We start from the raw sequence: 57020 nt of genomic DNA on the forward strand, positions 1-57020 counted from the left end.
GTTCGTTAGAACCGTTCTTAAAATTGAATGTAAAAGAATTTTCGATTCATGTGTTTCACTGTTCAGTTATCAAGGTTCCTGTCAGTTTTTGACAGCTTTGATATTTTATCATATCGTTTTGAGCTTGTCAAGAACTTTTTTATTTTTTTAGAAGTTTTTTTCTTCTGTCGGATGTTGTCGTTTTTGCGACATCCATATTAGATTATCACATCTTTTCTGACTTGTCAACAACTTTTTTAACTTTTTTCAAAATATTCGGAAGTTTCATTTCCAATATTTTAAAACTCAGTTACCAGTTGTTTCCATATCGCTCTTGCAGCAACTTGTTTATCTTATCACAGGTTCTGCTGTTTGTCAACAACTTTTTTCATAATTTTCAGAATTGTGTCAAATCCTTTGAAATATTATGATGTTTTCTGTCACTTATTGGCGACAGCTAGATTATAATAGCACAGGAAGATACTGGTGTCAACAATAAATTTCATTTTTTGATAATTTTATATATTATCCTCCTCAGCCTTAACCCAAATCCCCATTTTTTCATATGTTCTGAACCATGCCGAAGCATAAACTTCTCCCGCCAGTCACCATATAGCTCCACATATGTACAATTAACAACATTTTCTCTGCACCGAATCCATACTGCTGTCAGCATCGCCTTTTCAAAGCCGCGTTTTCTATATCTCTTTCTTGTACTGGCAGGCTCCACATTTTCACCCTTTCATTCTCCTATACAGAGACCGACGCTTGTACCCATCTCTTCCCAGAGATGGATACAAGGATGCACAGCTCATATCTTATATATATCCCATCACATCTTTCAGATTCCCCACTCCGATCAGACGAATCTGAAACTCTCCCTGCAGCCCTTCCAGATTTGCCTTTGGCATAATGCAGGTGGTAAATCCCATTTTTTCCGCTTCCTTCACCCTCTGTTGTGCCTGACTGACTCCCCGCACTTCACCGGACAGGCCCACCTCACCGAAGATCAGGGTATCCGGATCCACAGTCCTGTTCTTATAGCTGGATATGATGGCTACCACGATTCCCAGATCAATGGCCGGTTCCCCCAGTTTCATGCCGCCTGCCAGATTGACGTATGCATCGCAGTTTCCAAGCGCCAGACCTGCGCGCTTCTCCAGGACTGCCATCAGCAGGTTGACACGGTTATAGTCTATGCCTACGGAAGTCCTTCTGGGAAGGCCAAAGTTTGTCTTTGTCACCAGCGCCTGGATTTCTATCAGGATTGGACGTGTTCCCTCCAAAGAGCACACTACTACTGTCCCGGAGGCATCTGTGGGGCGCCCGTTCAGCATAACCTGGGAGGGGTTTTTCACCTCCACCAGGCCGCGCTCCTGCATCTCAAACACACCGATTTCATTGGTGGAGCCGAAACGGTTCTTTACACTTCTCAAAATCCGGTAAGAGGCATGCCTGTCCCCTTCAAAATAGAGCACGGTATCCACCATGTGTTCCAGAACTCGGGGACCGGCAACACTTCCGTCCTTCGTCACATGACCTACAATAAATACGGAGATACCGCTGCCCTTTGCGATCTTCATAAGTATGCCTGTGGATTCCCGGACCTGTGAGACACTGCCCGGCGCGGATGATACCTCCTCATTATACATGGTTTGGATAGAGTCAATGATTACTGCCTCAGGCTTCTCATTTTCTATGGTCGTACTGATGGTCTCCAGGTTCGTCTCACAGAGAAGGCGCAGGTTCTCATTAAATTCCCCGATACGCCGTGCCCGCATTTTAATCTGCTGCAGGGATTCCTCACCTGATATGTAGAGAATCTTATGCCCCAGATCTGAAAGAAGCTTGCACACCTGCAGAAGAAGGGTTGATTTTCCGATACCCGGATCTCCGCCCACCAGAACCATGGAGCCCTGGACCACGCCGCCGCCCAGAACCCGGTCTAATTCATCCATTCCGGTCTTTACCCGGTTGTCCTCACGGATGTCAATCTCGGAGAGCTTCACCGGCTTGCCTGCCCGTCCTCCCGGACTGCCTGCTGTTGCCTGCCCGGAGCTTTTTTTCGCCCCCTGTGAAACAGTCTCCTCCACAAAGGAATTCCACTCCCGGCATCCCGGGCACTGCCCCATCCATTTCGCAGATTCATATCCGCAGTTCTGGCAGAAAAAAACGGTTTTCTTAGCCTTTGCCATATCTTAATCCTTTCTGTTTTCCTTCCGTCAAATTTTCGCGTAAAATTGAAAAAGGGCCGGAGCACCACACTCCGACCCGCTGATTTTTAAACTGCTGCCCGTTCGGACAAAATCCTTTTTACAGTTTCCTGATACTTACAGATACCTGCTCGGACTGCTCAAGCTCAACGCTGAAGGACAGCTTGCCGCCCAGATTTGTCTTCATCTGACCTGCATTTACTCCATCTATGGTAATTGCATACTCTGTATCTTCTTCCAGTTCCACGGTGATCTGCGCATCTTTGGGGCCCTCTACCAGAAAGCTCATGCCATCCTCCACTACATCAAGATCCAGAACTGCAGTTCCCGGAACAGATTCATACACGAACATGCCGTTGCGCTCCAGCTTTGTAATTTCATTATATGTCTTTACTTTATACATATCTCCGTCATGCTCAAAGTCGGAAAGTTTGGATTTTGCTGCCAATTCATAATTTCCAAAGCTGATTTTACCGTTTTCCTCTGTTCGTATTAACTCTTTTACTACTGACATCTCAATGTCCTCCCACTTATGTCTTTCACCGGGGCCTTGATACCCTCGTGCCTTCCGGTGTCTTTGGTTATATTTCTCAATGGAAACCTTATATGCATGTTACCATAATTCGTAATCTTTTTCTAGTCATTCGACGGATTTACCACAAATTTTATTCCCTGTTTAGAAATGCCCAGAGTCACCTCATCGCCCTCTTTAATCTTCCCTTCCAGGATCTCCTCTGCCATGACATCCTCAATCTTGTTCTGGATAGCCCGTTTCAGCGGTCTTGCGCCGTACTTTGGATCAAAACCTTCTTTCGCGATGAGCTCTTTTACGCTGTCCCGCACCTTTAAGGTGATGTTCATCTGGTCCCTGCAGCGTTTGATCAGATCCTTCATGAGGATTCCCACGATCTTCTTGATCTCTTCTTTGTTGAGGGTGTGGAAGACGATGATCTCATCGATACGGTTCAGGAATTCAGGCTTGAACATGCGTTTTACCTCTTCCATTACCCCTTCCTTCATCCTTCTGTAATCCTGCTTTTCATCTTCCACGGCTCCGAATCCCAGCTTTTTCGGCGCTACGATGGCCTGGGCACCTGCGTTGGAGGTCATGATGATGATGGTCTCCTTGAAATCCACTTTCCTTCCCTGGGCATCTGTAATATGGCCGTCGTCCAGCACCTGGAGCAGAATATTGAACACATCCGGATGTGCCTTCTCGATTTCATCGAAAAGGATGACGCTGTAAGGATTCCTGCGGACCTTCTCACTGAACTGGCCGCCCTCCTCATAGCCCACATATCCCGGCGGTGAACCGATCAGCTTGGAGACGCTGTGCTTCTCCATATACTCGGACATATCCACACGGATCATGGACTGCTCGCTTCCGAATACCGCCTCTGCCAGCGCTTTTGAAAGCTCTGTCTTTCCTACGCCGGTGGGGCCCAGCAGCAGAAAAGAACCAATGGGGCGCTTGGGGTCTTTGAGTCCCACGCGTCCTCTCTTCACCGCTTTTGCCACTGCGGATACTGCTTCATCCTGGCCGATGACACGCCTGTGAAGGATATGCTCCAGACGGGCAAGACGTTTTGACTCACCTTCCGCCAGCTTTTTGACCGGTATCTTGGTCCAGTCCGACACCACCTCGGCGATGTCCTCTTCCTTTACCACCAGCTTCTTATTCCTGCACTGCTTTTCATACCGCTCACGGGCCTTATGCAGCTCTTCCTCGGCTTTTTCCTGCTCCGCCTGGAGTTCCTTCGCCAGATCAAAATCCTGGGCTTTCACGGCCTCCTCCTTGGCTGCGTAGATGTGGCGGAGATGGTTCTCTGTCTGCACAATGCCCTCCGGCGTCTTATAACCGGCAAGCTGGACCTTGGATGCCGCCTCGTCAAGCAGGTCTATGGCCTTATCCGGAAGGAACCTGTCATTGATATACCGAATGCTCATGGTCACGGCTGCCTCTATGGCTGACTCCTCAATAACTGCCCCATGATGCTTTTCATAATAAGGCGCAAGGCCTTTTAAGATTTCCACGGCCTCCTCCTTGGATGGCTCCTCCACCATGACCGGCTGGAATCTCCGCTCCAGTGCAGCGTCCTTTTCAATATATTTTCTGTATTCATCTATGGTCGTGGCGCCGATGAGCTGAATCTCTCCTCTGGAAAGGGATGGTTTCAAAATATTGGACGCATCCAGTGCCCCCTCCGCGCCGCCTGCGCCGATAATAGTGTGCAGCTCGTCGATGAACAAAAGGATTCCCTTATTGTTCATGACTTCCTGTACTACTTTTTTGATTCTCTCTTCAAATTCTCCTCTGTATTTGCTGCCTGCCACCATACCGGACAAATCCAGCACTACCACACGCTTATCCAGCATGTTCTCAGGCACAAGTCCCCACACAATCCGCTGTGCAAGTCCCTCTGTGATGGCAGTCTTGCCCACGCCGGGCTCGCCGATCAGGCAGGGGTTGTTCTTGCTTCTCCGGCTCAGGATCTGGATGATCCTTGAAATTTCCTTTTCCCTGCCGATGACAGGGTCCAGTTTCCCGTCTGCAGCCATTTTGGTAAGATCGCGGCTGTACTGGTCCAGGGTGGGTGTCTGGCTTCCGGTGGATGCCTTCATCAGATTGCCGCTCTGCAGGTCCTCCTTTGGAATCATTTTATCCTTGCCCATGGCCTTCAGCACATCCAGATAGAGCTGCTGTATATTGATTCCCAGTGTGTGGAGAAGTCTGGTCCCCACACAGTCATATTCCTTCAGCATGGCGATCAGAATATGCTCCGTGCCTATGACGCCGCCGCCGAAATTGCCGGCTTCCTCTCTGGCGTTATCAAGCACCTTCTGTGCCCTCGGTGTATATCCCTGTGGATTTTCAAGTGCCACATCCCCCTGGGGGGCAATCAGTTTATCGATCAGCGCCAGCAGCTTCATCTCCTCCACGCCGGCTTCCGCAAGGACAAGTCCGGCTGTTCCCGCCGCCTCCTTCAGCAGTCCTGCAAGCAGGTGCTCGGTGCCCACATAGTTGTGGCTGCGTCCCTCGGCAGTTTTCTCAGCGGCTTTCAGCGCATTTACTGCCTGCTTTGAATAACGTTCTTTCATGCAAGTCTCCTTATTTTACTCATATTCTTCATAGATTTCATCTATCAGCTCATGGACCTCTGCCCTGGAAATATTCCGGCAGCTTCCTTTTGCCAAAAGAACCCTCAGTTCTTCCTTCATCTCCTCCAGGGCACGTATCTTATCCGCATCTATGGAAATGACAGCGCCTCTTCTCCTGTCAATCGTGACAAACCCCTCCTGCTTTAAAACCGAGTAGGCTTTATTTACCGTATGCATGTTAATGCCTATGGTGTCAGCCAGTTGTCTGACAGAAGGAAGATTTTCACCCTCCTGAAGCTTGGAGGTGGCAATTCCCAAAATAATCTGATTACACAGCTGAACGTAGATTGCTTCCTCACTGTTGAAATCGATCTCTATCAACATCCTTCCACCTGCTTTCTCTTTTGGAATTTGTTATATATAGGATAGCACAAATAAGGGCGTTGTTCAAGTGGATGGGCAAAAAAAGGAAACGCCCGGCGTATGCGGCGTTTCCTTTTCCTTTGTATCAATTGCTTTCCTTTTATGCCTCGTCGATTGCTTTGCCGATGTCACTGCGCATGTATTTGTTGTCAAAATCGATCCACTGTACTGCCTTGTACGCATTGGCACGGGCTTCCTTCAGATTTGCTCCCTTTGCGGTCACTCCCAGCACACGGCCTCCGTTTGTAACGATCTCACCGTCTTTGAAGGCAGTTCCGGCGTGGAACACATAGTAACCGTCCTTGTCTTTGAAGGTATCCAGCCCCTTGATGGGATATCCCTTCTCATAAGATACCGGATATCCGTCAGAAGCCAGAACCACGCAGACTGCTGCATTATCCTCAAACTGCAGGTCGATCTCATCCAGCCTGCCGTCCACACATGCCTCGAACACTTCCACAATGTCATTTTTCAGTCTCGGAATGACAACCTGTGCTTCCGGATCTCCAAAACGCGCATTGTATTCCAGAACTTTTGGCCCCTTCTCTGTGAGCATGAGTCCGAAGAAAATAATTCCCTTGAACTCTCTTCCCTCAGAAGCCATTGCGTCCACAGTGGCCTGATAGATGTATTTTTCACAGAAATCATCCACTTCCTTTGTATAGAAAGGACTTGGGGAGAAGGTTCCCATGCCGCCTGTATTCAGGCCCTGGTCTCCGTCTTTTGCGCGCTTGTGGTCCTGAGCGGAAGTCATGGTCTTGATCGTCTTGCCATCCACAAAGGAGAGCACAGACACTTCACGGCCTGTCATGAACTCCTCCACAACCAGTGTGTTGCCTGCGGAGCCGAATTTTTTATCCAGCATAATGGTTTTGACGCCTTCCTCTGCCTCCTCCAGGGTGTTGCAGATCAGCACGCCTTTTCCAAGCGCAAGGCCGTCCGCCTTCAGAACAATGGGGAACTCAGCCTTTTCACGCAGATACTTTAAGGCCTCCTCTGCATCCTCAAAATTCTCATAGCCCGCTGTAGGGATATTGTATTTTTTCATCAGGTCTTTTGAAAATGCCTTGGAGCCTTCCAGAATGGCGGCATTTTTTCTCGGGCCGAATACACGCAGACCCTCTCTCTCAAATACATCTACAACACCGCCTACCAGCGGGTCATCCATTCCCACAACTGTAAGGTCAATAGCGTTTTCCTTAGCAAATGCAGCCAGCTTTTCAAATTCCATGGCTTTTATATCTACACACTGGGCATACTCCGCAATTCCCGCATTGCCCGGTGCACAGTAAATCTTGTCCACTTTGGGGCTCTGTGCCACTTTCCATGCAATGGCATGCTCTCTTCCGCCGCTTCCGATAATTAATACTTTCATATTGCGCCTCTTCCTTCCGTTCACTCTTTTGTTTTCACAATACCGTCTTCCACAATTATCCTGCCGTTTGCGATCAGATCAATGGCTTTTGGCATAATGACCCACTCTGCCTCCTCCATGACTCTTCTCTGCAGGATTTCCGGGGTATCCCCTTCTTTTACTTCCACTGCTTTCTGCAGAATGATCGGGCCTGTGTCTGTACCCTCGTCCACAAAATGTACCGTGGCACCCGTCACTTTCGCACCTCTTTTTAAGACAGCTTCATGGACTTTGAGCCCGTAATAGCCGGTTCCGCAAAAAGCAGGAATCAGTGCAGGATGGATGTTGATGATCTTATTCGGAAAAGCTTTTACCATGATCTCGGGGATCACCACAAGGCAGCCTGCAAGAACGACCAGATCCGGCTTGTAGGACTGCAGGGTCTCAAGAAGCGCCTGATTGAAGGCTGCTCTGTTCTCATAGTTTTTCGGGGATACGCACAGCGCGTCAATTCCATGTGTTTTGGCGCGCTCCAGCGCATAGGCGCCGGGATTGTTGCTGATAACCACGGAAATCTCCGCATTCGTAATTGTTTTCTTGTCAATGGCATCTATTATGGCCTGCAGGTTTGTACCGCCGCCGGATACCAGAACTGCCAGTCTCAGCATTGTCTTACCAGCCTTTCTCCATGAGTTGAAAGCCCGCAGACTGCCTGTCTATGCAGGAATCTGCGGGAACTTATCATACTACACTAATTTAACGTCTTTGTCTCCTGCCTCGATGCGTCCGATGACATAGGGCGTCTCGCCTGCTGCCTTTACAGCTTCCATGGTCTTCTCCACATCTGCCGCGTCCACAGCCATCACCATACCGATACCCATGTTGTAGGTGTTGTACATCATTTTCTCGTCAATCTCACCTTTTTTCGCCATCAAAATGAAGATCGGAGGGATTGGGTAGCTGTCCTTTTCGATCACTGCGCATACGCCGTCTTTCAGCATTCTGGGCACGTTCTCATAGAATCCGCCGCCTGTGATATGGCTGCAGCCCTTGATGCGGACGCCGGCTTCCTTTACGCTTCTCAATGCCTTAACATAGATCTTAGTCGGTGCGATCAGTGCCTCACCCAGGGTTTTGCCCAGCTCGTCATAGTAAGTGTCCAGAGACTCTTTTGTCATGTCGAACACTTTTCTCACAAGGGAAAATCCATTGCTGTGCACACCGGAGGACGCCATGCCCACAAGTACATCGCCGTCTTTTAACTCCTTGCCTGTGATCAGGTCTTTTTCATCTACAACGCCCACAGCAAATCCTGCCAGGTCATATTCATCTTCCGGATAGAATCCGGGCATCTCTGCTGTCTCACCGCCGATGAGGGCTGCATTTGACTGCTCACAGCCTGCCGCCACACCTTTGACGATCTCAGCGATCTTTTCCGGGTAGTTCTTGCCGCAGGCAATATAATCCAGGAAAAACAGCGGTTCTCCGCCTGCGCACGCGATATCATTTACGCACATAGCCACACAGTCAATTCCCACTGTGTCATGCTTATCCATTATGAAAGCCAGTTTCAGCTTGGTACCCACACCGTCTGTTCCTGATACCAGAGTCGGTTTCTCCATGTTCTTAAATGCATCCATGGAAAAGGCACCGGAAAATCCACCGATATTGGTGAGCACTTCCGGTCTCATGGTCTTTTTAATGTGTTCCTTCATCAACTCTACTGATTTGTAGCCTGCTTCAATATCTACACCGGCATTCTTGTAATCCATTTTCATCCTCCAAAGGTTCTGTATTAATATTCGTAACTATTCAGCCAGCTGAATCGTTACGGGTATTCGCCCATTAAAAATCGCTTCGCGATGGGGCGAATACCTGCCGCCACTACTCTTTTGCACGGTCAGCGCAGTAAATGCGCAGACCTGACTAAACAGTTACTAATATTCTTTATATCCAACTTCCTGCAGTCTTGCATCTTTTGCAACGACCTGGTCTTTCAGCTCTTCTTTATAGTCTTTTAACTTCTGCAGCAGTTCCGGGTCGGAAGTTGCTAAAATCTTGGCTGCCAGAATACCGGCATTGGCTCCTCCGTTGATTGCAACTGTTGCAACCGGAATTCCGGACGGCATCTGTACGATGGAATACAGGGAGTCTCTTCCTCCTAAAGATGTGGTGTGCATGGGGATACCGATAACCGGCATGGGGAAAATCGCTGCACACATGCCTGGAAGGTGAGCTGCCATTCCTGCACCTGCAATGATGACTTTGAAATCTTTCTCCTCCGCTGTCTTTGCGTACTCAAAGAACACATCCGGTTCTCTGTGAGCTGAAATGATCTTCATCTCATACTCGATTCCAAATTTTTCCAACATGTCTGCTGCTTTTTTCATAACAGGCATATCGGAGTCACTTCCCATAACAATTCCAACTTTTGCCATGACTTTATCTCCTTTATTTTTGAATTTTGTTGTTGCTGGATTACGGGAATGCCAGAAGCAGTCCCGTGATAACAAGCTGTGCCCCGAAGATTTGCGGACCACAACGCTTACTTTCATCTTTACAGAACAATTTTACATAGAGTTCTAAATATTGTCAACCTCATATCTCATTTTTGATGGCAGCTTATAGGGGAAAAAGGCGGATTTTCACATAAAAAGGAAGCCGTTTTTCTCCGGCTTCCCAAAAATGTACAGGCTGCAGCCAAAAGTACAAGTCTTTCTCTGTCCTGTCAGTGTGAAATCTCTGCGCTGTCGGGGTTCATGGTATCTCCCTCGTATGTAACGGTAACCGTATCCCCAATCTGGTAAGAATCATCAAAACCGGAGAGTATGCCTGTGTCAAATCCGTAGACACCGCCGTCCGCTTCCATAATTCCCAGGGTGGAACCACTGATATCCTGAATGATACCGGTCACAGTCTGCGGGCCTCCGGGTTCTTCTGTACTATCATCCGTATCATCAGTGCCGGCAGTGTTATCCTCACTGTCAACATTTTCTACCTGTCCAGACGCTTCCTCCCCGGTATTGTATTCCTGCTGCCCGGATATTCCCGCGCTGGATTGGGCATCTGTCCCCTCTTCCTTCTTCGGCGATGCATCTTCTTGCTCCCCGTCCCCGGAAGTATCCGGCTTTTTCACTGGCTTTACCACCGTCTGCTCTTTTCTGTCCTTCGTTTTCTCTGTCCCATCCACCCCAGCCTCTGTCTTTTTTTGTGTATCTTTATCCTCCGCTTCGTTTTTTCCACATCCTGCCCCAAGTACGGATACTGCGAGCAGCCCTGCAAGCACAATTGCCGCTATACGTTTCTTCATAAATATTACTCCCCTTTTTCCCATGTAAATATTTGTCTCACAACATCTTCTTCCTCATTATACTGCACAAACAAAAGCAGAAAGCAAAATGTACATAATCGTCGTGATTTTTGACATAATCGTACAGAAATACATGTTTTTTTACAAAAGGAGGGCCGGGTCCGACATCTGCGGCCCGGCGTATGAAAAAGAAACATCACTCATCCAGCACCCGGTTCAGTTCCTCAGTCCCCGGCAGTACAAAACGGCTGTCTTTTATGATCGGTATCCGGCTGCCGTCCCTTCTCACCGCCGTGATCTCTCCCAGCTCCTCATAAGGAATGGTAATATCCGTATGGCATCCGAAGTAGGCCTTGCCCGCATCGATCCTTCTTAAAACAGACACTTCATTGTCCCTTGCAATGATCTCTTTCCCGTCGGGATTATACACTGCGGTATCCTCAGACCAGCTGTAGCAGGTATCACCCACTGCAAAGTGCGGTCCCATCTTCTCTGCAATGAGAATAGGCAGAATGTCCTCAATCCGGTATTTCTTTGCCATCACATAGGCCGTGGTGTTAGTGCCGATGGCAAATTCCCCCAAGGGCAGCATATCGTGGTGGAACAGGATATTTTCCTTAATATAATCCCTGTTCTCCTCCTCTGTCTCAAAATTGGCGCAGATATAATCTGAAACTTTCCCATCCCGGAAAGTTATCTCCAGATCCCTGTAATACAAGCCGTCCAGATACACGCCTGACACGTGCAGCACACCGTTCGTTCCATGAAGAACCGGGCTTGTGAAGACTTCCCCCACAGGGATGTTCACATCTGCCAAACAGTTTTCAAAATTCGTCTGTTTTTCCGGATCTGTAAGGTCATGGAGGCGCACCGTCATATCCGTCCGGTTGCCGCCCCTGCCCTTGATTCTGACCTCGCACCCTTCATCCAGGGCATCAATAAGCTTCTGCTGGATTCCCTGATACAGACGATAGTCAAGGGTGTTCAGGCGCACGGTTTCCCGGAAAATATCCCCGAATTTCTCACCTATCTCACAGACCGGATAGGCAATGATGGTAAAGCTGCGCTCTTCCCCCTTGATATAGCGGTTCACGATCTGTCCCGCCTCATTGTCATAGGCCACCTGCAGTTTCTGCTGGTGGGATGACAGGGAAAAGGCCTCCTTTTTACTCACGGGAGTAAAAGGTGTTTCCCCGAAGGTCTCTATAACTGCCGGGCCTCCGTGGGTATTGGCAAGGTCTTTTACCTGCTCATAAGCCACCTGCATAACACGGAGCTTACGCTGTACAAACTCCTGGTTCAAAAACAGCGCCGCGTCATCCTTGTGGTCATAATCATACTGTTTATTTGGAATTGCCCCGTAATAGCCAATCCTGTGGTGCTGCTTTTTATTCACCGCATGGACGGCGCTCCGGTAGATCACAGGCTTTAATCCCATGTCCTCAAACTGGCGGACAGCCGCTCTTACCATGCGCTCAAAGCCAAGCTGATAACGGATATTCACACTGTTCTTTTTGGAAATGTCTTTTCTCCCGTTGACAAACCCGATCCTGTAGCCTTCTGTAAAGGTACGGGCCATGGCCTCTGTCTCCTCCTCAGAAAAACGGTTCAGATATTCTGCCATGGCGATTTCATTCTCTGTCACATATTCCCCGTACTTATACAAATATCTGGAATCTGTAAGGTCACTGTCACAGACAATGCGCACAGCAAAATCAAGAGAAGGGTCCACCGCTTCCCGGATTCTTCTCCCAACCATCTCCTCACTGTAATCACTCACATACCAGTACAGGGTATCTCTTATCTCCTGCGCAGGCACTGTCGGCTCCTCCAGCAAATTGTAGATCTGCACATAAAGTTCCATGAGCACCGTCATATCAAAGAGGCGGTCCTCATAGGCATAGACAACGATCCCCCGCACCTCTGCTGCCAGAAAGGAAAGAAGCCTTCCGTACTCCTCCTGGAGCATGCGCACCGCATAAGCCGGATTTGCGTAAGATGTCTCATAAGCTCCGGGCAGTATCCTGCCGTAAAGCTCCTCATTGTTCTTCTGAAGTTCTGAAAGGGCAGCATGTTCCAGCCATCCTTCCCTGATCTTCTCATGAAGGGTGAGCACATAATTCAGGTAGGATGTCATCTCATGAAAAAAGCCGCAAAATCTCTCCGGCACATCCATCTCCTGCTGCATTTCCCGGATTCTTCCCTTCACCAGTTCAAAACGTTCCTCCAAAAATGTATCCCTACTCATCTCTCAGATTTCCTTTTTCCACATTTTTGTCAAGAATGCCGTTCACATACTCCATCAGCAGCGCAGAGCCCTGTGCGGTTCCCGCATTCCTTTTCATGACCTGTGATCTCTTGATCTCATGCTCTCTCCAGGACTTGCCGTCTGTGGCGTCATTGAGCATCAGAGGCTGCACACAGTCAAGGGAGTGGGCGAATTTTGCCTCCGGTGTCTCGGAAGCCTCGAACTCCTCCCACAGATCCATCATCTTCTCCGCCTGGTCTTCCGGCAGCAGCCCGAAAATGCGTTTTGCCGCCTTCACCTCACGCTCCCGCTTATCCAGATGGCCGGCATCGTCATAGGCATAGGTATCCCCTGCGTCAATCTCTACAATATCGTGTATGAGAACCATGAGCATGGTCCTGGCAATATCAATCTTCTCATTGGCGTGCTCTGACAGAAGTGCTGCCATCAGCGCCAGATGCCAGGAGTGCTCTGCGTCATTCTCCCTGCGGATTCCGTCTGACAGGTAAGTCTGGCGGCGGACAAATTTACTCTTGTCAACCTCCAGCATAAATTCCATTTGTTTTTTTAATCTATCGTCCATATTTCCTCCTTATGAGATTCCTACCAAAAAAAGCGCAATCCAGATGACCATCAGCACGCCGTTGGCCACGGAACCGATCTTGCTGTAAAGAAATGCACGGTTCTGTTCCGAAAAGCTTTTCAGCCCCAGAATAAACCCGTATACGGACAAGCCAAGAGCCAGGATTCCCATAGCTCCCAGATACATGCCGCCCTGTCCACTCATGACCAGGGAACAGATTGCTGCTCCAAAAAACAGCAGGCCGGACATCAGCGCCAGAATAGAGGATTCCACTCCGCCTCTGGTATGTCTTTTTTTTGTAAATGAATATTTATAGCGTTTCTTTGCCATGCTGTTTCCTCCTGTTTTTTCTATATATATAATGGCTCACGGCAAAAAGAATATATCCAAGTGCCGCGCCAGTTGTATTCAAAATCATATCGTCCACATCAAAACATCCCAGCTTCGTGATAAGCTGTATGGTTTCCACGCAAAGGCTCAATGCAAAACCGGAAAAAGTGATAAAAAAGAATCCCCTTGCATTTCTGCAAATGATGGGAAGAATCAGGCCAAAAGGAACAAAACCTATTACATTTCCAAACAGATTGGATACCACTGCTAAGACTCCAAGCTGCTCTTTGTAAATCCAGAATCTTCTGATTTCCTGTAAAGGCGTCAGGTTGTAGTGGTATTCCCTCTGGGCAAACTCCACCCCGCTGAACCGCTCCGCGAAAAACAGGAAATAAATAAGCGCAAGTATATAAATCAGGAACAACACGGTTCCTGCCGCTTTGATTTTCCTTTTTGTTTTATTTTTCAATGTTCTAAACTCCTATTGCATAGTCTCTCCTATGTATGAAGAAGAGGGCCGCCTAAAACGCCCTCTTCCCTATTCTTGTGTTGTTCTGTCCGGCTAGAATGTGATCTCACTTCTTTTTCTTAAAAGTTTTGTTCCGTTGATAATAAGCATAACACCGCTGACAATTCCTGTAACTGCAGCGACAATTCCCAGTACCAGAGAGGTAACTCCGGCACGTGACATAGTCTTATAGATCTTTTCGTTCATCCAGCACACTTCCTTCCGTCCCGACAAAGTCAGATGATTATTGTTTACTCGTTTGCGCCATATTTCTCATAATATGCATCAATGGCTGCTTTCATCTTATCATCAATGATAACTTTTCCTTTGTACTCTTTGTTGTACAGATGCTCCACAACCTCCTCCATGGTTACAATGGCTGTTGTGGCAAGTCCGTACTTCTCTTCAATCTCTTTAAGTGCGCTCTTCTCGCCCTGTCCCCGCTCCATGCGGTCCACAGATACCACAAGGCCGATGGGGCTTACATTGCCCTGCGCCCTGATAATGGGTAGTGTCTCTGCGATAGAGGTGCCTGCTGTTGTCACGTCCTCGATGATGACCACCTTATCGCCGTCCTCAATAGGGCTTCCCAGAAGGATTCCCTTATCCCCATGGTCCTTTACTTCTTTCCTGTTGGAGCAGTAGCGGATATCTTTTCCGTAAAACTCACTGATCGCCATGGTTGCTGCTACTGTCAGCGGTATTCCCTTGTAGGCAGGTCCGAACAATACGTCAAAGTCAAATCCGAACTTGTCCGCAATGGCTCTGGCATAATATTCTCCCAGCTTGCGAAGCTGTGCTCCTGTTCTATAAAATCCGGTGTTTACGAAAAACGGGGTGTTCCGTCCGCTCTTTGTGACGAAGTCTCCGAATTTCAGCACCTGGCAGTCCACCATAAATTCAATAAATTCCTGTTTGTACGCTTCCATCGAATTTCCTCCTAGTTTTCTCTTCCCGTTTATTCTACCACACCAATCAGGGATTGAATATCCTGAATTTTATTTTTCTTCATATAATCTTCAATCCCCCGGACTGTCTCCACTGTTGCATAGGGGTTGGTGAAATTAGCTGTTCCTATGGACACGGCTGTGGCGCCGGCCAGGATAAATTCCAGAGCATCCTCAGCACTGCAGATGCCGCCCATGCCTATGATGGGCAGTTTTACCGCACGTGCTGTCTGGTAGACCATGCGGACAGCCACAGGTTTTAAACAGGGACCTGACATACCGCCTGTCTTGTTTGCCAGTGCAAACGTTCTCTTATTGATATCTATCTTCATGCCGGTCAGTGTGTTGATCAGGGAAAGCACATCCGCGCCGCCTGCCTCTGCGGCCTTTGCCATCTCTGTAATATCTGTCACATTTGGGCTGAGTTTCATGATAACCGGCTGTTTTGCATGCTTCTTTACTTCCCTGGTGATGGCTTCCACTGCTTTGGGATCCTGTCCGAATGCAATGCCGCCTTCCTTCACGTTAGGGCAGGAGATATTGATCTCCAGCATATCCACATCTTCCCCGGCCAGACGCTCCACTACTTCACAGTATTCCTCTGTACTCTTTCCGCATACATTGACAATGATCTTTGTATCATATTTTTTCAGGAAAGGGATGTCTCTCTCGCAGAACACGTCAATACCGGGATTCTGCAGGCCGATGGCGTTCAACATGCCGCAGGAAGTCTCCGCGATACGCGGTGTGGGATTGCCCGGCCAGGGTACACTTGCCACACCCTTTGTGACAACAGCACCAAGGCAGCTCAAATCCACAAATTCGCTGTATTCTGCCCCGGAGCCAAAGGTTCCTGAGGCTGTCATAACAGGATTCTTCAGTTCCACACCTGCCAGATTCACTTTTGTATTCATCAAAGCTCTACCTCCGTGCTCAAAAATACCGGGCCGTCCTTGCAGATTCTCTTGTTATGCACATGGGAGTGTCCGTCCACTTCCTTTGACTGACAGACACAGGCCAGACAGGCACCGATTCCGCATGCCATCTTCTCCTCCAGGGAGATATAGCATGTTATTTTCTTTTCCTCTGCATAGGCCTTCACAGCCCGCAGCATGGGGGTCGGGCCGCAGGCAAGGATGACTTCCGGCTCTATATGGTTCTCACGGATGGCATCCATAACATTGCCTTTCGTACCAACACTTCCATCCTCTGTTGTGATAAAAAGCCTTCCCGCTGCCTCCAGCTCTTTTACGAGGAAGAGGTCTGCGCTTCGGTAACCGGATATGATGGTCACATCCGCATCCGCCTCTTTGGCAGTCTGCAGCATAGGGGGCACGCCGATGCCGCCGCCCATCATGAGCACGCGTTTTCCCCTGATCTCCTCCATCGGGAACCCATTGCCCAGAGGTCCCAGTATATCCAGAGTGTCACCTGCACAGGCTTTTGAAAATTCCTCTGTTCCTTTGCCAACTGTTCTGTATACGATCCGCAGGCTTCCCGCTTCTCTGTCTATCTCACACAGGCTGATGGGGCGGGGCAGCATTCTGCTCTGGTCCCTGCTGTAGACAGAGATAAACTGTCCCGGTTTGGCGACTGCCGCAATCTCTTCTGCTGCCAGCCACATGCTGTACACACCCTCAGCCAGCTTCTCCTGCCGGATCACTGTACTTGTTATCTTTGCTTTTGCCATGGTCCTCTCCTTATTTTACAGCCTTAAGAGCGCCGTCAATGTCTGCGATCATATCTTCCACTGCTCTGCGGGATGCATCCGCGAAATTCGCTTCGCCGATCTCAGCGTATTTTTCCTGCTTGTAGGCAGCAATAATACCGCGGGAGGAATTTACAATGGCTCCCAGGCCGTCTTCATTAAAGAAATGCACCAGGTCTTTTCCCTGTCCGCCCTGGGCACCGTATCCCGGAACCAAGATGTAGGCTTTCGGCATGATCCGGCGAAGGATCTTACCCATCTCGGGATAAGTGGCACCTACCACGGCACCGATATAACTGTATGAATCGCCCATGCATTCCTGACCCCACTCGGCAACTTTTTCTCCCACCAGTTCATAGAGCGGTCTTCCGTTTACTAACTGGTCCTGGAACTCCCCGCTGGACGGATTGGAGGTCTTTACAAGGATGAAAAGACCTTTTTTCTCCTTTTTACACACATCAATAAACGGGTTCACACCGTCTGATCCCAGATACGGATTCACAGTCACAAAATCCTCATCAAATCCGGCGTACTCCTTGCTGCCCACCTGAACCCTGCCGATGTGGCCGGCTGCGTAAGCGGCAGATGTGGAACCGATATCACCGCGCTTGATATCACCGATGACAACCAGGTCCTTTTCTTTACAGTAATCCACTGTCTTCTTAAAAGCCATAAGACCCGGGATACCAAACTGCTCATACATGGCGATCTGCGGTTTTACTGCCGGAATCAGGTCATGGGTGGCGTCCACAATTGCTTTATTGAACTGCCAGACAGCTTCTGCCGCCCCTTCCAGGGTCTCGCCGCACTCTTTGAATGCAGCATCCTGGATGTGTTTCGGAATATAATTGAGCATAGGGTCCAGACCCACCACGATAGGTGCGTGGGTCTTCCTGATCTTCTCTGTAAGTTTATTAATCATGATTTTTCCTCCGTGAGTGAAATTATTTTATTGTCTGATCATGCCGTCCTGGATATAGGCGATCTTACCGTCGCAGATTGTGGCTTTTACCAGACCTTTTACCCTGCGGCCGTTGAATGGCGTGTTCTTTCCTTTTGAAAGGAAAGTCATGGAATCAATAACATATTCTGCATCCGGGTCGATGATGGTCACATCAGCGGCTTTTCCCTCTTCCAGGGAGCCTCTGTCAAGACCGATGATCTTAGCAGGGTTATAGCTCATTTTTTCCGCCATCTGCATGGGTGTCAGAATCCCCTTGTCCACCAGCTCCGTGATGGTGAGGGCAACGGATGTCTCCAGCCCCACAATGCCGAAGGGCGCTCTGGTGATGGGCATGGTCTTCTCCTCACGGCTGTGAGGCGCATGATCTGTACTGATGACATCCATAATATCATCCTTCAGGCCGCGGATCAGTGCGTCCCTGTCCTCTTTTGTGCGCAGAGGCGGATTCATCTTATAGTTGGCGTCATTGGGGTCCACATCGTCAGAAGTCAGTGTGAAGTGGTGGGGGCATACTTCGCCTGTCACCTTGATCCCCTCTTTTTTCGCCAGTTCTACCATGCGGACACTCTCCTTGGTGGAGCAGTGGCACAGATGAAGCTTGGCTCCTGTCTCTTTTGCCAGGATAATATCCCTTGCCGCAATGATGTCCTCCACTGCGTTGCTGATTCCCGGCAGTCCCATCTCTCTGGAATGCTCGTCCTCATTGACGCAGCCCTTGCCCACAATATTCCGGTCTTCACAGTGGGCAAATACGGGAATATCGTATTTTGCCGCGATTCCCATGGCATTTTTATATAATCTGGCATTCATGACGGATTTGCCGTCCTCGCTGATGGCAGGTACGCCCTGCTCGATCATCTCCTCAATATCCGCCAGTTCCTCACCGGACTGTCCTTTTGTAATGGCACCGATCTGCATTACATGGATAGGAGACAATTCTTTTGCTTTATTCTGAACGTATTTCACACGGTCCGCGCTGTCGATGACCGGCTTGGTATTGGGCATGGCAAGAATTGTGGTGAATCCGCCTCTGGCTGCTGCCTTGGAGCCTGACACAATATCTTCTTTATAAGTCAGCCCCGGGTCCCGCAGATGCACATGCAGGTCAATGAGCCCGGGCATTACATAGCAGCCTGAAGCGTCGATGACTTTATCTGTCTTATCCTTTGGCTTAAGGCCCTTGCCTGTCTTTTTCACTTTGCCGCCCTCTATATAGAGGTCGCTTATTTCGTCTGTCTTTGTTGCCGGATCGATGATACGTCCGTTCCTGATTAAAATATTCATAAATTCTTCCTCCGGGACTTTACATCTTTTGATTTTAATAGTAACATACACAATTTCTTTCGTCAATTATACATTTTTACTTGACTTTTTTTCGATTTGCGAATATACTGAATTTGTTAAAGGAATATTGGATATAAATAATTGAAAGTGCATTTAATAAGCTTCCGGTTATCGTGATGTTAAGCGGTTTTTAGAGATTGTATTATTTCTTATTTATAATACCCTCTCTAAAGACCGCTTATTTTTCATAAATAATGGGAACTTTCCACGAAGCGTGCTTCCTGTTTTCTTTATCCAATCCTAATTTTTATTTTTTATTTTATGGAGGTAACACTATGAACAAGGGAACTGTAAAATGGTTTAATGCAGAAAAAGGCTACGGATTCATCACAGGTGAAGACGGACAGGATGTATTCGTACACTTCTCCGCTATCAATGGAGATGGTTTTAAATCCCTGGAAGAAGGACAGGCTGTATCTTATGATTTAACTGAAGGCGCTCGTGGAATGCAGGCAGCTAACGTAGAAAAATTATAATTTCCGGATAAACTGTACGAAAAATGCGGCTGGGCAGAATCTTCTGCCCAGCCGTTTTTTATTCTATTTCCTGCTGCTTTTCTTATTCTCATACATATTCCTGTCCGCCCGGCCGATCAGTTCATGAAGCCACTCATCTGATTCCCCCGTTTTTCTGCCTGTGGCAATCCCTGCCGCTATGGAAATCTTCACCTCGTGTTCCTGATTATACTTCTCCTGGGCTTCCTCCAGATTCTTCTCCCATGACCGGATGCTCTGCAGACGCTTTAAAAATATCAGGAACTCATCGCCGCCGATTCTGTAAATCTCGCCAAATCCACAGAATGCCTCCCTCAGACACCGGGCACATCCCTTGATCATCTCATCCCCGGCTCTGTGTCCAAAAGTGTCATTTACTTTCTTTAGGCCGTTTAAATCTACCATGACCGCTGACAGTTCCTGTCCCCGGGTCATCGTCTCCTGCAGTTCCTGCAGGCGCATCTCATATGCGGAGCGGTTTCCAAGCTTTGTCATAATATCCATATAGGCCAGCTCCTCAAGAATCCTGTCCCCGGTCCTATCCTCCAGGATTTCATTTACCTGACGTACCGTCATCCTGAGCAGTGCGCACACAAAGCCCAAAAGTCCAAGCTGATAATACATGGCATACCTGCTGCCCACCCCGGTATAAAAGGAGACCAGGGATACCACTGCCATGACTATGAGGAAAAAGACACCGCCAAGGAAAATCCTGGCGTACTGGGCCTTACTGCTTCTCAGCTCTTTTACCATATAAATCACAGAACAGATCATGGCAGCCACATAGAGGATATGGGTGATCGGAAGCATCTGCATCAGTTTACGTCCGCCCATCAGGTACACAAGACTCTGCACCAGTACATTGCCGGCCAGTATTGTCTTCATCCAGTCCAGCATGGCTGATCTCCTCTGGCAGACTTCTCTGATAAAGGAAAGCATGGGGATGGGGATCATATAAAACGCATAAAAGGATATCAGGCAGATCAGTCTGGGCCATGGCGATAAGAATACCATGAATTTGGAATCTGTGAGGATCCAGACTGCTGATACCAGGATAAAGATCCAGGCATAAAACACGCTGGATACATGCACAGCCTCCCTGACTCTCAAAAGAAGCCAGAGGAGAAACATACCCGCGCTCAGCACCAGGAGCACCACACAGAATATGATCCTGGGACATTCCCGCACTCGGATATCCAAAAGCATGCTTTCCCTGCTGTCCAGACAGATCACGGGAACCTGAACCAGCCCTTCTCTATAAAAGCCGCTGAATATGACGGTTATCTCTTTTCCGGCATCTTCCCTGCCAAGCCTTGTCATACAAAAGTTGTTTCCCAGCATACCGTGAAATGTCCCTGTCTGCTGTTCCATATACCGGTATCTTGACACACCGTCAACGTATATTTCAACCTGCTGGTAATGGTTCAGAAATCCCAGATATTTTTCCTCCTCGGAAAATTCAGGGATGGTCTGCCTAAGAATGATCTTCCCTCCCCGGATCTTTATTTGGGATGGGACCTCACACGTCTTCTCTGTGCCGTCATCCACCTGATAGTGCCAGCCGGTATCCCACTGATTAACACTGCTGCCTTTCTCCCGCACATTCCGGGGTTCCGGTTCTGCCTGCAATGCCGTAAACACGCCCAGCACAGCCATGATCACAACTGTAAAAAATAAAATCCAGTACCGGATCTTCCCGATCCTCTTTTCTCTCAACCGCAATTCCTCCATTTAAAACATACTGCTGTGAAGTATCCTCCGCGCGCTGCGCGCCTTTCGCTGTCCGTGCCTTCCCGCTTAACAAGAAAAAAGGAAATGCATCTTAGCATTTCCCATTCTGCCTTCCCTGTATGCCTATTCGGCTGTCTCTCCTGCAGTAAGCTCCTGGAGATAATCTGTCATGGCTGTCACGTTCATTTCTGTAGTTGTGGCCTCTCCCTCTGCGTCGTCTTTTGTAGCAAGACCGTAGGCAGAATAGCCAATCCATCCAACGATCAGCAGACAAACCGCAGAAACAATGATCTTCTCAAGCAAAAGTTCACGTGCTTCTTTTTTCTGGATCTTGTCGCGGTTATTTTTATAATTTTTATACTTATCGACTTTTTCCTGACTCATGATGCTTCTCCTTATGTAAGATTATGGATATTCCTTGATTTTTAATTATAGCATATCTTTCTTTATTTTACCACTCTTTTGAGACTTCTTCTTCCCTGATTCCGTACTGCTCCATAAATTCCTGAAGGTCTGCCCTGCTTTTGATCAGGCACACTTCCTGGAATTTTCCTGTCTTCAGATCCTTGAATCCTGCCACCTGCTCTCCGGTGCAGATGCTGGATTTGAGCACAGGCTTCACGGCTGTGCGGTCAAAGGGAATGACCTCTTTTTTCTTTTTCCTGCCAAACACAGAACCACGATCCTTTCTCTTATACCAGTCCCAGGGTTTTTAATAAGAACAGCCAGCCGGTCAGTGTAAATGCGGAAAAAAAGGTAGTCAGCATTACCGTACTGGAAGTCAGCACTCCCTCATGGCCCATATTTTTCGCCATGACAAAACAACTCACCGTTGTAGCTGACCCCAGCATGACCAGTATGGCGATCAGCCGCTCCTTCGTATAGCCCAGCCGGACAGCCAGGGGAAGGAATACAGCAGCCAGCACCACCAGTTTGATCAGACTTGCCAGCACGGAGGGGCGCAGCTTTGCCAGTGCTTTCTTTCCCTCAAAGGATGCACCCATAGCCATAAGACCGAGAGGGGTTGCCAGAACTGCCACATTCTTCACTGTCTTCTGCATGATCTCCGGCTGCGGAATCCTAAGAACAGACCAGAGAATCCCTGCCAGGATTCCCAGTATGATGGGATTGGTGACAATGCCCTTTGCTGTTTTCAGCAGCAGTTTCCGGTCAAGCTTTTTTCTCCCGGGCTTCATAAGGGAGAGGATCACCACCGCTGCCGCGTTGTAGAGGGGAACTGTCCCCACGATCATAAGGGGGGCCATACCGGAACTGCCGTAGATATTCTGTATAAAGGCAATCCCCAGGATCGCTGCACTGCTTCGGTAGGAAGCCTGCACAAACTCCCCGCGGATCTCCTCCTCCACTAGCAGCCTGGCAAGGAGGGCGATCACGGTGATACTCACCAGTGTGGCGAGAAAGCAGAACAGAACAAAACCGCCGTCCCAGCTTTTCCGCACATCCACAGAGGATATATCCTGGAACACCAGGGCCGGTATGGCTGCCACGAAGACAAAACGGTTGAGCTTTGCCACAAAGTCAGCATTCATCAGCCCCAGATACCTGAACAGAAGGCCCAGAAGCATGGTGAGGAAAATGGGCAGTGTGGCATTCAGGCTGAATATAAGATTCTCCAATGAGCTCAGCCTTCCTTCACCAGTACCTTCAGGATCTCACCGATGTACATGGTGTGATAATCTTTCTCAGGGTACCATTTTTCATCATTCTCCGGAGCATCAAAGTTTTCCGGGAAGAGGTCTCCGTGATACATCTTTTTGCAGACAAACACCAGGCTGGCCTCCTCAAACGCGGGAGCGCCGTCCACAAAGCAGGCAGTAAGTCCGGCCTCACTGATCTTGTCTCTGTCACGGCCTGACACGCTGCCGCATAAGCTTAATGCTTTTTTGTACCCTTCAGGGAAGAAGGAGATGGTAAAGGTGTCATTTGCGTCCACAAATTCCTTTGTGTAGCGCTGGGGACGGATATAGGCTGTCACCACATCTTTGCCCCAGATCACACCAACGCCGCCCCAGCTTGCAGTCATGGTATTATATTTTTCCTCTGTGCCTGCTGTGATCAGCATCCACTCTTTTCCTATCTTTGTAAATGGATTGAACTGTAATTCCTCTGCTTTTACCTCTTTAAATGCCATAATAATTCCTTCCTTTCTCCCGGCTTGTATTCAGCAGCCGTTCAGACATCTGAACGGACACTATAATCTGCCGTATAATTTTGTCATATGCCAGATCCTGCCTTTTAATTCATCCGAAAATGCATTTTTGCTCATTCTCCACTTCCAGTTGTCCCCTAATGTGGATGGCGTATTGATCCTGGCCTCGCTGCCGAGCCCCAGATAATCCTGCACGGGTATGATGCAGGTATCAGCCACACTGCGCATGGCAAGGCTGATCAGATCCCAGTGCTGCTCCTCTTTCGGTGTATGGAAGCTGTTCATATATCTAAGGGCCACATCCCTGTCCCAGTCAGTCATGTGCTCATACCAGCCCACAGTGGTGTCATTGTCATGGGTTCCTGTGTAGACCACACAGTTTCTGTCATACTTGTAGGTGAGATAGTCGCTGTTCTCACTGGTGTCAAAGGCAAACTGCAGCACCTTCATGCCCGGATACCCGCTGTCCCGCAGAAGCTTGTAAACGGTCTCCGTGAGAAATCCCAGATCCTCAGCAATGATGTTCCGCTCCCCAAGCTCCTCTTTCATGGTATGGAACAGGTCCATGCCCGGTCCCTTTTCCCAGTGGCCGTTCTGTGCGGTCTCATCTCCGTAGGGAATGGAATAATACTCATCAAATCCCCTGAAATGGTCAATCCGCACAATGTCAAAAAGCTTGAAACAGTGGGCAATCCTGCGCATCCACCAGCCGTAGTGCATTCTCTTGTGGTAATCCCAGCGGTACAGGGGATTGCCCCAGAGCTGGCCTGTGGCGGAGAACCCGTCCGGCGGACAGCCTGCCACAGCCACCGGCAGATTGTTCTCATCCAACTGGAACAGCTCCGGATTCGCCCAGGTATCCGCACTGTCAAAGGCCACATATATGGGAATGTCCCCAACAATCTGAATCCCTTTTTCATGGGCATAGTTCTTTACATTCTTCCACTGCTCAAAAAACTCGAACTGCAGATACTGGTAAAAGATAATGTCCTCCCGCAGCTCGTCCTGATATCTCTTCAGGGCAGCCGGCTCTCTCAGACGCACTTCCTCGTCCCACTCGATCCAGCTTTTGCCGCCGAATTTGTTTTTCACAGCCATATACAGGGCATAGTCATCCAGCCAGTGGTTGTTCTCCACACAGAAGGTAAGAAAATTCCCGTCAGACAGGATTTTGCTCCTTTCAAAGGCCTTCCGAAGAAGAGGAAAACGGCTCTCATATATTTTTCCGTAATCAATATAGGAGGGATGATCTCCCCAGTCACAGGCGTCGCACTCTTCCTTTGTCAGCCATCCTTTCCCGATCAGGACGTTCAGATCGATGAAATAGGGATTGCCTGCAAAGGTGGAAAAGGATTGATAGGGGGAATCCCCGTAGCTGGTAGGTCCCAGCGGCAGTATCTGCCAGAGTTTCTGACCCGTATCTCTTAAAAGATCAATAAACTCATATGCCTCCTTAGAAAATGCTCCAATGCCGTATGGAGACGGCAGACTGGCTATTGGCAGCAGCATTCCACTTCTTCTCATATCACAATTCCTCTTCCTTGCCGTTTTTATAGTCAATTTTTATCAGGGTCAGCCCCCGCGCCGGGGCGGTGGGGCCGGCTGCCTTCCTGTCTCTGGCAGCCAGTATATCCTGCATCTTTTCCGGCGGATAGGCTCCACCGCCGATCTCCATCAGCGTGCCGGCCAGAATCCGCACCATATTATACAAAAATCCGCTGCCCGTGATGCGTATGGTGATCAGGTCATTCTCACGTTCCACCGAAAAGCTGTGGATGGTCCTGACGGTTGTCTTCACCTGCGCTCCCGCACCGCAGAAACTTTTAAAATCATGTTCGCCCAGCAGGTACGCCCCTGCCTGTCTCATCTTCTCAATATCCATGGGGATATAAGTAAAATGGGAGTAAAAGCGCTCTGTTGGCACCGGAAATCTTCTGTTCAGTATCCGGTATTCATATGTCTTCTCACTTACCCGGTACCTGGGATGAAAATCCCTGCTGACCTCCCTTGACCGCTGGATCCGGATATCTTCAGGAAGCCGCTGGTTCAGGGCGTAGGAAATCTTCTCCCCCGGCATTCTGGCGTTGGTGTCGAACACAGCCACATTGCCCAGGGCATGGACGCCTGCGTCGGTTCTGCTGGCGCCTATGGTCTCCACAGGCTCCTTTAACAGCTCCGCCAGATGGCGGTTCAGCACCTCCTGTACGGTGATCCCGTTTGGCTGTACCTGCCAGCCGCAGTAATTTGTGCCGTCATAGGCCACTTCCAGCATTACACGTTTCATACGGCGCCTCCTAGACCAGCACGCGGATCGCGATGTCCGCGGCCAGGTACAAAAAGATGCACAGGTAAGCTGAGGTGTCCCTGCTGTGGTATTTGAGAGGCTTCATAGATGTCCTGTTCTCACCGCCGTGATAACAGCGTGCCTCCATGGCCATAGCCAGATCATCTGCCCTTCTGAACGCGGAGATGAAAAGGGGAACCAGAAGCGGCAGCAGGTTCTTAGCCTTCTGAATCAGATTGCCGTTCTCAAAATCAGCGCCTCTGGCGATCTGTGCCTTCATGATCTTATCTGTCTCCTCCATAAGGATGGGAATGAATCTGAGGGCAATGGACATCATCATGGCGATATCATGTACCGGCACCCTGATCTTATTCAGCGGCCTCATAAGTCTCTCCAGACCGTCTGTGAGCTGGTTCGGCGTAGTGGTCAGTGTCATGACTGAGGAACCGATGACCAGATAGATCAGCCGGATACCAATCTTCACAGCCTGCAGGATACCCTCCTGTGTGATCTTGAAGATCCAGAACTGCCACAGCACCCTGCCCGGTATTAAAAACAGATTGAAGGCAACAGTGATCAGCAGAATTAAGAACAGCGGTTTCAGCCCTTTCAGCATAAACTTAACGGGAACCTTTGACATGATGATGACCGCTGCCAGAAAAAACGTTGCCAGCAGATAACCCCAGAAGGAATTTGCCACAAAAAGTGACACCAGAAACATGATGGTTCCCACAAACTTCACGCGGGGGTCCAGCCTGTGGAGAATGGAATCCGCAGGGTAATATTGTCCGATGGTTATATCTCTTATCATTTGTCCAATCTCTCCAGTGCCTGTAATATACTTGTCTTTGCCTCCTCCACCGTGGTGGCTGAGGTATCCACATGCAGCCCGCGTTCCCCCAAAGCGTGCATGATGTAAGTGATCTGAGGCGCCGCAAGCCCCATGGCCTCCAGCTCCTTATAGTGGGAAAAGACTTCTCTCGGCACACCGTCAAATGCCTTTTCCCCTTTATTCATTACAATCATGCGCTCCACGTATTTGGCAATGTCCTCCATACTGTGGGATACCAGGATCACAGTGATTCCCCGCAGACTGTGCAGGGATGCGATCTGGTCCAGTATCTCATCCCGCCCCTGGGGGTCCAGGCCTGCCGTGGGTTCATCCAGGATCAGCACCTCCGGCTCCATGGCCAGCACACCCGCAATGGCTGCCCGCCGCTTCTGTCCTCCCGACAGCTCAAAGGGGGAGCTTTTATAAAACTTTTCGGAAATCCCTGCCTGGGTCAGCGCCCTGACAGCCCTTTCCTCGGCTTCCTCTTTGGAAAGCCCCAGATTCTTCGGCCCGAAGCAGACATCCTCAAGAACCTCCGCCTCAAAGAGCTGATGCTCCGGATACTGGAACACCAGTCCCACCTTGCTTCTCAGTTTCTGCCTGTCATATTTTTCCGCCCATATATCCTGGCCGTTGTAGAGGACTTTGCCTGATGTGGGTTTCATAAGGCCGTTGAAATGCTGTATCAGTGTGGATTTTCCGCTTCCCGTGTGTCCTATGATGCCCATGAACTGGCCGTCCGGAATCTCCATATCCACATCCTTTAAGGCGTGCATCTCATAGACTGTTCCCGGACTGTATGTGTATGTGATATGCTCTAATTTTATTGACATAATGCGTTCACCAATTCCTCTGTCGTCAGAATTCCCGCAGGTATCTTCACCCCTGCCTGCTTCAGCTCATAGGCCAGTAGTGTGACCTGGGGCACATCCAGGCGGTAGGATTTCAGCTCCTCCACCCTGGAAAAGACTTCTCTGGGTGTTCCCTGCATCACTACTTTTCCCTGGTCCATGACGAACACCTTGTCCGCGTTCACCACTTCCTCCATATAATGCGTGATCAGAACCACTGTGATGCCTTCCTTTTCATTGAGCTCCTTTACTGCCCGGAGCACTTCTTTTCTGCCGTTTGGGTCCAGCATGGCTGTGGGTTCGTCCAGAATAATGCATTTGGGATGCATGGCCATGACACCTGCTATGGCAACCCTCTGCTTCTGTCCGCCTGACAGCTTATTTGGTGAATGGTGGCGGTAGGCAGTCATACCCACTGCCTCCAGACTTTCATTCACTCTCTGCCAGATATCATCCGTGGGGATTCCCATATTCTCAGGGCCGAAGCCCACGTCCTCCTCCACCACGGTACCGATGATCTGATTGTCGGGATTTTGGAAGACCATTCCTGCCTTCTGGCGGATCTTCCAGATATCCTCCTCCTCCGTGGTGTTCATGCCGTCCAGCCACAGCGCACCCTCCGTAGGAAACAAAAGGGCATTGATATGCTTCGCCAGCGTGGATTTTCCGGAGCCGTTGTGTCCCAGGACAGCAATAAACTGTCCTGCCTCGATATCCAGCTCCACATTGTCAAGGGCTCTGTACGTGCCCTCCACATGGCCGCTTTCATCGTATTTATAATAGTCATGCACCAGTTTAATGGCTTTTACAATTCCCATTTTATATCCTTTCCATTGTACCTGATTGTAACTATCCAGTCAACTGAATCGTTACTCCTGCCCGCAGCTAGTCACTGCAGGTATATCTGTAAACCTCCATATCCTCGCAGTCATCCTCCAGACGGTAATCAATCTTGGAAAAGCCCAGCTTGCGCGCCAGCTTTTTGGAAGCCAGATTGGCACTGCGTATTCTGCAGTACAGATACACAGCCCCTCTTTTCTTTGCCTCCTCCAGGATGCCGCGGCAGGCTTCATAGGCAAAACCTTTTCTTCTGTGTTTTTCATCGATCAGATATCCCAGCTCTACCACAGAGCTGTTGTGGTTCCAGATCTTCGGCTCTACACCGGCGCGGCCCACGATGGTGCCGCTCTCCTTCTCCTCCAGAACCCAGTATCCCATATCACACATTTCGTACATGTACTTGCGGTATGAAGGAAATGCCTCCAGTTCCTCCTCCAGGCTTTTTTCCACGCCCTCCGCAGTGTCGGGTGTGCCCTGGCTTGTGATCTCCATCATTTTGGGGATATCCCGCTCAGACATTTCCCGGATGCGCAGTCTTTCTGTCTCACAGACCACTGCGGGAAGATGTCTGCCATGACAGTACACTTTCTCCAAAAAAGCTGTGTCAATCTCTTCATATCCCTCTATGACCATATCTGCAGAACTGAGATCCTGTTTTCCGGAATCAGGATTGAAGTAGGCAATACAGACGATGCCCGCTGCCTTTGCAGCCCTGCATCCGTTGGCGGAATCCTCCAGTATGAGACACTCCTCCGGATCCAGCCCCATCTGCTTTGCCGTCTCCAGAAATACATCCGGCGCCGGTTTTGGGTTCTTCACCTGCTCCCCGCTCACCAGAATGTCAAAATAGCTGTCGATTCCCAGGGTTGTCACCACCTGCCGGATGTAGGAAAGGGGAGAGGAGGACGCGATCGCCAGGCAGTATCCACCGTCTTTTAAGCGCTTCAGAAGCTGGGGTACCCCCTCGATCATGGGGAATCCTTCCTCTTTTATGACCTGTTCCTTTATCTGTTTCATGGTCTTTACCAGTTCCTCGTCATCCCTGGAAATCCCGTAGTTGTCGTGCAGTATATCCATTAAAAAACCATTGGTGGAACCGATACATGGTTTGTAAATTTCGTAATCCAGTTCAATCCCCCGCGCTGCAAGCGTCTGTTTCCAAACTCTGTAGTGGACCGGCTCACTGTTTATAAGCACGCCGTCCATATCGAAAATAATTCCTTTTAACATACTATCTCCCTTTTAACGGAACTTTACCCTGTATTCAGAATCTCTGCGGCAAAGCGCTGTAACGAAAAACAGGGAGTGCCGCTGTCAAAGCGACACTCCCTCGTATCTCTACACGGTTCTACGCCGGCTCAAACAGCAAACTTTCCGCCAGCTCCCAGATCTCCTCCCTGCCCTGTTTTGTCTCGGCAGAAAAAGGGATCACGGCAGTACCCGGACGCAGCGCAAGCCCTTCTTTCAGGGCTTTCACATGCTTGGGCACCTGGCTTCTCTTTAATTTGTCCACTTTTGTTGCTATGATAATCGGCTCATATCCGTTGTGCACAATCCAGTCATACATGGTTTTATCATTTGCAGATGGGTCATGGCGGATATCAATGAGAAGAAACACTGCTCGTAACTCTTTGGTATTCTGCAGATATCTCTCGATCAGCTTTCCCCATTGTTCCTTTACTGCCTGGGCCACCTTTGCATATCCGTAACCCGGCAGGTCCACCAGGTACAGCGCATCGTTCACATTATAAAAATTTATAGTCTGTGTCTTTCCGGGGGATGCGCTGGTCCTTGCCAGGGATTTCCTGTTCATAAGCGCATTGATCAGGGATGATTTCCCCACGTTGGATTTCCCCGCAAATGCGATGTGCGGCAGCTCCGTTTTTGGAAGCGTGCTGGTGACACCGCAGACAATATCCAGTGATACATTCTTAATTACCATCTTTCATCCTCCGAATATGGTTTCAGACAAAAGCCTGCGCCAGCACCTCTTCCATTGTGCTGACGAATAGGATTAAAAGGCCGTCTGTGATCTCTTGTTCCATTTCTTCAATATCCGGTCTGTTCTCCGCCGGGACCAGTACGGTCTCAATGCCTGCGCTCTTGGCTGCCAGAAGTTTTTCCTTCAGGCCGCCGATGGGCAGGACCCTGCCCCGGAGGGTAATCTCACCGGTCATGGCAAGATTGGCCTTCACCGGAGTTCCCGTCACCGCGGAGAGCATGGCTGTAGCCATGGTGATTCCCGCAGAGGGGCCGTCCTTCGGAACAGCACCTTCAGGAATGTGGATATGTAAATCGTGTTCCTGAAAAAATTCAGGTTTTATATTATACTTATCAGCAATGGAACGGATGTAGCTTACACCGGTCTGGGCCGACTCTTTCATCACATCTCCGAGCTGCCCTGTCAGCATGAACTCGCCTTTTCCGGGCATGAGGTTTACCTCGATCTGCAGGGTATCACCTCCCACACTGGTCCAGGCCAGCCCGCGAACGATTCCGATCTCATCAAAGCTGTTCTTTTTCTGGTAGGTGTATTTCGCCCTGCCTAAGAACTCCTCCAGATTCTCCGGATTCACCGTCACGGATTCCTGCTTATCCTCCAGGATCTTTCGCGCCGTCTTCCGGCAGATCTCACCGATCTTCCGCTCCAGCTCCCTGACTCCGGCTTCCTTTGTGTAGCCGGTGATCATTTCCCGCAGAGCCTCATCATCCAGGATGAGCTGTCCCTCTTTCAGTCCATGGATCTTCATCTGCTTGGGAACCAGATGTTCCCTGCCGATGTGCCATTTTTCATTTTCCGTATAGCTGCTCACCTCAATGATCTCCATACGGTCCAGAAGGGGCCTTGGTATGGTCTGCAGGTCGTTGGCCGTGGCAATGAACAGTACCTCAGACAGATCCAGGGGAATCTCCACATAGTGGTCCCTGAACTTGTTGTTCTGCTCAGAATCCAGCACTTCCAGAAGTGCGGAGGAGGTGTCACCTTTATAGTCACTGCTCACTTTGTCAATCTCATCCAAAAGCATCAGGGGATTCTTGACACCTGCCTGTATCAGTCCATTGGCAATTCTGCCCGGCATGGCGCCGATATAAGTTCTTCTGTGGCCGCGGATCTCCGCTTCATCCCGGACACCGCCCAGGCAGATGCGGACATACTCCTTGTGAAGCGCCCGTGCCACGGATTTGGCAATGGATGTCTTTCCTGTTCCGGGAGGGCCGACCAGACAGAGAATGGGGCTCTCGCCTTTTTTAGTGAGTGTGCGCACCGCCAGAAATTCCATGATGCGCTCTTTCACCTTGTGCAGGCCGTAGTGATCTGTTTCCAGAACCTTGTTGGCCTCCTTCAGGTTTTTATTGTCCCTGGTCAGCTTGTCCCAGGGCAGGGAGAGAAGCGTCTCGATATAACTGCGCATTACACTGGACTCTGCCTGGCTGCCGGCAGTGTTTTTAAAACGCTCCACCTCTTTTAATATCTTCTCTTTTACTTCCCGGGAAGCCTTCAGTTTTTTTACATCCTCGCGGAACTGGTCCGCCTCGGAGCGGGTATCATCTTCCCCCAGCTCTTCCCGTATCAGTTTGAGCTGTTCCCTTAAGATGTATTCCCTCTGGTTTTTATCCACCCGTTCTTTTACTTTGCTCTGCAGCTCCGCGCTGATTTCCAGGACTTCTATCTCATTGGTGAGAATAATGCCCAGCTCCTCATAGCGCGCCTCCAGGGATACCGCTTCCAGAACACTCTGCCTGTCCTCATACTTCATGGGGAGATGGATGGATATCTGGTCAATAACTTTGCTCACATCGTCAAGCTCCAGGATCTGTCCTGCCAGTTCTTTGCTCATCTTGGGATTTACACTGCAGTATTTTACAAAGATCTCCTTAATCCCCCGGAGCATGGCTTCCTCCACGCTCTCATCCACCTGCCTCAGCTCCTCCTCATCGAATGTGGCTGCCTCGGCGTTCAGATAGTATTCACTTTCCGTAAAACGGATCAGCTCTGCCCGCTCCATTCCCTCTACCAGGACACGGACAATATTCTTCGGCAGCTTTACAAGCTGCTTGATCTCCGCAACGGTTCCTATTTTATATAGATCCTCCTGTCCCGGGTCCTCCACTGCAGGGTCTTTCTGAGTGATCAGAAGCACCCTCTGGTCCTGCATCATGGCCTTCTCAATGGCCTGGATGGATTTTTCCCTGCTCACGTCAAAGTGGACGATCATGTCAGGAAGGATCGTTGTACCTCTAAGGGCGATGGCCGGCAGATTATAGATTATGTCACTCATTCCCGCGCCTCCTTAATCGTTATGCATAATTATGCAGTTTCTGGTGTCCCCCTCTTGCGTCCGCCCTTGTTTCTCCTTGTGGGCGGCTGCATTTCCCCATGTTCAATTAAGGCCTGGCCCTTACCTTCTACCAAATCTTTTGTTATCTTGCAGGAGCGTATGGTCTCATCAGAGGGCGCTGTATACATAAGGTCCATCATGGTATTTTCCATAATGGCGCGCAGTCCCCTGGCTCCTGTCTTTCTGTCCATGGACTTCTTGGCAATGGCCACCAGGGCATCATCGTCAAAGTCCAGATCCACGCCGTCAAGCTCAAAAAGTCTCTTGTACTGTCTGATCAGAGAGTTTCTTGGCTCCTTCAGAATCTTCACCAGTGCCTCCTCATCCAGGGCATCCAGGGATACCACTACAGGAACACGGCCCACAAATTCGGGTATCATGCCGAATTTTACCAGGTCCTGAGGCATTACCTCTTTCAGGATCTCTCCCACATTTCTGTCTTTTTTATCTGTCACAACAGCATTGAAACCAATGGCTTTTGTATCTTTTCTGTTTTCAATGATCTTATTGAGTCCCTCAAACGCACCGCCGCAGATAAAGAGAATATTGGTGGTATCGATCTGCAGAAATTCCTGGTGCGGATGCTTTCTTCCTCCCTGAGGCGGAACGCTGGCAACTGTGCCCTCCAGGATCTTAAGAAGCGCCTGCTGGACACCCTCACCGGATACATCTCTTGTGATGGACGCATTCTCCGACTTTCTTGTTATCTTGTCGATCTCATCAATGTAAATAATGCCGTACTGCGCACGGTCAATATCATAATCAGCCGCCTGAATGATCTTCAGCAGAATATTCTCCACATCCTCGCCTACATATCCGGCCTCCGTGAGGGTTGTGGCGTCTGCAATGGCAAAAGGTACATTCAAAAGTCTGGCAAGTGTCTGTGCCAGCAGTGTCTTACCGGAACCGGTGGGTCCCAGCATAAGGATATTACTCTTCTGAAGTTCAATGTCGGAATCTTTTCCCGCCATAACGCGCTTATAGTGATTGTAAACGGCTACAGACAGCACCTTTTTCGCCTCATCCTGCCCGATCACATAATCATCCAAAAATGTCTTGATCTCCTGTGGTTTCAGCAGATTGATCTCCCCGCCGCCATCTTCCGTGTACCCTGTACTGTCCTCATCTATGATCTCCGCACAGATTTCCACGCATTCATCACAGATGTAAGTACCGCTGGGGCCTGCAATCAGTTTCCGTACCTGTTCTTCTGTCTTTCCGCAGAAAGAGCAGCGGATTTTTGGCTCGTTTCCTTTTATCGCCATTCTTCTATTCCTTTCTTGATTTCCGTATTAATGCCGAAAGACCCCCGCAGCTAACACCGCAGGAGTCTTATCATTCGTTCTTACCTGTGCTCGATCACACTGTCAATCAGACCATAAGCCTTTGCCTCTTCTGCGGACATATAATAATCTCTTTCCGTATCTCTGGCAATGACTTCAAAAGGCTGACCTGTGTTGGCGGCCAGAGTCTCATTCAGTTTCTTCTTGGTCTTCAAAATCATGTCGGCAACAATCTGAATTTCCGTAGCCTGTCCCTTCGCGCCGCCGGACGGCTGGTGAATCATGATCTCCGCGTTTGGAAGCGCGAATCTCTTTCCTTTTGTACCGCCTGCCAGCAGGAATGCACCCATGCTCGCAGCCATACCAATGCAGATTGTGGACACATCACATTTAATGTAATGCATGGTATCATAAATAGCCCATCCTGCTGTCACAGAACCGCCCGGACTGTTGATATACAGATGAATGTCCTTTCCCGGGTCCTCTGATTCCAGGAACAGAAGCTGTGCCACAGTCAGGCTTGCTGTTGTGTCATTCACTTCTTCTCCCAGAAATATGATTCTATCTTTTAACAGCCTGGAGTAGATGTCATAACTCCTCTCTCCTCTGCTGTTCTGTTCGATGACGTATGGTACTAAACTCATGAAACTCCTCCTATTCTGTCACGCGGGCGTAAGAAACGAACTTTCTGTTCGTTATTCCTCTGTCTTCTCCACTACCTCTGTCACTTTTGCAGCGTCAGCTACTAAGGTAACAGCTTCCTGAACAGCGATGTCTTTCTTCATCTGCTCTTTCTCGTAGTCGCCCATTAATTCTTTTAATTTGTCGGCTTCCATCTTGTACATTTCAGCCATTTTTGCGATTTCTTCATCTACTTTTTCATCAGTAACCTGGATGTTCTCAACCTCTGCAACCTTCTCCAGTACCAGACGGCTCTGGATTCTCTTCAGGGCCTGCGGTCTCATCTGCTCCTGGATCTTGGCATTGTCAAGACCTGTGAACTGATAATACTGGTCAATGGATAAGCCCTGGGACTGCAGTCTTCTTACGAAGTCATCCACTAACTGACGGATCTGGTTCTGGATCATTGCTTCCGGAATATCCATCTGCGCGTTCTCAATGATCGCGTCAACTACTTTATCCTCTTTTTCACGTTTTGCAACGTCTTCTTTGCGCTCTTTCAGTTTCTGCGCAATGTCTTTCTTGTATTCTTCCAGAGTATCAAACTCAGAGACATCTTTTGCAAATTCGTCATCCAGTTCAGGAAGTTCTTTCACTTTGATGGCTTTTACATTGCATTTGAACACTGCTGCTTTTCCGGCCAGGTCATTTGCATGGTAATCTTCCGGGAATGTCACATTGACATCTTTTTCCTCACCGATCACAGCGCCTACCAGCTGCTCTTCAAATCCGGGGATGAAAGAGTTGGAACCAATGGTCAGAGGATAATCTGTGCCTTTTCCGCCTTCAAATGCCTCTCCGTCTACGAATCCCTCGAAGTCAAGCGTGATCATATCGCCGTTTTCCACTGCTCTGTCGTCCACGTCGATGGTTCTGGAGTTGTTCTCCTGCTCTTTCTTCAGCTCGCCTGCGATCTCTTCTTCTGTCACTTCCGCTTTTGTAACCTCAACCTCTACTCCTTTGTAATCACCCAGAGTCACTTCCGGTTTTACAGCTACTTCTGCTGTGAAGATAAACGGTTTGCCTTTTTCAATCTGTACCACATCGATCTCCGGCTGGGAAACGATCTCCAGACCGCACTCATCTGCTGCTTTAGGGTACTCAGACTGGATCAGGGCATTTGCTGCATCTTCATAGAAGATACCTGCTCCATACATTTTTTCAATCATTACACGCGGAGCTTTTCCTTTACGGAATCCCGGGATAGTGATTTTATTTTTGTTTTTCTGGTAAGCAGCCTGTACTGCTTTTTCAAAATCTTCAGCGGAAGCCTCAATAGTAAGCTTCGCCATGTTCTTCTCTAAGTTTTCTACCTGTACGCTCATTTTAAATGATTCCTCCTTGAATTCTATATGTATTCATGCATTTTGAGTATTCATGCATTCCTGCCCAAAACGGACACTTTATCATACTTACAGTCATTATCACAGTATAGCACAAGGAATTTAAAAATACCAGCATTTTTTTTATGAAACAATGGATTTTTTGATCTGGCGGGCCTTCACTTCTCCCTCAAGCTGTGAAATCAGCTCCAGCGCAAAGGGGATAGCTGTTCCCAGGCCTCTGCTGGTGGTGATATTTCCGTCTTTTACCACCGGATCGGTAAAGACCAGCGCGCCTTCCAGCTTCTCCTCAAATCCCGGATAGCAGGCCGCCTTCTTCTCCCTTAAAATCCCGAGACCGCCCAGGACACTGGGTGCTGCGCAGATTGCCGCCACTTTCCGGTCTGATGCGGCAAATTCTTTCAGCAGGTCCGCAAGTCCCTGATGCGCTCCCAGATGTTTGGTTCCCGGCATGCCTCCGGGCAGCACCAGCAGGTCCACTGTGCTGTAGTCCACATCCTCAAAAAAAACATCTGCTTTTATCTCAATTCCATGGGAACCGGTCACACTCAGATTGTCGGAGATGGATACCATGAGCACTTCCTCGCCGGCTCTCCTTAAAAGGTCCACCACAGTCAGACCTTCCACTTCCTCAAAACCATCTGCGGTAAATACACAAACTTTTGCCATATGAGTACCTCCCTATTATAAATTCAAAACACGTATAAAATCCTGCCTACCCGTTTATTATACCATAGGATCACATGTTAATTCTAAAACTTCCGTTTCTTTTTTATAAAAAATATGATATACCTGTTTATATAGAAAAAGGAGGTCCTTACAGAAATGGAAATCGAAAGAAAATTTCTTATTAAAGAGCTGCCCGCTGATTTGAAGAACTATCCCTGTCACGTAATCGAGCAGGCATATCTGAACACCAACCCGGTTGTCCGCATACGCAGACAGGACGCCACCTATATCCTCACCTATAAGGGAGAGGGCCATATGGTGCGGGAGGAGTATAACCTGCCGCTGAATGAGACGTCCTATTATCATCTGAAGGAAAAGGCGGACGGCATCGTTCTGTCCAAGATCAGATATCTGCTGCCCCTTGAGGGAGAACTCACCATTGAGCTGGATGTCTTTCAGGCGCCTTATGAGGGTCTTTTTCTGGCAGAGGTGGAATTCCCGGACGTGGAGTCAGCCAATTCCTTCACACCACCGGACTGGTTTGGGGAAGATGTCACATTCTCATCACAATACCATAACAGCACCCTCTCAACAGGAACGGACAGGCCGCAGTGATGCCGGCCTGTCCGCTTTTGATTCACTCCTCACCGAGGCTCTTCATGATTCTGTGCCAGGTATCTTCCCGGCGTTTCTCAATCTCTTCCTCCAGTGCCTCTTCCCCTTTTCTTGTTTTCTCCAGACTCTTAGTATATGCCCTGGGAATCTTGTAAAGCAGTTTTCCCAAAAAACGCAGAAACGCATTGCCACTGTCCAGCAGCCATACACTGATTTCAAAAATATGGTCCATAAGCAACCCCTTCTGTCTCGGCCAAGCAGCACACAGGTGCTTTTTGCCTTTTCTTATATTCTACCAGCAGTTCGCATTTATTGCAACGAGAAATATTGCTAATTCCCGTCAAGACATTGCCCGTTTCTACAGTTCTCTGGTCTTCTTTACACAGGCGCGGATGCAGTCCATCACAGCACTGCGCATGCCCTTTTGCTCCAGAATGCCCACCCCTTCAATAGTGGTACCTGCCGGTGAGCACACCATATCCTTGAGCTCGCCCGGATGCATCCCTGTCTCAAGGACCATTTTTGCACTGCCCAGAACGGCCTGTGCCGCAAATTCATAGGCTTTTTTCCTCGGCATTCCCTCAGCAACAGCGCCGTCAGCCATGGCCTCAATGAACATGAAAACAAAGGCCGGGGAACTTCCGCTGACAGCTCCCACCACATCCAGCATGGGTTCTGTCACTACCTCTGCCCTTCCGAAGGAGCGGAGCAGCACCAGGGCCTCCTCCAGCTCTTTTTCTTCCACCAGTGCATTCCTGCAGACACCTGTGATTCCTTCGCCTACCAGAGCCGGTGTATTTGGCATGGTGCGGATGATCTTCCTGTCCCCGCCTATGCGTTCCTCCAGCCAGCTCATGGTCTTGCCGGCAGCGATGGAGATGATCACCTGGTCACTGCCAAGCACATCTTTTATCTCCGCGATCACGTCCTCCAGAAACTGCGGCTTTACTGCCAGGAACACCATGTCGGAATGCTTCGCTGTCTCCCTGTTGTCCGTACTGCAGGCGATGCCCAGTTTTTCTTTTATCTTTGCAGCAGATTCCTCTGACTTTGTGGACGCTGTGATATCTTCCCTGTCTACGATCTTTTTTTCCAAAATGCCGCCGATAATAGCAGAAGCCATATTGCCGCATCCGATAAATCCAAGTTTCATCTGTAATCCTCCTTGTTTCGTAACAGCTCAGCCGGAACCATTACCTTGTATTTACTTTTCCTCCCCATTATCCTCCGTTGCCTCTATTTTTTCAAGTGTCATACATATATTTTTTCAATTCCCAGCATAATTTTAAACATAATGCATGTTAATCCCCGGAGGTCTCCCTATGCAGCAATCTTTTAAAGTCTTTACCGTGATCGGTATCCTGTTCACTATGATCCTTGGTTCCCTGGCCCACTTTTTTTACGGATGGTCCGGTGATTTTTTCCTGGTCGGACTGTTCAGCCCGGTAAACGAGAGTGTGTGGGAACATCTCAAACTGCTGTTCTTCCCTGCACTTCTCTTTATGCTTACAGAACGGCGCCTGCTCTCCTACCGCTGTCCTGACCTGTTCTGCAAAAACCTGGCAGGTCTGTATGCCGGGCTGGCCGCCATGCCCGCGCTCTTTTACGGGTATACGCTGTTCACAAAAAAGAATTACCTGTGGGCTGATATCACGGTATTTATTCTCAGCGTCCTGACCACCTATCTGCTGGCCTATGCCCTCAGAAAAACGAAGTTATCGGATTCCCTGTGCCGCATCCTTTATGCTGTCCTCTATCTTTTACTGGCTGTCTTTACGGCTGTCTCCGTCTTCTTTATGATAAAATAAAAGGTACGGCACAGAGAACTTTCCCGTACCGTAAAAACTCCCCTGTACTTTTTCCCTGTCTTGTATTATGATATTGTTATTCTGACAAAGGAGAAAAAGATATGAGCAATGAAGTATTTTCTGTGTACCACTGCAAATCCTGCAATAAAATAGAAGTGACACAGTACATATCTCCACAGCAGATGGAGGAATTCGGCCTGACCGCCGAGGAACTTCTTCCCATCTGTCCGGTCACCGGCAGCTCGGACTTAGAAGAGCTGGGACAGATGACAGAAAAGGAACTGCGCCACTTTGCCTACAGTGATGTGGAGGGCGTAAAAGAATATCTGAAAAACAGGGAAATAAAAACTCCCAGGCTCTAAGCCCTGGCCCTGATCCGAAAAAGGGGACCACACGCATGATGCTGTCATGCGTGCGGTCCCCTCTTTTTTTGCTGTTCAGCACTCTTTTCCCAGTTTACGGGAACCTATGAGTTTCCAGGTCTTATATTTCTTAACTCTATGCACAATATGGCGGGTTTTTCCGCATTTCATACACTGTCCCATAAAATCATATACCAGCACATCCTCCCGCTTCAGCTTCAGTCCGTATGTCTCATTCAGGCACGACCTGCAGTATCCCAGTCCATGTATTCTTTCATTTCTTGTCATCTTCACTCCCGCTCCCTGTAAATTTAATAATATCTTAATGAATCTAATATTTCTTTTTATAATATCAGATACAATACGATATTTCAAGACAGATTACGCATTAAAAACGACATTTTGGGGCATAGTATCATGTACAATGTTATATATTAGGTGGTGAAAAATATGTACAGCGAGAATACTTTTGAAGAAAACAGCTACGAAGAATTGTTTTATGACCGTCTTACGCAGCTTCGGTCAGCGAAGAAGGTCTCTGCAAGAGACATGAGTCTTTCCATTGGACAGAACCCGGGATACATCAACGGATTGGAAAATAAAAAAGGACTTCCCTCCATGACGGTATTTTTCTATATCTGTGATTATCTGAATGTTACACCAAAAGAATTTTTTGACGAGAGCATTGTCTGTCCTGAACAATTCAAGAATCTGTACCAGGATATGCAGGAACTGGACCGTGATGATCTCCAGCTCTTGTGGACATTGACAAAACGTCTGCAAAAATAAGACGCAGAAAAGCCGTGGGCTGCAGTAAGATACGCTGCAGCCCACGGCTTTTTTAATTCTGCCGGCCGGTTTCCTGTTTGCTTTCCAGCATCTTTTTTTCATTTCTCTTTCTGTACTGATTCGGCGACATGGAAGTCATTCTCCGGAATGCCTGGGAAAAGTAAGACTGGGAGGAGTATCCGACCATACCTGATATTTTCGTGACCGGATAGTTGGTGGTCTCCAGAAGATGCATGGCCTCTGACAGCCGTTTCTGTGTCAGATAGCTGATGGGAGAGATTCCCTTATAGGCCTTAAACGCATGGACCAGATAGTATTTATTGATATGGGCCAGAAGGCTCAGGGATTCCAGGGTGATCTCCTCAAAGTAGTGTTCATTGATATACTGCTCCACAAAACGGCATTCTCTGGTGGCTTTCTTGGGCGGCGCTGCCAGAAGGTTCTGGCGGGTATGCCTGGTAATATACAGAAGGAGCAGCTCCAGAAGCTTCTGGCAGATCACCCCGCTGTCCGGTTCTTCCAGACGCGCCTCCGCAACCATCTGCGCCAGGCAGTCTGAAATCTGCCTGTGGCGCTGTCCCAGGTAATGGACACTGTAGTCATAGGGTCCGCTCTCCTCCCCGGAATGGAACTGCAGCCCCTCTATGCCCAGGGCAATGTATTCCCAGGGGCTTTTTTTATTTCCCAGTTCCGTGTGGGAGACACCCGGGTTTACTAAAACCAGATCATTTTCCCGCACAGGGACTCTCTTATTGTCTATGATAAAGCTCCCCTCCCCCTTTGTGATGAAGAAAAGCTCTGCAAAATAATGGGAATGCTCCATACTGTGCCAGTCTTTGTCAGACCTGGCGCAGGTCACATACAAAAGCTGAACAGGCAGTGACAGAGGAGGCGGCTCCATGGAATATCGCTGGTTGCTCATATAGGGTTCCTCCCGTTTTCTCTTTGTAACTCCATTATAAAATTTTTCTGCTTTGGGAACAAGCCTGTTTTTTAACACCGGTCCCGGAACTTCTGGCAAGCCTTTTTCATACCTTATTATATGTCCCGGAGCACCCTGCGGCCTTTGGGAATATTTTATTGCACCAAATAACAGGAGGGAACTATGAAAAAGATTTTATCCGTTTTACTCGCAGTCACACTCTGCGCTTCCATGTGTCTTACAGGCTGCCAGAAGTCAGCAAAGAGTGGGAAAGATTCCAAAGATTCCGGCACGGAAAAAGAACTGGTGGATGTGAAACTGAATGAAGTTGCCCATTCCATCTTCTATGCGCCGCAGTATGTGGCCATTGAGGAGGGATACTTTACAAAGGAAGGTATCCGGTTAGAGTGCGTGACAGGTTTCGGCGCTGACAAAACCATGACTGCTGTCCTCTCCGGTGACGCAGACATCGGCTTTATGGGCGCGGAGGCATCCGTGTATGCCTACCAGGAAGGTGCTAATGACGCAGTCGTCAACTTTGCACAGCTTACACAGCGTGCCGGAAATTTCCTGGTAGCCAGAAAAGAGATGCCGGATTTCAAGTGGAGTGATTTAAAGGGTAAGGATATTCTGGGCGGGCGCGCCGGCGGCATGCCGGAAATGGTATTTGAATATATCCTGAAACAGAACGGTCTTGACCCACAGAAGGATATGAACATTGACCAGAGTATTGATTTCGGCTCCACTGCTGCCGCTTTTTCCGGAGGACAGGGTGACTTCACTGTGGAATTTGAACCAAGTGCCACTGCCCTGGAAAAAGAAGGAGCCGGTCATGTGGTCGCCTCCTACGGCGTGGATTCCGGTTATGTCCCCTATACGGCTTACAGTGCCAAAAAAAGCTTTATGGAGAAGAACCCGGAGATCGTACAGGGATTCGTCAATGCCCTGCAAAAAGGTATGGACTATGTGAATACCCACACCGCGGAAGAAATCGCCAAGATCATCAAACCCCAGTTCAAGGAAAATGACCTGGATACCATCACCACCATTGTAAAACGTTACAAGGACCAGGATACCTGGAAGGATAACCTGATTTTTGAAAAGGATAGCTTTGAACTTCTGCAGGATATTCTGGACAGCGCCGGGGAATTGAAAGCCAGAGTTGCCTATTCGGATCTGGTCATCACGGATTATGCCGAGACGGCTGCAAAGTAATTCCGATAATTTCCCGTAACATCTTGCAATACCGTTTTTAATCTGATATTATATCATTATATCACATTTTATATCTGATACATGTAAAAGGTGATATAAATCCTTTGAACTTCTTGCTGTAAAAAGCGGCTGTGCTGTCAGCATCTTCACTGACAGCCCAGCCGCTTTTTCGCATTATTTTTTTATCAGATCTCGTACCAGATGATCTCATTGGCATCCAGATGCAGCGCAAAGCTGCTTCCGTCCCCTTTATATACCACAGTATCCTGCGGTTCATAGGTATTGTTGACTACACAGTATTTTCCGTTCTTTACATAGGCGTGTACTTCCACATTGTAGTTCTCAGAGAACCATCTGTGCAGATTCTCCTCATCGTGGGATGACCAGAGGATCGCCCTGTAGAGAAGCCTGCTGTTCTCAAAGCTGTAAGGCAGCCCGCTGATATACACACTTCTGCCCTCTCCGAAATCATTGGCCGCAAGCTGTACTTCCTTATCCACCTGCCTGATGATAGTGGTTTCCGGGAGTGCGAAGATGCTCTTCTGTCCCTCACCGAAGTCCACTTCCCCTCTGCAGTCCTCTGTGATAAAGTGCTCATGCTCTTCCCAGTTGTATTTGTCCACATTGAGGGTGAATCCGTTTTCTTTCTCCACTCCCATGACACCGGAGAGCTGGAAGTAACGTCCCTCCCGCTGGCAGGCTGTAGGTTCTCCCACGCCGATGAATCCGCCGCCTTCGTATACAAAGCGTTTCACGGCTGTCAGAATCTTCTCATCAGCCCAGTTCTCCCCGCCGGAATATGCCGTGTAAGCGCCTCCCACATTGAGAATAACATCAATATCTTTCAGGATATCCGGATTCTCCCTGATATCGTCAAAGCTGATAAATTTCACATCAAAGGGGGCACCGCTCAATGCCTCGATGATGCCTGCATAGGAATAATTCTGTTTGTAATAGATCGCATGGTGTACCATATGGTTGCCCCAGGCGCGCATTTTGCCCCAGCTGTTCAGTACAGCCACACGTTTTACACAGTAAGGTGTGGTTCCCTTTATGTTGTTGTACAGGGTCCTGAACTCCTGGCAGACGCTCTCCACATAGTCGATGAAATCCGGGAACTGCATAGCCAGCTTCAGGTATCCGCCGTAACCGATCCGGTCGATGGGCTTTCTAAGGATAGCTCTTCTGGCTGTCACCCAGTTTACCTTTGCCTCCTTCACCGGGTCGCCGCCCTCGTGGAAGGTATCCGGGAAGAAGTAGGGAAGAAAACGTCCCTCTGTATAGTTCACGCCCTCAATATCGCTGATCAGACGCAGCGTGGAACCATTTCCCACACTTCCCACTACCGCATCCAGGCCGATGGATTTGAACTCCTCCATAAACGGTTCGGTACCAATCCAGTGGTCGCCCAAAAACATCATGGCTTCCTTGCCGCACTCGTGTGTGATATCCACCATTTCTTTTGCAAGCTTGGCAACCTCACGCCTCTGGAATCTCTGGAAATCCCGGAATTCTTTTGACGGAATGCGGTATGTATTGTTCATATAGCCCTGGTCAATGATGTATTCCGGGCGGAACTTATAGCCTGCCTCAGCCTCAAACTGCTCCAGGATATAGGGGCTTACAGACGCGGAATAACCGTACCAGTCCACATATTTTTCCCTTGCCAGCTCATCAAAGATCAGGGTGAACTGATGGAAAAAGGTGGTATAGCGGATCACATCAATGTGAGGATTGTCCTCAATATATCTGCGCAGCCTCTCCATGGAGAATTTATGGGTTTTCGGCTGACGTACGTCAAAGGTGATCTGCTTTTCCACGTCTTTCCAGTCATTGGTCACCGCGTTATACATATGTACCGGGTCCCACATGATATAGGCAAGAAAACTCACAGTGTAATCATGGAATGCGATCGTCTCATGGATGGTCACGTCCCCTGTCTCCTCACTGTACTCCCACTGTGCAGGCGGAACCACTTCACCGGTGGTACGGTCAATCACTTCCCACCAGCGGGTGATATCATCTCTGGAATTGACTTTCAGCATATCCGGATACAGATGATTCATCAGATGGATGCTGAGCTCATTTCCCGCCGCGTTGTAGAAAGGTGTCATGATGTACATCTGCTGAATCTCATCCGGGTTGGCTTTTGCCCATGTGTTGTCTTTCCTGGTGGTGTAATAAGTAGAGTAAACCTTTGCATCCACATCCCGAAGCTGGGCCGGATAATCTGTTCCGTCACAGTCACGGATGGCATCTGCGCCCCACCGCTTTACAAGCTCCAGTGTCTCCGGAACCACATCCACATCTGTGGGAATCGTAACACGCCCCTTCATTTCTGCTTTTTCACTCATAAGAATCTCCTTTCATCCGGTAAAAAATTTCAACTTTTTCCTCCCCGTAAGAACACTGCCGCGCGCTCCGGGAACTCTCGTTTCACTATCTATAGCATACGCAAAATTTCGTCATAAGTCTATCGCCTTCTTGCTCATAATATTATATATATTGCTTTTTTACGTTTCATTCAAACAATAAAGATGGGGTAAATACAGAATTTATCTAAAAAAACAGACGTACGGATATTAAAATCCTGTACGTCTGTTCGTCTCCGCCTGCTCTTTAGGAGACCGGCCTGTTTATGGCTTTTATTACAACCAGTACGATCAGCATGAGAAGGATCGCAATGGGAAGGGCAATCCATGCTGTCTGTACAAATCCCGCGATGATGTAGGATACAAAGCTGACTGCTGCCGCTGTTATGGCGTAGGGAAGCTGTGTGGAAACATGGTTCACATGGTCACACTGGGCTCCGGCGGACGCCATGATGGTGGTGTCGGATATGGGAGAACAGTGGTCACCGCACACAGCACCTGCCATACAGGCGGAAATGGAAATGATCATAAGCTGCGGATTGGAATTGGCGAACACGGAAACCACGATGGGGATCAGGATACCAAAGGTTCCCCAGGAGGTTCCTGTGGCAAACGCCAGGCCGCATCCGACTAAAAAGATGATGGCCGGAAGCAGGTTCATAAACCCGTTGGCACTGGACTGCACCAGATTCCCCACATACTCTGCCGCACCTAAGCTGTCTGTCATGGCTTTCAGCGTCCACGCAAAGGTCAGGATCAGGATAGCAGGAACCATGGCTTTAAAACCATCCGGGATACATGCCATACACTCCCTGAAGGAGAGCACCCGGCGCGCAATGTAAAGGATCACCGTGATCACCAGACCGAAGAAACTGCCCAGCGCAAGGCCTACAGATGCATCGCTCTGTGAAAATGCCTCCACAAAGCCGGCTCCCTCAAAGAAACCGCCCGTATAGATCATACCGATCACACAGCATATTACAAGACATAAGATAGGAATGACAAGGTCCATGACTTTTCCTCTCGTGTTTTCCTTCTCTGTCTCCGCGCTGGCATAAGGGCGGCCCGGTGTGGTATACAAATCACCGTTCTTTGCATTTTTCTCATGCACTGCCATGGAGCCGAATTCCACTTTCATCAGTACCATTCCCACCATCATGACAATGGTAAGAAGGGCGTAGAAGTTATAGGGAATAGCCCGCACAAAAAGGGAAAGACCATCCTCTCCCTCCACAAATCCGCTGACTGCAGCAGCCCATGAGGAAATAGGAGCGATGATGCAGACCGGAGCGGCTGTGGCGTCAATGAGGTAAGCCAGCTTTGCCCTGGAAACCTGCTGCTTGTCCGTGACCGGACGCATAACGCTGCCCACGGTAAGGCAGTTAAAATAGTCATCAATAAAGATCAGCACACCCAGCAGGATCGTGGCAAGCTGCGCGCCCACACGGCTTTTGATATGTTCGCCTGCCCAGCGTCCGAAAGCCGCAGAACCTCCCGCGTTGTTCATGAGACATACCATAACGCCCAGTATCACAAGGAATACCAGGATACCCACATTGTAACTGTCGGAAAGCACGCTGATAATGCCTCCCTGGAAAATCTGTGTCACAGTTCCCTCAAAGGAAAAGTTGGAGTAAAATACAGCACCCACTAAAATACCGATAAACAGGGAACTGTATACCTCCTTGGTGATCAGTGCCAGCGCAATTGCCACAATGGGCGGCACCAAAGCCCAGAAGGTGGCGTACATCTTCGGCACATACTCTGTCTCGCCTTCCCCGGCAAATACCGTGACTGCGCACAGCAGCACCACAAGCGCCGCGGACACCCACATGGCCCATCTTCTTCTCTTGTTTCGCATTAGAAAACATCCTCTCTTTCTTTTCCCGGTTTCTGCCCTGTACTGCAGTGCTTTCCATTATTTAGGATAACAAAAAGCCATGAACGGCAATCCCTTACGGGAACGCGTTCATGGCAGTAAAATCTCTTTTCCTGTCCAAGATGATAGCGCTCCACTTCCAGTGACAGTACGACGCATCTTATGCGGCGTCCCAGAAACAGACACCCGGGCGGGTATCCATCCCTTCGGCAGTTTCCCCTTTCTCTCCGGCGGCCGCCCGGCCCTTTTTCGCGGAAATACTCTTGAAACCTGCACCTCTATCATTCTGCCGTTCCTGACACTTCGTCAGAAACCGTTTTTATATCTTTTTTATCATAACATTATTCTCTCAGAAATCCAAGTATTTTTTGACATTTTTCTTCCTCATTCCCCCGGATTGGTACGGTTCACTCCCAATGGTGATCCTTTACGTCTGACTCCCACGAGACAGGCACATAGGGTGGCCGCAGCTTTTCCCTGCTTTACAGATAATTTAAAGGAATATTTGGGGTTTTGTATGTAATTTTAAAGAGTCTGACTACGGTCTCTTCCCGCTTTACATATAATTTAAAAGGGACCTTTCATTTTATTATGTAATTTTAAAAGGCCCCATCATATTATCCTCTTGTTTTACAGATAATACTGAAAAAATCTGGAGCTTTCGTATGTAATCTTATGGAATTTGCTTGCTGATTCTCCTCTTTTTACAGATAATTCATAAAAAGCTCTTGGAATCTATATGTAAATCAAATCACTGCGTGCCCAGCAAAACGCTTCGTGATACACAGATATGGTGCATTCTGCTCCATATCACACCGGCTGCCTCTGCCGGGCTGACGGATTCTGAACTATTGCGATTAATTTCCCATATATATAGAATGCTTTCAGAAAACATGTTATAATGACTGTAAGAATAAAGAATTAATGACACCCGACAGCATCAAAGTTTCATATAGGAGGGATGGATATGGCGAACCGTATTATAACGATCAACCGGATGTACGGAAGCAATGGACGGCTTATCGGAAAAGCGCTGGCTGAGAGGCTCGATATTCCGTTTTACGACAAAGAACTCATTACCCTGGCAAGCCAGGAAAATGATATTCCCCTGGAAGAACTGAAAAAAGTGGATGAGAAGAAAGCAAACCAATGGCATCTGCCCATCAAAGACGCTATGCAGATGGAACCGCAGTACCACTTTCAGCCGATGAACGACGTGCTTTTTGAATCCCAATCTAAAATCATCCATGACCTGGCAGAAAAAGGAGACTGTATCATCGCGGGACGCTGTGCGGACCAGATTCTGGAGGGCAGATGCAAAAGCGTTTTCATTTTCGCCCCCTTTGAGCGCAGGGTAAAAAATATCATGGAACGGATAGGCAGGGAGGAGCGCAGCGCCCGCTCCCTGGTAAAGAAAATGGATAAAAGGAGACGTTCTTACTACGAATATTTTACAGACGCAAAGTGGCTGGATATGACTCACTATGACCTCTGTATTGACAGCAGCAAGTTCTCCGAGAAACACATTCTGGATATGCTGGAAGCTGTCTACAGGGATATGTAAACAGGAAATGCTTTGAGGGACATCCCAGGATGTCCCTTTTTTCAAAGCCTGACAGAAACATAGGTTCCGTCCTTACCTGTGACATTTACGATTTCCAGGCCCTTGAACTGCCGCAGTGCATGATAGCATTCCCGGTACGCCCGGCGGAGGAATTTCTTGTCCACCTCTTTTCCGCAGAGAGCAGGCAGCGCACTCTGCATTTCCCGGATTGTACGCTCCGGGATGCAGGCTATGGCGATTCCTCCAAACCTTAACGGTACCGGTATAAAAAGGCGTACATCCTTAGAGCGTATAATGATCCTCATCTTCTCTCCCCTTTGCTTATCCCACGTAAACCTTTACGATATCACCGTTTTTCGATTCCACGTTCACGATATCGCCGATGGCCTCAGCATCTAAGCAGTCCACAACGGTATCCAGAATCTCCGTAAGCTCGATCCCCTGCAGGCTCTCACTGACAGCAGGAAGCTTTCCCGTCACTTTTAAGATCTGGCGGATGGCTGTTACCGGGAGCTGCACGTTCACTTTATCCCCTTCACTGCTGTCCACTACAATACGCACCATGCGCTTGTCATACTCCAGATTGACCCGCTCCGTCTCTGCCACTTCATAGGACGCGGCTTCCGTCTCCTTCTGCGGTGTCAGGGCCGTGAGAAATTCTGACGCCTGTTCTGCCGTAATTTTTCCTTCTTCCAGCATTTTTAAGATTCTCAACTGTTCTTCCATAACGTTCTCCTTTTATTCTCTCATTTTATTTCAATTTTTATTTCATTTGTTCCAGAGCTTCCTCCGGTGTGATCTCTCCCCGCTCCAGGGCGTCCAGGATTTCCTTCTTTTTGTTGTCAGGCGCCGGCGCCGGTTTGTAGCCCAGTTTCTCTATGACCTCATCCAGACGGGAACGGACGGTGGGGTAAGAGATTTTCAGTTCTTTTTCCACTTCTTTGATGTTGCCGCGGCAGCGGATGAAGGTCTCAATGAAGAAAAGTTCCTGCTCGGACAGGTAATCAAATTTGTTCAGGCGGAAATCATTTTCGATGACCGTATCACATTTGTCACATTTTAATTTGATCACCTTGAGCCGGCCGCCGCAGACAGGACATTGGCTGATTACTTTATACATTTGTTTTCCTCCTTATGTTTTATATCATAAACCTCTTTTTCGTATATGTCAATATAAATATCAACATTTTCAATCATACACTTAATTATTTCAATATCTATATTCAATATATTAATTTCTTCAAACTGATTCTTTCATAATATCAACTTACACTCCTCTTTTTGCATTCTGTCTTATACAAAAAAACGGAGCCGGTACTTTAATGTACCAGCTCCGCCAGTTGTTCCAGAACGCTCCGCCCGCCGCCCAGGGTGATATTTCCCACCTTGTCGCATATTTTCTCCAGATACTCCATCTCCTTTAACTTATACAGTGTCGTATTCTCCTCCATCAGCCGTGCTGTGTTCAAAAGGCTTCTGGTGGATGCCACTTCCTCTCTTCTCATGATGACATTGGCCTGGGCCTTCTTCTCCGCCACCAGAACCGTATTCATAATGTCGCGTATCTCACCGGGAAGAATGATATCCTTGATTCCCGCACTCAGCACTTCCACGCAATACTGCTCCTGCGCCTCCTGAAGTTTTCTGAAGATAAACTCCCCGATTTCTTCCTTCTGAGCCAGCAGTTCATCGAGCCGGAAATGTCCTATGTAATCTCTTATGGTAAGCTGGGCAAATGTATACAGAAGCTTTCCCACCTCATCCATCCGATTCACCAGCCGTTCCGGGTCTGTGATCCGGTAATTGACTGTCACATTCAGGCGCACGGACACCTTGTCTGCCGTGAGGATTTCCTGACCGCTGATTTCCAACTGCTGAATCTTGAGATCGTATACCCTGCAGGTCACTTCTTTTCCGTAATTCCAGAAAAAGTATGTGCCCTGTTCCAGCTTCCTTTCAAACCGGTTGTCAAAGTAGAGAAGTCCGGCCTCCCCATCTCTTATCACTATCTTCCTGTAATATTTTACCGGAAGCAGGTCTATGTACATTCTCGGCAGGCTTTCCTGCATGTAGGGATTGGTGATATCAAGGATCCGAAAAGTGTTCTCCTGGAAAACATTCCAGTAGTAAGTTTCCGGTCTCACCACCACATCCTGATATGCCTGGTTCACAAAGTGAAGGGCTATGCTGGTGTCCGGAAGCTGTATTTTCACCACGCGGCTTGAAAATGCTTCATGCTGCATCAAGACCTCACAGGGAATGCCGCAGCAATCTACTTCCCCTGTCATGTCAACAGTCAGTACCTCATATCCCAAAGCCCTCGGATAGCGGTATTTTCCCGCTGTGAGCAGTTTTATAAACTTTCCGTTTTTCATCAGATATCCGCATTGCTGTTCTTTGATCAAATATTTCATCTCTTCTGCCTCTTTTCTTTTTTGGATTCCGAAAAGAAAATGTCCCGCTTCATCCTATGGCAGCGGACTCTTCCTTCAGTTTTTCTTCCCGTACAGGCAGGCCGCACAAGACCCCTGCGTCTGGCTGCAGGTTCCGAAAAACGGTATCCGGAAAAGTTCAGGCCGCTTTTGGACTGCCGCGGACGGCCAAAGCCGGGACTTTTTCTTTTCTCATTTCATGGTTTTTTCGTGTGATTGCTATACCAGCTTAGCTACATGTGTCATCATGGCGGGAATCGAACCCGCGGCAAATCAGTTCTTCCCGGTATCCGGCATACCTCTTCCGCTACGGCGGCGGCACCGCAAAGGCTCCTTTTTTCGGAAAACCTTGTGCTGATGGAAAGCAGGAAGTTTTTGTATCTCTGATACACCGTTATCATACCGGGAATTTCTGGAAGAATCATTTAAAAAAAGATGCGAAGTTGATTTTGCAGACTGCAGATAGTAGAATAGAGAGATACACAGGAGGTGTGCCATGTCGGAATATCAGGAGCTGATAAAGAATTTTGAGAGGATCCGGGACTATATGCGGCAGTTTTTCGTGTATGGTTTTAAGGTCCGCGGGGATTATAAAGGAAAGAGTGCCCGCACGTATGACAACGAGAGAAGGCGCATAGAAAGTTTTCTGACCGGTTACACCAGGTCGGAATATACCGCCAAGGGCAAGAAAATATATATCAATGTGGACAGCAAAACCATACCGGAAAATCCCCTGTACGCTGCCTGGAAATCCAAAAGCTTTACAGATAATGATATTATGCTGCACTTTTTCCTGCCTGCTCTTATAAAGGACAGCCCAAATGGACTTACCAGCAGTGAAGCCGCGGAACAGATTTCCCTTGTCTTTCAGGTTGTCTTTGACAGCCAGACCGTCCGTCTGAAGCTGAAAGAATATGAAAGACTGGGTATCTTCACATCCCGGAAGGAAGGCAGGGAGCTGCGCTATTTTATCGCCCCGCCGCTGCCCATGGAGTCCCCTTCCCACAAAGGACTTTGGAATCATATGATCCGGGCCGCTGCTTTTTACCAGGGCGTATCCCCTTTCGGCATTGTGGGAAGTACTCTGCTTGACAGGGAAGAAAAACGAAACTGCTTTTTCCAGTATAAGCACCAGTTTCTCGTACATACGCTGGAGGATGAAGTCCTTCTGGACCTGCTCCTTGCCATGCATGAAAAAAGAGCTGTGTCCTTTCAAAACAACAGCCACCGAAATGGATCCTCCGTCACTTTTTGGGGCGTTCCCCTGAAAATATTTGTAAGTACACGCACCGGACGACGTTACCTGTGCCTGTATCTCACAGCAAGGCACCGTTTTCAAAATGTCCGCCTTGACAGCCTGACAGATATAAAGCTTCTGGAGCCTTTTCCGCAATATAGGGACCTGCAGAAAAAACTGGAGAAAAACATGCCCCGCTGTTTCGGCGTCTCTTTCGGAGGCCGCAGCCGCATGGAGGAGCTCCATATGGAATTGTATATCCATGAGCCAAAAGAGTCTTATGTGCTGGACCGGCTGTCCAGGGAAGGGCGGGGCGGCCAGATTAAGAAAATCGGAAGAAACAGATATCTGTACAGCGGATATTTTTATGATACCAATGAGATGCTGTCATGGGTAAAGACCTTTACCGGCAGGGTGCTGGACATCCGGGGCAGCGCCCCCGCCTCCGTCCGCAAAGTCACCGATGACTGGGCGCGCATGTATGAAATGTACTGCGCTCCCAAAGAAAGTGAAGTATGACAGGAGTTTATAATGGGTGAAATGCGTTTTGATATCTTTGATAAAGTTTACAGTTGTTATTACAGAGTTGTCCAAAAGATTCTGGAGGAGGCCAAAAGCCATCCTATCACCAGAAAGGATATGGAGACGATCGCTGCTGCTTACGGATACGGGGAGAGCGCCCTCACCATTGTCCCGAAGCTGTTAAACAGAGAATGGGACCTGCTGCGCACCGAGGATGGAAAAACCTTTGCCCCGAAAACCGTTCCCGGCAGGCTTCCCCTTACCCTTTTGCAGCGCTCCTGGCTGAAAGCCCTTCTCGCTGACAGAAGAATATCCTGTTTTCTCACCCCGGAGGAGCAAAAAGAAGCAGCACATTCCCTGCGGGACGTGGAGCCGCTTTTTGGGCAGGCGGATTTCCACTATTTTGACCGCTGTCTGGACGGGGATACTTACAGCTCGAAAACCTACCAAAAGCATTTCCGCACAGTTTTGGAAGCTTTGGAACAGGGTCTGGTCCTGCGGATCTCTTACTGCGGCAGACAGGGCGCGGTCTCCCGGTTTGAAGCTGCGCCCTATCAGCTTCAATACTCGGAAAAAGATGATAAATTCCGCCTCTGCTGTCTGAAAAAGACAGGGGGACGCTTTTCCCTCAATACAACATTAAACATGAACAAAATAGCCGGCTGCAGCCTCACATCCGTTAAAGTACCCAAAAAGGCTCCGGCGCTGCGCTTTTTTCCCATACAAAAATCCAGAGAACCCGTTCTTCTGGAAATCAGCAAAGAACGAAATTCTCTGGAGCGCTGTATGCTTCATTTTGCCAACTATGAAAAGCACACGGAATATGATGAGGAGCGTGATGTCTATTACTGCAGCATTTATTATGACCTGGCCGATGAGACGGAACTGCTCATAGATGTGCTGTCCTTCGGGCCTGTCATAAAGGTGCTTGGTCCCGCCTCTTTTCTCTCCCAGGTGAAGCAGAGAGTGAGGCGCCAGTATGAAATGCTGAACAGCCAAACACATGCTTCCCGAAATCTGCCGGAATGAACGTGTCGGTGCTCTAGATTTCCTTCACCGGCAGCAGCTCAATATACCCTCTGCGGCCCACAGGTTCCAACTGTATGCGCGGATTCTCCGTATCCCAGCAGCAGCCGATGACAGCGGGATCATATTTTTCGATCGCCTGCTGCACTTCTGTGATCGCCTGGCAGTAATTTTCCTCCGCAAAGGGTTCCCCGCGAAACATCAGGTATTTTGCCGCGGGAAGTTCAATACACGCAAAGCCCTCCGGCACCGGTTCCTGATAGTCTGCCGCCACCTCCACGCCCTGCACATATTTGGATGTGCCCGGCGTGCGGAGGGAATCCGGAAGCCAGAGGCATACCGGTTCGCCGCTTATGGATTTTATGCTGGAGAGGATTCCCCAGACATCGCATCCCACTTCACTGCAATACTGAAAATACTCCTCCGCGTCCACACCTCTCTTTATAATAACTTTTCTGGACGGTCTCTCCGTCATCTGAACAAACACACTTTTTACGTTTTCCATTTCCTCTGGCTCCTTCCGCAGATTTCTGTATTTTACACCATAGGGGATGAACAGAAGCAGAGGCCCGGGGCTTGCCGCGTACTCTCTGGGATTGCAGCCGAATTCCCGGAAAAAAGCCCGCTGATAACCATCCACACTTCCAAACCCCATGTCCAGCGCCACATCCAGGATCCTGCATTTCTCATCCCGCAGGCGCAGGGCGGATCTGGACAGACGCATGCGGCGGATGTAATCTGCCGGGGTGAGATTGGTGTGCTCCTTAAATAGCCGGTAGGAATACCACGGGGAGTAAAGAGATACTTCCGAAAGCTTTGCCAGCGTAATATTTTCACTCAAATGCTGTTCAATGTAATCCTGCATGCGCTGAACAGCAAGTATCTGCTCTGTCATTTCTGTCACCTCCTGTCTACTGCCATCCTATCAGATTTTCCCCGGACTGTTCTCGACTATTTTTGCCAAATATAAAAGGGAATCCTGTGTGAGGATTCCCGCATTTACATTGCCGCCTGCCTGCACTGCCGGCCGAATTGTCAGGACATCTGCGGGCAGCTGCGGGTCTTGGTTGTCTCATGGTATCTTTTAAATCACGTAATTCAGGGAACATTGTTTCTGCCATTCCACCAGATCCGCCAGGGTGTATTTGTCCACTACACTTTTGATGGCATTGTCAAGCTCCTGCCATAGGACCAGGGTGGGGCAGGCTTCTGCCCTGGGGCACTGGTTCGTATCTCCTTCCAGACACTCCACAGGGGCCAAGCTGCCTTCTGTCAGGCGGAGAATAGAACCCACGGTATATTCCTCCGGCTTTTTCACAAGACGGTAGCCGCCCTGGGGACCCCGGATGCTTTTCACATAGCCGGCCCTGGCCAGGATGGACACGATCTGCTCCAGATATTTTGTGGAGATTTCCTGCCTTGATGCTATTTCTTTTACCCTCACCGGGCCGCCCTCATCGTGTATGGCTATGTCCAGCATCATACGCAGTGCGTAACGTCCTTTTGTTGATATTTTCATGGTTACCTCCAGATTTTTCTTACTGTCCGAAGGCAGATACTGTCCCCTGTGCCCTCCCGGATCCGTCAGGAAACAGCGTTAAACGCCTCTTCCAGATCCTGAAGGATGTCATCATTATTCTCCGTCCCTATGGACAGGCGGACCGTGTTGGGGCGGATTCCCTGCTCTGCAAGTTCTGTTTCGGTGAGCTGGGCATGGGTGGTGGAAGCCGGATGGATGACAAGTGACTTCACATCAGCCACATTTGCAAGTAGAGAGAAAAGTTCCAAATTGTCGATAAATGCTTTGGTTTTTCCGGCATCTCCCTTCACCTCAAATGTGAATATAGAACCACCCCCGTTGGGGAAATACTTTTTATACAGCCTCTGCTGTTCGGGATCCGTGCTGACAGATGGGTGATGAACCTCCTCCACCAGCGGATGCTTCTGCAAATATTCTACCACTTTCAGCGCATTCTGTACATGGCGTTCTACCCGCAGGGACAGGGTTTCCAATCCCTGAAGGAATAAAAAGGCATGGAAGGGTGACAGGGTGGCTCCTGTATCCCGCAATAGAATGGCTCTGATCTTCGTGACAAAGGCTGCCGGACCCACCGCTTTCGTAAAGCTGACCCCGTGATAGCTGGGGTTGGGCTCCACAAGAGAGGGAAATTTCCCGGATGCCTCCCAGTCAAATCTGCCGCTGTCCACGATCACGCCGCCGAGAGCCGTGCCGTGGCCGCCGATGAATTTTGTAGCGGAATGCACCACGATATCAGCGCCGAACGCGATGGGCTGCACCAGGAAAGGTGTGGCAAATGTGTTGTCTACGACCAAAGGGATTTTATGGGCGTGGGCAATCTTCGCTATAGCTTCCACATCTACCACCTCAGAGCGTGGATTTCCGAGAGTCTCAATAAAAACAGCCTTTGTATTCTCCCGGATTGCGCCCTCCACTTCTTCCTTATTAAATATATCCACAAATGTAGTTTCAATTCCATAGTCCGGCAGTGTATGCTCCAGCAGATTATAGGAGCCGCCGTAAATGTTTTTTGCGGAGACTATGTGGTCGCCCTGTTTTGCCAGGTTCTGGAATGTATAGGCGATGGCGGCTGCACCCGAGGCAACGGCAAGTGCCGCAGCACCGCCCTCCAGCGCCGCGATCCTCTGTTCAAAGATATCCTGGGTGGGATTGGTCAGCCTGCCGTAAATATTGCCTGCATTTGACAGATCAAAACGTGCCGCCGCATGTGCGCAGTCATCAAATACATAGGAGGAGGAAGCGTAGATGGGTACTGCCCTTGCACCTGTCGCCGGGTCCGGAGCCTCCTGGCCCACATGCAGCTGTAACGTCTCGAATTTAAAGTTCCTGTCTTTTCTCTCTGTTTTCTTCATACTTGTCACCCTCGCCTTTTCTGATATTTTAGTTCTGGAATAATTGTGTGGAATAATACCTGTCTCCGCTGTCCGGCAGAAGCACTACAATGGTTTTTCCCGCGTACTCTTTTCTTTTAGCCAGTTCCATGGCTGCGTACATGGCTGCACCGGAGGAGATTCCCACCAGTATGCCCTCTTTTTTCGCGATCTTTTTTGCAGTCTCAATGGCTGCGTCATTTTCCACCTGCATGATCTCATCATATATGTCTGTGTTCAGCACAGCCGGAATGAAGCCTGCGCCTATGCCCTGAATCTTATGCGGGCCCGGTCTGCCTCCTGAGAGAACCGCGGAATCTGTGGGTTCAACCGCCACAATCTTCACATTGGGATTTTGGAATTTTAAATACTCTCCCGTTCCCGTGATAGTTCCGCCTGTACCTACCCCTGCCACAAAGACATCCACTCTACCCTCTGTATCCTTCCAGATTTCCGGGCCTGTTGTCTTTCTGTGCATTTCCGGATTGGCGGTATTTTCAAACTGCCCCGGAATGAAGCTGCCCGGAATTTCCCGGCTGAGCGCCTCCGCTTTGGCAATGGCTCCGTTCATCCCCTTGCTGCCCTCTGTCAGTACCAGCTCTGCACCGTATGCTTTCAGAATATTTCTGCGCTCCACGCTCATGGTCTCGGGCATTGTGAGTATGAGGCGGTAACCTCTGGCTGCTGCCATAGAGGCAAGACCTATGCCTGTATTGCCGGAGGTAGGTTCTATGAGAACCGTGTCCGGGCCTATAAGCCCTGCCGCTTCCGCGGTATCCAGCATGTTTTTGGCAATTCTGTCCTTTACACTGCCGGCGGGATTCAGATACTCCAGCTTT

Annotated in this window: 59 protein-coding genes and 1 riboswitch (1 of these 60 running past the window's edge); of the genes, 9 read left to right on the plus strand and 50 right to left on the minus strand. The window is 49.0% G+C overall.

The features are described from left to right. Positions 1-797 precede the first annotated feature (797 nt). From radA to MUB35_RS09350, 19 genes are all read right to left on the minus strand, one after another. Positions 798-2174 (minus strand): DNA repair protein RadA, encoded by a 1377-nt coding sequence (radA, locus tag MUB35_RS09260; protein WP_033144210.1) that lies wholly within the window; start codon positions 2172-2174, stop codon positions 798-800. A gap of 118 nt (positions 2175-2292) precedes the next feature. Beyond that, positions 2293-2706 carry a hypothetical protein gene (locus MUB35_RS09265; protein WP_033144211.1) on the minus strand — a complete coding sequence of 138 codons (414 nt, stop codon included), beginning with the start codon at positions 2704-2706 and terminating at the stop codon, positions 2293-2295. A gap of 122 nt (positions 2707-2828) precedes the next feature. After that, on the minus strand, positions 2829-5291 hold the full coding sequence (locus tag MUB35_RS09270) for an ATP-dependent Clp protease ATP-binding subunit (RefSeq protein ID WP_033144212.1): 2463 nt from the start codon (positions 5289-5291) through the stop codon (positions 2829-2831). A gap of 15 nt (positions 5292-5306) precedes the next feature. Next, complete coding sequence (locus MUB35_RS09275; protein ID WP_033144213.1) at positions 5307-5675, minus strand: GntR family transcriptional regulator; 369 nt, start codon at positions 5673-5675, stop codon at positions 5307-5309. A gap of 139 nt (positions 5676-5814) precedes the next feature. Beyond that, positions 5815-7089 (minus strand): phosphoribosylamine--glycine ligase, encoded by a 1275-nt coding sequence (purD, locus tag MUB35_RS09280; RefSeq protein ID WP_148393741.1) that lies wholly within the window; start codon positions 7087-7089, stop codon positions 5815-5817. Between the two features lie 20 nt (positions 7090-7109). Beyond that, a complete protein-coding gene (gene purN / locus MUB35_RS09285) occupies positions 7110-7736 on the minus strand; it encodes a phosphoribosylglycinamide formyltransferase (protein ID WP_033144215.1) in 627 nt (208 codons plus the stop codon). A 78-nt stretch (positions 7737-7814) separates the two neighbouring features. After that, the gene (purM, locus tag MUB35_RS09290) at positions 7815-8840 is read right to left on the minus strand and encodes a phosphoribosylformylglycinamidine cyclo-ligase (protein ID WP_033144216.1); all 1026 of its coding nucleotides are present in this window, start codon (positions 8838-8840) and stop codon (positions 7815-7817) included. A 165-nt stretch (positions 8841-9005) separates the two neighbouring features. Further along, positions 9006-9506, minus strand: coding sequence for a 5-(carboxyamino)imidazole ribonucleotide mutase (gene purE / locus MUB35_RS09295; protein ID WP_033140980.1), 501 nt, complete (start codon positions 9504-9506; stop codon positions 9006-9008). 290 nt (positions 9507-9796) lie between these two features. Next, entirely contained in the window at positions 9797-10378 is a 582-nt protein-coding gene (locus MUB35_RS09300) for a hypothetical protein (RefSeq protein ID WP_147396162.1), read from the minus strand. 196 nt (positions 10379-10574) lie between these two features. Next, the gene (locus tag MUB35_RS09305) at positions 10575-12626 is read right to left on the minus strand and encodes an aminopeptidase (RefSeq protein WP_118743539.1); all 2052 of its coding nucleotides are present in this window, start codon (positions 12624-12626) and stop codon (positions 10575-10577) included. Beyond that, positions 12619-13209, minus strand: a complete 591-nt coding sequence (locus tag MUB35_RS09310; protein ID WP_033140977.1) for an HD domain-containing protein — start codon at positions 13207-13209, stop codon at positions 12619-12621. The genes MUB35_RS09305 and MUB35_RS09310 overlap by 8 nt, the downstream gene beginning before the upstream one ends. A gap of 9 nt (positions 13210-13218) precedes the next feature. Beyond that, positions 13219-13539 (minus strand): DUF6142 family protein, encoded by a 321-nt coding sequence (locus MUB35_RS09315; protein WP_033140976.1) that lies wholly within the window; start codon positions 13537-13539, stop codon positions 13219-13221. Beyond that, positions 13520-14008: a VanZ family protein gene (locus tag MUB35_RS09320; protein WP_118743540.1), complete on the minus strand. Its 489-nt coding sequence runs from the start codon at positions 14006-14008 to the stop codon at positions 13520-13522. Before MUB35_RS09320 ends, MUB35_RS09315 begins: the two co-directional genes overlap by 20 nt. A gap of 93 nt (positions 14009-14101) precedes the next feature. Then, complete coding sequence (locus MUB35_RS09325) at positions 14102-14254, minus strand: hypothetical protein (protein ID WP_181014597.1); 153 nt, start codon at positions 14252-14254, stop codon at positions 14102-14104. A gap of 44 nt (positions 14255-14298) precedes the next feature. Beyond that, on the minus strand, positions 14299-14976 hold the full coding sequence (gene pyrE / locus MUB35_RS09330) for an orotate phosphoribosyltransferase (RefSeq protein ID WP_103733261.1): 678 nt from the start codon (positions 14974-14976) through the stop codon (positions 14299-14301). A gap of 29 nt (positions 14977-15005) precedes the next feature. Continuing rightward, complete coding sequence (locus MUB35_RS09335; RefSeq protein WP_181014480.1) at positions 15006-15908, minus strand: dihydroorotate dehydrogenase; 903 nt, start codon at positions 15906-15908, stop codon at positions 15006-15008. Further along, the gene (locus MUB35_RS09340) at positions 15908-16684 is read right to left on the minus strand and encodes a dihydroorotate dehydrogenase electron transfer subunit (RefSeq protein ID WP_103732413.1); all 777 of its coding nucleotides are present in this window, start codon (positions 16682-16684) and stop codon (positions 15908-15910) included. The genes MUB35_RS09335 and MUB35_RS09340 overlap by 1 nt, the downstream gene beginning before the upstream one ends. Positions 16685-16694: 10 nt before the next feature. Continuing rightward, positions 16695-17624: an orotidine-5'-phosphate decarboxylase gene (gene pyrF, locus MUB35_RS09345; protein ID WP_033140970.1), complete on the minus strand. Its 930-nt coding sequence runs from the start codon at positions 17622-17624 to the stop codon at positions 16695-16697. Positions 17625-17651: 27 nt separating this feature from the next. Continuing rightward, entirely contained in the window at positions 17652-18950 is a 1299-nt protein-coding gene (locus MUB35_RS09350; protein WP_103732414.1) for a dihydroorotase, read from the minus strand. 335 nt (positions 18951-19285) lie between these two features. Here MUB35_RS09350 and MUB35_RS09355 point away from each other — a divergent pair, with 335 nt between their 5' ends. Then, positions 19286-19486 carry a cold-shock protein gene (locus MUB35_RS09355; protein WP_018596689.1) on the plus strand — a complete coding sequence of 67 codons (201 nt, stop codon included), beginning with the start codon at positions 19286-19288 and terminating at the stop codon, positions 19484-19486. A gap of 63 nt (positions 19487-19549) precedes the next feature. On the opposite strand, the gene MUB35_RS09360 is transcribed toward MUB35_RS09355, so the two are convergent. The 17 genes from MUB35_RS09360 to MUB35_RS09440 all read right to left on the minus strand — a co-directional run bounded on the left by MUB35_RS09360 (position 19550) and on the right by MUB35_RS09440 (position 36528). Continuing rightward, positions 19550-21220 carry a sensor domain-containing diguanylate cyclase gene (locus MUB35_RS09360; protein ID WP_227244536.1) on the minus strand — a complete coding sequence of 557 codons (1671 nt, stop codon included), beginning with the start codon at positions 21218-21220 and terminating at the stop codon, positions 19550-19552. Between the two features lie 138 nt (positions 21221-21358). Next, on the minus strand, positions 21359-21619 hold the full coding sequence (locus tag MUB35_RS09365; RefSeq protein ID WP_054352920.1) for a hypothetical protein: 261 nt from the start codon (positions 21617-21619) through the stop codon (positions 21359-21361). A gap of 67 nt (positions 21620-21686) precedes the next feature. Further along, the gene (locus MUB35_RS09370) at positions 21687-21908 is read right to left on the minus strand and encodes a hypothetical protein (RefSeq protein ID WP_033140966.1); all 222 of its coding nucleotides are present in this window, start codon (positions 21906-21908) and stop codon (positions 21687-21689) included. A 19-nt stretch (positions 21909-21927) separates the two neighbouring features. Beyond that, complete coding sequence (locus MUB35_RS09375) at positions 21928-22872, minus strand: AEC family transporter (RefSeq protein WP_033140965.1); 945 nt, start codon at positions 22870-22872, stop codon at positions 21928-21930. A 5-nt stretch (positions 22873-22877) separates the two neighbouring features. After that, positions 22878-23387: a flavin reductase family protein gene (locus tag MUB35_RS09380; protein WP_033140964.1), complete on the minus strand. Its 510-nt coding sequence runs from the start codon at positions 23385-23387 to the stop codon at positions 22878-22880. 60 nt (positions 23388-23447) lie between these two features. Continuing rightward, on the minus strand, positions 23448-24929 hold the full coding sequence (gene malQ, locus MUB35_RS09385) for a 4-alpha-glucanotransferase (RefSeq protein ID WP_033140963.1): 1482 nt from the start codon (positions 24927-24929) through the stop codon (positions 23448-23450). A 1-nt stretch (position 24930) separates the two neighbouring features. Next, positions 24931-25689, minus strand: a complete 759-nt coding sequence (gene truA, locus MUB35_RS09390; protein ID WP_033140962.1) for a tRNA pseudouridine(38-40) synthase TruA — start codon at positions 25687-25689, stop codon at positions 24931-24933. Between the two features lie 10 nt (positions 25690-25699). Beyond that, the gene (locus MUB35_RS09395; protein ID WP_227244535.1) at positions 25700-26500 is read right to left on the minus strand and encodes an energy-coupling factor transporter transmembrane component T family protein; all 801 of its coding nucleotides are present in this window, start codon (positions 26498-26500) and stop codon (positions 25700-25702) included. Further along, positions 26497-27354 carry an energy-coupling factor transporter ATPase gene (locus tag MUB35_RS09400; RefSeq protein WP_227244534.1) on the minus strand — a complete coding sequence of 286 codons (858 nt, stop codon included), beginning with the start codon at positions 27352-27354 and terminating at the stop codon, positions 26497-26499. The genes MUB35_RS09395 and MUB35_RS09400 overlap by 4 nt, the downstream gene beginning before the upstream one ends. Further along, the gene (locus MUB35_RS09405) at positions 27345-28190 is read right to left on the minus strand and encodes an energy-coupling factor transporter ATPase (RefSeq protein ID WP_033140959.1); all 846 of its coding nucleotides are present in this window, start codon (positions 28188-28190) and stop codon (positions 27345-27347) included. Before MUB35_RS09405 ends, MUB35_RS09400 begins: the two co-directional genes overlap by 10 nt. A gap of 67 nt (positions 28191-28257) precedes the next feature. Continuing rightward, positions 28258-29442 (minus strand): GNAT family N-acetyltransferase, encoded by a 1185-nt coding sequence (locus MUB35_RS09410; RefSeq protein ID WP_103731916.1) that lies wholly within the window; start codon positions 29440-29442, stop codon positions 28258-28260. A gap of 118 nt (positions 29443-29560) precedes the next feature. Next, positions 29561-30154 carry a ribosome biogenesis GTP-binding protein YihA/YsxC gene (gene yihA / locus MUB35_RS09415; RefSeq protein WP_033140957.1) on the minus strand — a complete coding sequence of 198 codons (594 nt, stop codon included), beginning with the start codon at positions 30152-30154 and terminating at the stop codon, positions 29561-29563. A 22-nt stretch (positions 30155-30176) separates the two neighbouring features. Then, positions 30177-32492, minus strand: a complete 2316-nt coding sequence (gene lon, locus MUB35_RS09420) for an endopeptidase La (RefSeq protein WP_033140956.1) — start codon at positions 32490-32492, stop codon at positions 30177-30179. A 29-nt stretch (positions 32493-32521) separates the two neighbouring features. Then, complete coding sequence (clpX, locus tag MUB35_RS09425) at positions 32522-33817, minus strand: ATP-dependent Clp protease ATP-binding subunit ClpX (protein WP_033140955.1); 1296 nt, start codon at positions 33815-33817, stop codon at positions 32522-32524. Positions 33818-33897: 80 nt separating this feature from the next. Beyond that, on the minus strand, positions 33898-34479 hold the full coding sequence (gene clpP / locus MUB35_RS09430; protein ID WP_033140954.1) for an ATP-dependent Clp endopeptidase proteolytic subunit ClpP: 582 nt from the start codon (positions 34477-34479) through the stop codon (positions 33898-33900). Between the two features lie 51 nt (positions 34480-34530). Further along, positions 34531-35841, minus strand: a complete 1311-nt coding sequence (gene tig / locus MUB35_RS09435) for a trigger factor (RefSeq protein WP_033140953.1) — start codon at positions 35839-35841, stop codon at positions 34531-34533. Positions 35842-35982: 141 nt separating this feature from the next. Then, entirely contained in the window at positions 35983-36528 is a 546-nt protein-coding gene (locus MUB35_RS09440) for a DJ-1 family glyoxalase III (protein ID WP_033140952.1), read from the minus strand. 156 nt (positions 36529-36684) lie between these two features. Between MUB35_RS09440 and MUB35_RS09445 the strand changes: the two genes are divergently transcribed. Then, complete coding sequence (locus MUB35_RS09445) at positions 36685-37143, plus strand: CYTH domain-containing protein (RefSeq protein WP_033140951.1); 459 nt, start codon at positions 36685-36687, stop codon at positions 37141-37143. Positions 37144-37165: 22 nt separating this feature from the next. Here MUB35_RS09445 and MUB35_RS09450 read toward each other — a convergent pair whose 3' ends face one another. Together MUB35_RS09450 and proC are read right to left on the minus strand one after the other, a co-directional pair. Beyond that, positions 37166-37375 carry a hypothetical protein gene (locus tag MUB35_RS09450; protein ID WP_033140950.1) on the minus strand — a complete coding sequence of 70 codons (210 nt, stop codon included), beginning with the start codon at positions 37373-37375 and terminating at the stop codon, positions 37166-37168. Between the two features lie 126 nt (positions 37376-37501). Continuing rightward, a complete protein-coding gene (gene proC / locus MUB35_RS09455; protein WP_033140949.1) occupies positions 37502-38296 on the minus strand; it encodes a pyrroline-5-carboxylate reductase in 795 nt (264 codons plus the stop codon). Between the two features lie 169 nt (positions 38297-38465). Between proC and MUB35_RS09460 the strand changes: the two genes are divergently transcribed. Then, positions 38466-38951 carry a DUF6512 family protein gene (locus tag MUB35_RS09460; RefSeq protein WP_244806100.1) on the plus strand — a complete coding sequence of 162 codons (486 nt, stop codon included), beginning with the start codon at positions 38466-38468 and terminating at the stop codon, positions 38949-38951. 101 nt (positions 38952-39052) lie between these two features. Next, positions 39053-39313: a hypothetical protein gene (locus MUB35_RS09465; protein ID WP_033140947.1), complete on the plus strand. Its 261-nt coding sequence runs from the start codon at positions 39053-39055 to the stop codon at positions 39311-39313. Positions 39314-39388: 75 nt separating this feature from the next. On the opposite strand, the gene MUB35_RS09470 is transcribed toward MUB35_RS09465, so the two are convergent. Further along, positions 39389-39601 (minus strand): hypothetical protein, encoded by a 213-nt coding sequence (locus MUB35_RS09470; RefSeq protein ID WP_033140946.1) that lies wholly within the window; start codon positions 39599-39601, stop codon positions 39389-39391. 162 nt (positions 39602-39763) lie between these two features. On the opposite strand from MUB35_RS09470, the gene MUB35_RS09475 reads away from it, so the two are divergent. Next, the gene (locus MUB35_RS09475; RefSeq protein WP_033140945.1) at positions 39764-40102 is read left to right on the plus strand and encodes a helix-turn-helix domain-containing protein; all 339 of its coding nucleotides are present in this window, start codon (positions 39764-39766) and stop codon (positions 40100-40102) included. A 52-nt stretch (positions 40103-40154) separates the two neighbouring features. Here the strand turns inward: MUB35_RS09475 and MUB35_RS09480 are convergent, their stop codons facing one another. Continuing rightward, complete coding sequence (locus tag MUB35_RS09480; protein ID WP_033140984.1) at positions 40155-41024, minus strand: helix-turn-helix domain-containing protein; 870 nt, start codon at positions 41022-41024, stop codon at positions 40155-40157. 183 nt (positions 41025-41207) lie between these two features. Here MUB35_RS09480 and MUB35_RS09485 point away from each other — a divergent pair, with 183 nt between their 5' ends. Then, a complete protein-coding gene (locus MUB35_RS09485) occupies positions 41208-42239 on the plus strand; it encodes an ABC transporter substrate-binding protein (protein WP_244806101.1) in 1032 nt (343 codons plus the stop codon). A 185-nt stretch (positions 42240-42424) separates the two neighbouring features. Here MUB35_RS09485 and gnpA read toward each other — a convergent pair whose 3' ends face one another. Further along, on the minus strand, positions 42425-44593 hold the full coding sequence (gene gnpA / locus MUB35_RS09490; protein WP_033140943.1) for a 1,3-beta-galactosyl-N-acetylhexosamine phosphorylase: 2169 nt from the start codon (positions 44591-44593) through the stop codon (positions 42425-42427). 265 nt (positions 44594-44858) lie between these two features. After that, entirely contained in the window at positions 44859-46472 is a 1614-nt protein-coding gene (locus MUB35_RS09495) for a Na+/H+ antiporter NhaC family protein (RefSeq protein WP_033140942.1), read from the minus strand. Positions 46473-46608: 136 nt separating this feature from the next. Next, positions 46609-46779, minus strand: a riboswitch (Lysine riboswitch). A gap of 678 nt (positions 46780-47457) precedes the next feature. On the opposite strand from MUB35_RS09495, the gene MUB35_RS09500 reads away from it, so the two are divergent. After that, entirely contained in the window at positions 47458-48054 is a 597-nt protein-coding gene (locus tag MUB35_RS09500) for a cytidylate kinase-like family protein (RefSeq protein WP_033140940.1), read from the plus strand. A gap of 41 nt (positions 48055-48095) precedes the next feature. Here MUB35_RS09500 and MUB35_RS09505 read toward each other — a convergent pair whose 3' ends face one another. The 4 genes from MUB35_RS09505 to MUB35_RS09520 all read right to left on the minus strand — a co-directional run bounded on the left by MUB35_RS09505 (position 48096) and on the right by MUB35_RS09520 (position 50468). Beyond that, a complete protein-coding gene (locus MUB35_RS09505; RefSeq protein WP_033140939.1) occupies positions 48096-48359 on the minus strand; it encodes a hypothetical protein in 264 nt (87 codons plus the stop codon). A gap of 16 nt (positions 48360-48375) precedes the next feature. Continuing rightward, positions 48376-48780 (minus strand): SHOCT-like domain-containing protein, encoded by a 405-nt coding sequence (locus MUB35_RS09510; protein WP_033140938.1) that lies wholly within the window; start codon positions 48778-48780, stop codon positions 48376-48378. 37 nt (positions 48781-48817) lie between these two features. Next, positions 48818-49174 (minus strand): DUF2089 domain-containing protein, encoded by a 357-nt coding sequence (locus MUB35_RS09515; protein WP_103731269.1) that lies wholly within the window; start codon positions 49172-49174, stop codon positions 48818-48820. Positions 49175-49373: 199 nt separating this feature from the next. Then, positions 49374-50468, minus strand: a complete 1095-nt coding sequence (locus tag MUB35_RS09520; RefSeq protein ID WP_033140936.1) for a slipin family protein — start codon at positions 50466-50468, stop codon at positions 49374-49376. Between the two features lie 514 nt (positions 50469-50982). Between MUB35_RS09520 and MUB35_RS09525 the strand changes: the two genes are divergently transcribed. Then, positions 50983-52242: a WYL domain-containing protein gene (locus MUB35_RS09525; protein ID WP_148393753.1), complete on the plus strand. Its 1260-nt coding sequence runs from the start codon at positions 50983-50985 to the stop codon at positions 52240-52242. Between the two features lie 12 nt (positions 52243-52254). Then, the gene (locus tag MUB35_RS09530) at positions 52255-53274 is read left to right on the plus strand and encodes a WYL domain-containing protein (RefSeq protein WP_227244513.1); all 1020 of its coding nucleotides are present in this window, start codon (positions 52255-52257) and stop codon (positions 53272-53274) included. A gap of 13 nt (positions 53275-53287) precedes the next feature. Here MUB35_RS09530 and MUB35_RS09535 read toward each other — a convergent pair whose 3' ends face one another. The 4 genes from MUB35_RS09535 to cysK form a co-directional block, all read right to left on the minus strand. Further along, the gene (locus MUB35_RS09535) at positions 53288-54166 is read right to left on the minus strand and encodes a helix-turn-helix domain-containing protein (RefSeq protein ID WP_103731273.1); all 879 of its coding nucleotides are present in this window, start codon (positions 54164-54166) and stop codon (positions 53288-53290) included. A gap of 189 nt (positions 54167-54355) precedes the next feature. Further along, positions 54356-54790, minus strand: a complete 435-nt coding sequence (locus MUB35_RS09540; protein ID WP_033140931.1) for an RrF2 family transcriptional regulator — start codon at positions 54788-54790, stop codon at positions 54356-54358. 65 nt (positions 54791-54855) lie between these two features. Next, positions 54856-56163, minus strand: a complete 1308-nt coding sequence (locus MUB35_RS09545; RefSeq protein WP_244806102.1) for an O-acetylhomoserine aminocarboxypropyltransferase/cysteine synthase family protein — start codon at positions 56161-56163, stop codon at positions 54856-54858. A gap of 28 nt (positions 56164-56191) precedes the next feature. Continuing rightward, positions 56192-57020, minus strand: the 3' portion of a protein-coding gene (gene cysK / locus MUB35_RS09550; protein WP_103731274.1) for a cysteine synthase A. It continues 110 nt past the right edge of the window; only the last 829 of its 939 coding nucleotides appear in the window; the start codon falls outside the window, past its right edge; its stop codon occupies positions 56192-56194.

The sequence above is a fragment of the Blautia sp. NSJ-175 genome (assembly GCF_022867815.1).
In the GTDB taxonomy this organism is placed as follows: domain Bacteria; phylum Bacillota; class Clostridia; order Lachnospirales; family Lachnospiraceae; genus Blautia; species Blautia celeris.

Excerpts from the sequence above, each read along its gene's own strand:
- MUB35_RS09495 (WP_033140942.1), bottom strand. The coding sequence starts at position 46,472 with ATGCGAAACAAGAGAAGAAGATGGGCCATGTGGGTGTCCGCGGCGCTT.
- pyrE (WP_103733261.1), bottom strand. The coding sequence starts at position 14,976 with ATGGAAGCGTACAAACAGGAATTTATTGAATTTATGGTGGACTGCCAG.
- gnpA (WP_033140943.1), bottom strand. The coding sequence starts at position 44,593 with ATGAGTGAAAAAGCAGAAATGAAGGGGCGTGTTACGATTCCCACAGAT.
- MUB35_RS09275 (WP_033144213.1), bottom strand. The coding sequence starts at position 5,675 with ATGTTGATAGAGATCGATTTCAACAGTGAGGAAGCAATCTACGTTCAG.
- MUB35_RS09410 (WP_103731916.1), bottom strand. The coding sequence starts at position 29,442 with ATGTTAAAAGGAATTATTTTCGATATGGACGGCGTGCTTATAAACAGT.
- MUB35_RS09515 (WP_103731269.1), bottom strand. The coding sequence starts at position 49,174 with ATGTATAAAGTAATCAGCCAATGTCCTGTCTGCGGCGGCCGGCTCAAG.
- MUB35_RS09380 (WP_033140964.1), bottom strand. The coding sequence starts at position 23,387 with ATGGCATTTAAAGAGGTAAAAGCAGAGGAATTACAGTTCAATCCATTT.
- pyrF (WP_033140970.1), bottom strand. The coding sequence starts at position 17,624 with ATGATTAATAAACTTACAGAGAAGATCAGGAAGACCCACGCACCTATC.
- MUB35_RS09520 (WP_033140936.1), bottom strand. The coding sequence starts at position 50,468 with ATGAAATATTTGATCAAAGAACAGCAATGCGGATATCTGATGAAAAAC.
- MUB35_RS09440 (WP_033140952.1), bottom strand. The coding sequence starts at position 36,528 with ATGGCAAAAGTTTGTGTATTTACCGCAGATGGTTTTGAGGAAGTGGAA.
- clpX (WP_033140955.1), bottom strand. The coding sequence starts at position 33,817 with ATGGCGATAAAAGGAAACGAGCCAAAAATCCGCTGCTCTTTCTGCGGA.
- MUB35_RS09355 (WP_018596689.1), top strand. The coding sequence starts at position 19,286 with ATGAACAAGGGAACTGTAAAATGGTTTAATGCAGAAAAAGGCTACGGA.
- MUB35_RS09470 (WP_033140946.1), bottom strand. The coding sequence starts at position 39,601 with ATGACAAGAAATGAAAGAATACATGGACTGGGATACTGCAGGTCGTGC.
- MUB35_RS09365 (WP_054352920.1), bottom strand. The coding sequence starts at position 21,619 with ATGAGTCAGGAAAAAGTCGATAAGTATAAAAATTATAAAAATAACCGC.
- radA (WP_033144210.1), bottom strand. The coding sequence starts at position 2,174 with ATGGCAAAGGCTAAGAAAACCGTTTTTTTCTGCCAGAACTGCGGATAT.
- MUB35_RS09270 (WP_033144212.1), bottom strand. The coding sequence starts at position 5,291 with ATGAAAGAACGTTATTCAAAGCAGGCAGTAAATGCGCTGAAAGCCGCT.
- MUB35_RS09530 (WP_227244513.1), top strand. The coding sequence starts at position 52,255 with ATGGGTGAAATGCGTTTTGATATCTTTGATAAAGTTTACAGTTGTTAT.
- purM (WP_033144216.1), bottom strand. The coding sequence starts at position 8,840 with ATGGATTACAAGAATGCCGGTGTAGATATTGAAGCAGGCTACAAATCA.
- MUB35_RS09315 (WP_033140976.1), bottom strand. The coding sequence starts at position 13,539 with ATGGCAAAGAAACGCTATAAATATTCATTTACAAAAAAAAGACATACC.
- lon (WP_033140956.1), bottom strand. The coding sequence starts at position 32,492 with ATGAGTGACATAATCTATAATCTGCCGGCCATCGCCCTTAGAGGTACA.
- MUB35_RS09485 (WP_244806101.1), top strand. The coding sequence starts at position 41,208 with ATGAAAAAGATTTTATCCGTTTTACTCGCAGTCACACTCTGCGCTTCC.
- purN (WP_033144215.1), bottom strand. The coding sequence starts at position 7,736 with ATGCTGAGACTGGCAGTTCTGGTATCCGGCGGCGGTACAAACCTGCAG.
- MUB35_RS09400 (WP_227244534.1), bottom strand. The coding sequence starts at position 27,354 with ATGTCAATAAAATTAGAGCATATCACATACACATACAGTCCGGGAACA.
- MUB35_RS09445 (WP_033140951.1), top strand. The coding sequence starts at position 36,685 with ATGGAAATCGAAAGAAAATTTCTTATTAAAGAGCTGCCCGCTGATTTG.
- proC (WP_033140949.1), bottom strand. The coding sequence starts at position 38,296 with ATGAAACTTGGATTTATCGGATGCGGCAATATGGCTTCTGCTATTATC.
- purE (WP_033140980.1), bottom strand. The coding sequence starts at position 9,506 with ATGGCAAAAGTTGGAATTGTTATGGGAAGTGACTCCGATATGCCTGTT.
- MUB35_RS09300 (WP_147396162.1), bottom strand. The coding sequence starts at position 10,378 with ATGAAGAAACGTATAGCGGCAATTGTGCTTGCAGGGCTGCTCGCAGTA.
- MUB35_RS09450 (WP_033140950.1), bottom strand. The coding sequence starts at position 37,375 with ATGGACCATATTTTTGAAATCAGTGTATGGCTGCTGGACAGTGGCAAT.
- MUB35_RS09535 (WP_103731273.1), bottom strand. The coding sequence starts at position 54,166 with ATGACAGAGCAGATACTTGCTGTTCAGCGCATGCAGGATTACATTGAA.
- MUB35_RS09340 (WP_103732413.1), bottom strand. The coding sequence starts at position 16,684 with ATGGCAAAAGCAAAGATAACAAGTACAGTGATCCGGCAGGAGAAGCTG.
- MUB35_RS09460 (WP_244806100.1), top strand. The coding sequence starts at position 38,466 with ATGCAGCAATCTTTTAAAGTCTTTACCGTGATCGGTATCCTGTTCACT.
- tig (WP_033140953.1), bottom strand. The coding sequence starts at position 35,841 with ATGAGCGTACAGGTAGAAAACTTAGAGAAGAACATGGCGAAGCTTACT.
- MUB35_RS09310 (WP_033140977.1), bottom strand. The coding sequence starts at position 13,209 with ATGGACGATAGATTAAAAAAACAAATGGAATTTATGCTGGAGGTTGAC.
- MUB35_RS09480 (WP_033140984.1), bottom strand. The coding sequence starts at position 41,024 with ATGAGCAACCAGCGATATTCCATGGAGCCGCCTCCTCTGTCACTGCCT.
- MUB35_RS09395 (WP_227244535.1), bottom strand. The coding sequence starts at position 26,500 with ATGATAAGAGATATAACCATCGGACAATATTACCCTGCGGATTCCATT.
- MUB35_RS09335 (WP_181014480.1), bottom strand. The coding sequence starts at position 15,908 with ATGAATACAAAAGTGAATCTGGCAGGTGTGGAACTGAAGAATCCTGTT.
- MUB35_RS09510 (WP_033140938.1), bottom strand. The coding sequence starts at position 48,780 with ATGGAAGAACAGTTGAGAATCTTAAAAATGCTGGAAGAAGGAAAAATT.
- MUB35_RS09465 (WP_033140947.1), top strand. The coding sequence starts at position 39,053 with ATGAGCAATGAAGTATTTTCTGTGTACCACTGCAAATCCTGCAATAAA.
- MUB35_RS09475 (WP_033140945.1), top strand. The coding sequence starts at position 39,764 with ATGTACAGCGAGAATACTTTTGAAGAAAACAGCTACGAAGAATTGTTT.
- MUB35_RS09350 (WP_103732414.1), bottom strand. The coding sequence starts at position 18,950 with ATGAATATTTTAATCAGGAACGGACGTATCATCGATCCGGCAACAAAG.
- yihA (WP_033140957.1), bottom strand. The coding sequence starts at position 30,154 with ATGGTAATTAAGAATGTATCACTGGATATTGTCTGCGGTGTCACCAGC.
- MUB35_RS09525 (WP_148393753.1), top strand. The coding sequence starts at position 50,983 with ATGTCGGAATATCAGGAGCTGATAAAGAATTTTGAGAGGATCCGGGAC.
- MUB35_RS09405 (WP_033140959.1), bottom strand. The coding sequence starts at position 28,190 with ATGGGAATTGTAAAAGCCATTAAACTGGTGCATGACTATTATAAATAC.
- truA (WP_033140962.1), bottom strand. The coding sequence starts at position 25,689 with ATGAAACGTGTAATGCTGGAAGTGGCCTATGACGGCACAAATTACTGC.
- MUB35_RS09540 (WP_033140931.1), bottom strand. The coding sequence starts at position 54,790 with ATGAAAATATCAACAAAAGGACGTTACGCACTGCGTATGATGCTGGAC.
- MUB35_RS09265 (WP_033144211.1), bottom strand. The coding sequence starts at position 2,706 with ATGTCAGTAGTAAAAGAGTTAATACGAACAGAGGAAAACGGTAAAATC.
- clpP (WP_033140954.1), bottom strand. The coding sequence starts at position 34,479 with ATGAGTTTAGTACCATACGTCATCGAACAGAACAGCAGAGGAGAGAGG.
- MUB35_RS09305 (WP_118743539.1), bottom strand. The coding sequence starts at position 12,626 with ATGAGTAGGGATACATTTTTGGAGGAACGTTTTGAACTGGTGAAGGGA.
- MUB35_RS09545 (WP_244806102.1), bottom strand. The coding sequence starts at position 56,163 with ATGAAGAAAACAGAGAGAAAAGACAGGAACTTTAAATTCGAGACGTTA.
- malQ (WP_033140963.1), bottom strand. The coding sequence starts at position 24,929 with ATGAGAAGAAGTGGAATGCTGCTGCCAATAGCCAGTCTGCCGTCTCCA.
- purD (WP_148393741.1), bottom strand. The coding sequence starts at position 7,089 with ATGAAAGTATTAATTATCGGAAGCGGCGGAAGAGAGCATGCCATTGCA.
- MUB35_RS09325 (WP_181014597.1), bottom strand. The coding sequence starts at position 14,254 with ATGAACGAAAAGATCTATAAGACTATGTCACGTGCCGGAGTTACCTCT.
- MUB35_RS09505 (WP_033140939.1), bottom strand. The coding sequence starts at position 48,359 with ATGAGGATCATTATACGCTCTAAGGATGTACGCCTTTTTATACCGGTA.
- MUB35_RS09500 (WP_033140940.1), top strand. The coding sequence starts at position 47,458 with ATGGCGAACCGTATTATAACGATCAACCGGATGTACGGAAGCAATGGA.